51 protein-coding genes and 10 pseudogenes are annotated in these 57,209 nt (G+C 73.3%); 44 read left to right on the top strand and 17 right to left on the bottom strand.

What is annotated here, in order from left to right; genetic code table 11:
* Positions 1-201: 201 nt before the first annotated feature.
* Complete coding sequence (locus tag U6N30_RS35675) at positions 202-1,344, bottom strand: maltotransferase domain-containing protein (protein WP_479690530.1); 1,143 nt, start codon at positions 1,342-1,344, stop codon at positions 202-204.
* Here U6N30_RS35675 and glgP point away from each other — a divergent pair.
* Together glgP and U6N30_RS22350 are read left to right on the top strand one after the other, a co-directional pair.
* A pseudogene (glgP, locus tag U6N30_RS34450) lies at positions 1,313-4,041 on the top strand (alpha-glucan family phosphorylase). The gene U6N30_RS35675 and the pseudogene glgP overlap by 32 nt on opposite strands.
* Before the next feature lie 519 nt (positions 4,042-4,560).
* Positions 4,561-5,118 (top strand): FHA domain-containing protein, encoded by a 558-nt coding sequence (locus tag U6N30_RS22350; protein WP_324274015.1) that lies wholly within the window; start codon positions 4,561-4,563, stop codon positions 5,116-5,118.
* An 88-nt stretch (positions 5,119-5,206) separates the two neighbouring features.
* On the opposite strand, the gene U6N30_RS22345 is transcribed toward U6N30_RS22350, so the two are convergent.
* The 3 genes and pseudogenes from U6N30_RS22345 to U6N30_RS22335 all read right to left on the bottom strand — a co-directional run bounded on the left by U6N30_RS22345 (position 5,207) and on the right by U6N30_RS22335 (position 7,364).
* Positions 5,207-5,470 (bottom strand): hypothetical protein, encoded by a 264-nt coding sequence (locus tag U6N30_RS22345; RefSeq protein ID WP_324274014.1) that lies wholly within the window; start codon positions 5,468-5,470, stop codon positions 5,207-5,209.
* 158 nt (positions 5,471-5,628) lie between these two features.
* Positions 5,629-6,774 (bottom strand): annotated as a pseudogene (gene glgX, locus U6N30_RS22340) (glycogen debranching protein GlgX); the annotation flags it as partial.
* Positions 6,663-7,364 carry a hypothetical protein gene (locus U6N30_RS22335; protein ID WP_324274013.1) on the bottom strand — a complete coding sequence of 234 codons (702 nt, stop codon included), beginning with the start codon at positions 7,362-7,364 and terminating at the stop codon, positions 6,663-6,665. The gene U6N30_RS22335 and the pseudogene glgX, both read right to left, overlap by 112 nt.
* A 210-nt stretch (positions 7,365-7,574) precedes the next feature.
* On the opposite strand from U6N30_RS22335, the gene U6N30_RS22330 reads away from it, so the two are divergent.
* From U6N30_RS22330 to U6N30_RS35665, 12 genes and pseudogenes are all read left to right on the top strand, one after another.
* Positions 7,575-7,688, top strand: a complete 114-nt coding sequence (locus U6N30_RS22330; RefSeq protein ID WP_324274012.1) for an ATP-binding cassette domain-containing protein — start codon at positions 7,575-7,577, stop codon at positions 7,686-7,688.
* A gap of 174 nt (positions 7,689-7,862) precedes the next feature.
* Positions 7,863-8,258, top strand: a complete 396-nt coding sequence (locus U6N30_RS22325; RefSeq protein WP_324274011.1) for an ATP-binding cassette domain-containing protein — start codon at positions 7,863-7,865, stop codon at positions 8,256-8,258.
* A gap of 99 nt (positions 8,259-8,357) precedes the next feature.
* Complete coding sequence (locus U6N30_RS22320) at positions 8,358-9,092, top strand: enoyl-CoA hydratase/isomerase family protein (protein ID WP_324274010.1); 735 nt, start codon at positions 8,358-8,360, stop codon at positions 9,090-9,092.
* Between the two features lie 245 nt (positions 9,093-9,337).
* On the top strand, positions 9,338-11,353 hold the full coding sequence (locus U6N30_RS22315; protein WP_324274009.1) for an extracellular solute-binding protein: 2,016 nt from the start codon (positions 9,338-9,340) through the stop codon (positions 11,351-11,353).
* Positions 11,341-11,928, top strand: a complete 588-nt coding sequence (locus tag U6N30_RS22310; RefSeq protein WP_324274008.1) for an ABC transporter permease subunit — start codon at positions 11,341-11,343, stop codon at positions 11,926-11,928. The genes U6N30_RS22315 and U6N30_RS22310 overlap by 13 nt, the downstream gene beginning before the upstream one ends.
* A 50-nt stretch (positions 11,929-11,978) precedes the next feature.
* The gene (locus U6N30_RS22305; protein ID WP_324274007.1) at positions 11,979-12,227 is read left to right on the top strand and encodes a hypothetical protein; all 249 of its coding nucleotides are present in this window, start codon (positions 11,979-11,981) and stop codon (positions 12,225-12,227) included.
* Positions 12,224-13,339 carry an ABC transporter ATP-binding protein gene (locus U6N30_RS22300; RefSeq protein ID WP_324274006.1) on the top strand — a complete coding sequence of 372 codons (1,116 nt, stop codon included), beginning with the start codon at positions 12,224-12,226 and terminating at the stop codon, positions 13,337-13,339. The genes U6N30_RS22305 and U6N30_RS22300 overlap by 4 nt, the downstream gene beginning before the upstream one ends.
* Before the next feature lie 106 nt (positions 13,340-13,445).
* A complete protein-coding gene (locus U6N30_RS34445; RefSeq protein ID WP_422677969.1) occupies positions 13,446-13,622 on the top strand; it encodes an RGCVC family protein in 177 nt (58 codons plus the stop codon).
* A 175-nt stretch (positions 13,623-13,797) separates the two neighbouring features.
* Positions 13,798-14,964, top strand: a complete 1,167-nt coding sequence (locus tag U6N30_RS22290; RefSeq protein WP_324274004.1) for a PLP-dependent cysteine synthase family protein — start codon at positions 13,798-13,800, stop codon at positions 14,962-14,964.
* Between the two features lie 14 nt (positions 14,965-14,978).
* Positions 14,979-15,758 (top strand): electron transfer flavoprotein subunit beta/FixA family protein, encoded by a 780-nt coding sequence (locus U6N30_RS22285; RefSeq protein WP_324274003.1) that lies wholly within the window; start codon positions 14,979-14,981, stop codon positions 15,756-15,758.
* A 33-nt stretch (positions 15,759-15,791) separates the two neighbouring features.
* Positions 15,792-16,262 (top strand): annotated as a pseudogene (locus tag U6N30_RS35670) (electron transfer flavoprotein subunit alpha/FixB family protein); the annotation flags it as partial.
* A gap of 239 nt (positions 16,263-16,501) precedes the next feature.
* Positions 16,502-16,561: pseudogene (locus tag U6N30_RS35665) on the top strand (hypothetical protein); the annotation flags it as partial.
* A gap of 309 nt (positions 16,562-16,870) precedes the next feature.
* Here the strand turns inward: U6N30_RS35665 and U6N30_RS34435 are convergent.
* The 3 genes and pseudogenes from U6N30_RS34435 to U6N30_RS34425 all read right to left on the bottom strand — a co-directional run.
* A complete protein-coding gene (locus tag U6N30_RS34435; RefSeq protein ID WP_422678138.1) occupies positions 16,871-16,990 on the bottom strand; it encodes a hypothetical protein in 120 nt (39 codons plus the stop codon).
* Positions 16,987-17,556, bottom strand: a complete 570-nt coding sequence (locus tag U6N30_RS34430) for a response regulator (RefSeq protein ID WP_422678137.1) — start codon at positions 17,554-17,556, stop codon at positions 16,987-16,989. The genes U6N30_RS34435 and U6N30_RS34430 overlap by 4 nt, the downstream gene beginning before the upstream one ends.
* A 52-nt stretch (positions 17,557-17,608) precedes the next feature.
* Positions 17,609-19,147, bottom strand: a pseudogene (locus tag U6N30_RS34425) (sensor histidine kinase); the annotation flags it as partial.
* Here U6N30_RS34425 and U6N30_RS22265 point away from each other — a divergent pair.
* From U6N30_RS22265 to ligA, 12 genes and pseudogenes are all read left to right on the top strand, one after another.
* Positions 19,068-19,388, top strand: coding sequence for a hypothetical protein (locus U6N30_RS22265; protein WP_324274001.1), 321 nt, complete (start codon positions 19,068-19,070; stop codon positions 19,386-19,388). The pseudogene U6N30_RS34425 and the gene U6N30_RS22265 overlap by 80 nt on opposite strands.
* Entirely contained in the window at positions 19,376-19,747 is a 372-nt protein-coding gene (locus U6N30_RS22260; RefSeq protein WP_324274000.1) for a hypothetical protein, read from the top strand. The genes U6N30_RS22265 and U6N30_RS22260 overlap by 13 nt, the downstream gene beginning before the upstream one ends.
* 99 nt (positions 19,748-19,846) lie before the next feature.
* Positions 19,847-21,232, top strand: coding sequence for an MFS transporter (locus tag U6N30_RS22255; protein ID WP_324273999.1), 1,386 nt, complete (start codon positions 19,847-19,849; stop codon positions 21,230-21,232).
* A pseudogene (locus U6N30_RS22250) lies at positions 21,229-22,460 on the top strand (cysteine desulfurase family protein). The gene U6N30_RS22255 and the pseudogene U6N30_RS22250 overlap by 4 nt, the downstream one beginning before the upstream one ends.
* A complete protein-coding gene (gene mnmA / locus U6N30_RS22245; protein WP_324273998.1) occupies positions 22,438-23,553 on the top strand; it encodes a tRNA 2-thiouridine(34) synthase MnmA in 1,116 nt (371 codons plus the stop codon). The pseudogene U6N30_RS22250 and the gene mnmA overlap by 23 nt, the downstream one beginning before the upstream one ends.
* A gap of 141 nt (positions 23,554-23,694) precedes the next feature.
* Positions 23,695-24,645 carry a metallophosphoesterase family protein gene (locus U6N30_RS22240; protein ID WP_324273997.1) on the top strand — a complete coding sequence of 317 codons (951 nt, stop codon included), beginning with the start codon at positions 23,695-23,697 and terminating at the stop codon, positions 24,643-24,645.
* Between the two features lie 40 nt (positions 24,646-24,685).
* A complete protein-coding gene (locus tag U6N30_RS22235) occupies positions 24,686-26,059 on the top strand; it encodes a bifunctional metallophosphatase/5'-nucleotidase (protein ID WP_324273996.1) in 1,374 nt (457 codons plus the stop codon).
* 48 nt (positions 26,060-26,107) lie between these two features.
* On the top strand, positions 26,108-27,025 hold the full coding sequence (locus tag U6N30_RS22230; RefSeq protein WP_324273995.1) for a uroporphyrinogen decarboxylase/cobalamine-independent methonine synthase family protein: 918 nt from the start codon (positions 26,108-26,110) through the stop codon (positions 27,023-27,025).
* Positions 27,026-27,190: 165 nt separating this feature from the next.
* On the top strand, positions 27,191-27,967 hold the full coding sequence (locus U6N30_RS22225; protein WP_324273994.1) for a peptidase M16 family protein: 777 nt from the start codon (positions 27,191-27,193) through the stop codon (positions 27,965-27,967).
* A complete protein-coding gene (locus tag U6N30_RS22220) occupies positions 27,919-28,890 on the top strand; it encodes a hypothetical protein (protein ID WP_324273993.1) in 972 nt (323 codons plus the stop codon). Before U6N30_RS22225 ends, U6N30_RS22220 begins: the two co-directional genes overlap by 49 nt.
* Positions 28,809-29,405 carry a hypothetical protein gene (locus U6N30_RS22215; RefSeq protein ID WP_324273992.1) on the top strand — a complete coding sequence of 199 codons (597 nt, stop codon included), beginning with the start codon at positions 28,809-28,811 and terminating at the stop codon, positions 29,403-29,405. Before U6N30_RS22220 ends, U6N30_RS22215 begins: the two co-directional genes overlap by 82 nt.
* Before the next feature lie 226 nt (positions 29,406-29,631).
* Positions 29,632-31,586: pseudogene (gene ligA / locus U6N30_RS22205) on the top strand (NAD-dependent DNA ligase LigA).
* Between the two features lie 591 nt (positions 31,587-32,177).
* Here ligA and U6N30_RS22200 read toward each other — a convergent pair.
* A pseudogene (locus U6N30_RS22200) lies at positions 32,178-32,270 on the bottom strand (ACT domain-containing protein); the annotation flags it as partial.
* 245 nt (positions 32,271-32,515) lie between these two features.
* Between U6N30_RS22200 and gatC the strand changes: the two are divergent.
* The 4 genes from gatC to gatB all read left to right on the top strand — a co-directional run bounded on the left by gatC (position 32,516) and on the right by gatB (position 36,186).
* Positions 32,516-32,896 carry an Asp-tRNA(Asn)/Glu-tRNA(Gln) amidotransferase subunit GatC gene (gene gatC / locus U6N30_RS22195; protein WP_479690529.1) on the top strand — a complete coding sequence of 127 codons (381 nt, stop codon included), beginning with the start codon at positions 32,516-32,518 and terminating at the stop codon, positions 32,894-32,896.
* A complete protein-coding gene (gene gatA, locus U6N30_RS22190) occupies positions 32,893-34,419 on the top strand; it encodes an Asp-tRNA(Asn)/Glu-tRNA(Gln) amidotransferase subunit GatA (RefSeq protein WP_324273990.1) in 1,527 nt (508 codons plus the stop codon). The genes gatC and gatA overlap by 4 nt, the downstream gene beginning before the upstream one ends.
* Positions 34,416-34,610 (top strand): hypothetical protein, encoded by a 195-nt coding sequence (locus U6N30_RS22185; RefSeq protein WP_324273989.1) that lies wholly within the window; start codon positions 34,416-34,418, stop codon positions 34,608-34,610. Before gatA ends, U6N30_RS22185 begins: the two co-directional genes overlap by 4 nt.
* Positions 34,611-34,683: 73 nt before the next feature.
* Positions 34,684-36,186 carry an Asp-tRNA(Asn)/Glu-tRNA(Gln) amidotransferase subunit GatB gene (gene gatB / locus U6N30_RS22180; RefSeq protein ID WP_324273988.1) on the top strand — a complete coding sequence of 501 codons (1,503 nt, stop codon included), beginning with the start codon at positions 34,684-34,686 and terminating at the stop codon, positions 36,184-36,186.
* A gap of 226 nt (positions 36,187-36,412) precedes the next feature.
* Here gatB and U6N30_RS22175 read toward each other — a convergent pair whose 3' ends face one another.
* From U6N30_RS22175 to U6N30_RS22160, 4 genes are read right to left on the bottom strand one after another with little or no spacing between them, the layout of a single operon-like run.
* The gene (locus U6N30_RS22175; RefSeq protein WP_324273987.1) at positions 36,413-37,540 is read right to left on the bottom strand and encodes a DUF222 domain-containing protein; all 1,128 of its coding nucleotides are present in this window, start codon (positions 37,538-37,540) and stop codon (positions 36,413-36,415) included.
* Entirely contained in the window at positions 37,537-37,836 is a 300-nt protein-coding gene (locus U6N30_RS22170; protein WP_324273986.1) for a hypothetical protein, read from the bottom strand. The genes U6N30_RS22175 and U6N30_RS22170 overlap by 4 nt, the downstream gene beginning before the upstream one ends.
* Positions 37,833-39,017 (bottom strand): PQQ-dependent sugar dehydrogenase, encoded by a 1,185-nt coding sequence (locus U6N30_RS22165; protein WP_324273985.1) that lies wholly within the window; start codon positions 39,015-39,017, stop codon positions 37,833-37,835. Before U6N30_RS22165 ends, U6N30_RS22170 begins: the two co-directional genes overlap by 4 nt.
* A complete protein-coding gene (locus U6N30_RS22160; protein ID WP_324273984.1) occupies positions 39,014-39,316 on the bottom strand; it encodes a hypothetical protein in 303 nt (100 codons plus the stop codon). Before U6N30_RS22160 ends, U6N30_RS22165 begins: the two co-directional genes overlap by 4 nt.
* Positions 39,317-39,634: 318 nt before the next feature.
* Between U6N30_RS22160 and U6N30_RS22155 the strand changes: the two genes are divergently transcribed.
* Positions 39,635-40,420, top strand: coding sequence for an NAD(P)-dependent oxidoreductase (locus U6N30_RS22155; RefSeq protein WP_324273983.1), 786 nt, complete (start codon positions 39,635-39,637; stop codon positions 40,418-40,420).
* 108 nt (positions 40,421-40,528) lie between these two features.
* Here the strand turns inward: U6N30_RS22155 and U6N30_RS22150 are convergent.
* From U6N30_RS22150 to U6N30_RS34420, 3 genes and pseudogenes are all read right to left on the bottom strand, one after another.
* A pseudogene (locus U6N30_RS22150) lies at positions 40,529-40,768 on the bottom strand (PH domain-containing protein); the annotation flags it as partial.
* Positions 40,769-40,815: 47 nt separating this feature from the next.
* On the bottom strand, positions 40,816-41,424 hold the full coding sequence (locus U6N30_RS22145) for an MmyB family transcriptional regulator (RefSeq protein WP_324273982.1): 609 nt from the start codon (positions 41,422-41,424) through the stop codon (positions 40,816-40,818).
* Positions 41,425-41,437: 13 nt separating this feature from the next.
* Positions 41,438-41,635: pseudogene (locus U6N30_RS34420) on the bottom strand (helix-turn-helix domain-containing protein); the annotation flags it as partial.
* A 329-nt stretch (positions 41,636-41,964) separates the two neighbouring features.
* On the opposite strand from U6N30_RS34420, the gene ilvD reads away from it, so the two are divergent.
* From ilvD to ilvC, 10 genes are all read left to right on the top strand, one after another.
* Positions 41,965-43,653 (top strand): dihydroxy-acid dehydratase, encoded by a 1,689-nt coding sequence (gene ilvD, locus U6N30_RS22140; protein WP_324273981.1) that lies wholly within the window; start codon positions 41,965-41,967, stop codon positions 43,651-43,653.
* Positions 43,625-44,386, top strand: coding sequence for a hypothetical protein (locus tag U6N30_RS22135; RefSeq protein ID WP_324273980.1), 762 nt, complete (start codon positions 43,625-43,627; stop codon positions 44,384-44,386). Before ilvD ends, U6N30_RS22135 begins: the two co-directional genes overlap by 29 nt.
* Positions 44,329-44,853, top strand: a complete 525-nt coding sequence (locus tag U6N30_RS22130; RefSeq protein WP_324273979.1) for a PAS domain-containing protein — start codon at positions 44,329-44,331, stop codon at positions 44,851-44,853. Before U6N30_RS22135 ends, U6N30_RS22130 begins: the two co-directional genes overlap by 58 nt.
* The gene (locus U6N30_RS22125; protein WP_324273978.1) at positions 44,829-45,692 is read left to right on the top strand and encodes a diguanylate cyclase domain-containing protein; all 864 of its coding nucleotides are present in this window, start codon (positions 44,829-44,831) and stop codon (positions 45,690-45,692) included. The genes U6N30_RS22130 and U6N30_RS22125 overlap by 25 nt, the downstream gene beginning before the upstream one ends.
* On the top strand, positions 45,674-46,189 hold the full coding sequence (locus U6N30_RS22120; RefSeq protein WP_324273977.1) for an EAL domain-containing protein: 516 nt from the start codon (positions 45,674-45,676) through the stop codon (positions 46,187-46,189). Before U6N30_RS22125 ends, U6N30_RS22120 begins: the two co-directional genes overlap by 19 nt.
* A gap of 60 nt (positions 46,190-46,249) precedes the next feature.
* Positions 46,250-46,489 carry a hypothetical protein gene (locus U6N30_RS22115; protein WP_324273976.1) on the top strand — a complete coding sequence of 80 codons (240 nt, stop codon included), beginning with the start codon at positions 46,250-46,252 and terminating at the stop codon, positions 46,487-46,489.
* Entirely contained in the window at positions 46,486-46,974 is a 489-nt protein-coding gene (locus tag U6N30_RS22110; protein WP_324273975.1) for a hypothetical protein, read from the top strand. Before U6N30_RS22115 ends, U6N30_RS22110 begins: the two co-directional genes overlap by 4 nt.
* Positions 46,869-48,902, top strand: coding sequence for a putative bifunctional diguanylate cyclase/phosphodiesterase (locus tag U6N30_RS22105; RefSeq protein WP_324273974.1), 2,034 nt, complete (start codon positions 46,869-46,871; stop codon positions 48,900-48,902). Before U6N30_RS22110 ends, U6N30_RS22105 begins: the two co-directional genes overlap by 106 nt.
* Before the next feature lie 275 nt (positions 48,903-49,177).
* On the top strand, positions 49,178-50,998 hold the full coding sequence (locus U6N30_RS22100) for an acetolactate synthase large subunit (RefSeq protein ID WP_324278413.1): 1,821 nt from the start codon (positions 49,178-49,180) through the stop codon (positions 50,996-50,998).
* A complete protein-coding gene (gene ilvC / locus U6N30_RS35660) occupies positions 50,998-52,611 on the top strand; it encodes a ketol-acid reductoisomerase (RefSeq protein WP_479690528.1) in 1,614 nt (537 codons plus the stop codon). Before U6N30_RS22100 ends, ilvC begins: the two co-directional genes overlap by 1 nt.
* An 83-nt stretch (positions 52,612-52,694) precedes the next feature.
* On the opposite strand, the gene U6N30_RS22085 is transcribed toward ilvC, so the two are convergent.
* Positions 52,695-53,252 (bottom strand): hypothetical protein, encoded by a 558-nt coding sequence (locus tag U6N30_RS22085; protein ID WP_324273972.1) that lies wholly within the window; start codon positions 53,250-53,252, stop codon positions 52,695-52,697.
* 72 nt (positions 53,253-53,324) lie between these two features.
* Entirely contained in the window at positions 53,325-54,092 is a 768-nt protein-coding gene (locus tag U6N30_RS22080) for a hypothetical protein (protein WP_324273971.1), read from the bottom strand.
* A 157-nt stretch (positions 54,093-54,249) separates the two neighbouring features.
* Between U6N30_RS22080 and U6N30_RS22075 the strand changes: the two genes are divergently transcribed.
* The 3 genes from U6N30_RS22075 (at position 54,250) to U6N30_RS22065 (ending at position 56,900) form a co-directional block, all read left to right on the top strand.
* A complete protein-coding gene (locus U6N30_RS22075) occupies positions 54,250-55,314 on the top strand; it encodes a hydroxyacid dehydrogenase (RefSeq protein ID WP_324273970.1) in 1,065 nt (354 codons plus the stop codon).
* Positions 55,221-55,862 (top strand): ACT domain-containing protein, encoded by a 642-nt coding sequence (locus U6N30_RS22070; RefSeq protein ID WP_324273969.1) that lies wholly within the window; start codon positions 55,221-55,223, stop codon positions 55,860-55,862. Before U6N30_RS22075 ends, U6N30_RS22070 begins: the two co-directional genes overlap by 94 nt.
* Before the next feature lie 171 nt (positions 55,863-56,033).
* Entirely contained in the window at positions 56,034-56,900 is an 867-nt protein-coding gene (locus U6N30_RS22065) for a 3-isopropylmalate dehydrogenase (RefSeq protein WP_324273968.1), read from the top strand.
* The last annotated feature ends 309 nt before the right edge of the window (positions 56,901-57,209 follow it).

Raw genomic sequence — 57,209 nt, 5'->3', positions numbered from 1 at the left:
TGAAGTACGTGTAGGACTGCGTGAAGCCGATGCGCGCCAGCTGGTGCATCATCGCCGGCCGGGTGAAGGCCTCGGCGAGGAACAGCACGTCCGGATCGGTCTGCTTGACCTCCCAGATCAGCCAGTGCCAGAAGTTCAGCGGCTTGGTGTGCGGGTTGTCGACGCGGAAGATCTTCACGCCGGCCTCGATCCAGACCCGGATCACCCGCAGGCACTCGGCGTAGATGCCCTCGGGGTCGTTGTCGAAGTTGACCGGGTAGATGTCCTGGTACTTCTTCGGCGGGTTCTCGGCGTAGGCGATCGTGCCGTCGGGCTTGGTCGTGAACCACTCCGGGTGCGCCTCGACCCAGGGGTGGTCCGGCGCGGCCTGCAGCGCGAAGTCCAGCGCCACCTCCATGCCGAGTTCGCGGGTGCGCTCGACGAAGGCCCGGAAGTCGTCCATCGTGCCGAGCTGGGGGTGGACCGCGTCGTGCCCACCCTCGGCGCTGCCGATGGCCCACGGGGAGCCGACGTCGTCCGGCCCGATCTCGTGCGGGTTCCCGCCCGGGAACTCTTTCGAGTTCGGCCCCTTGCGGTTGACCGAGCCGATCGGGTGGATCGGCGGCAGGTAGACGACGTCGAACCCCATCTCGGCGACCGCGGGCAGCCGGTCAGCGGCCGTGGCGAAGGTGCCGTGGGTCGGCTTCCCGCCGACGACGGGGCCCTCCGACCGGGGAAGAACTCGTACCAGGAGCCGTACAGCGCTACCGGACGGTCGACCCACACCTCGTACTCCGGGGAGCGGGTGACCAGCTCCCGCACCGGGTGCTCGTGCAGGTAGCGCTGCAGGCCCGCGGCGAGGGCGGGCGCGATGCGGACGGTGAGCTCCTGCGACGTGTCGCGCAGGGCGGCGGCCGCACCGGTGACGCGGTCGCGCCACTCGGCGTCGGCCTCCTCGGCGACGCGATCGAGCAGCCGGGCGCCCTCCTCGAGGTCGTTGGCGAGTTCCTCGGCGCCCTGGCCCGCCTCGACCTTCACCTCGACGGCGTGCCGCCAGGTGGCCAGCGGGTCGCTCCACGCCTCGACGCGGTAGGACCAGCGGCCCTCGCGGTCGGGCACCACGGTGGCGATCCAGCGGTCGGGCTCGGGCGGGAGCTTCGCCATGCGCAGGAAGGGCCCCGTCGAGTCGTCGGCACCGGGTGCGGTCCAGACGACGTTCGCCGCGACGGCGTCGTGGCCCTCGCGGAAGACGGTGGCCGTGATCGGCAGGTGTTCCCCCACCACCGCTCGGGCGGAGAAGGACCCGCAGGACACGACGGGGGCGACATCGGAGATGCCGAGGCGGAGGTCAGCGCGGCCAGTCATCGCCGACCACGCTACTGAGGTCCTGCCCCACCAGCACCTCGGCTCTCGTCCCACCCCAGGAACCTCACCCGTCAGGGCGGCCGTCGGGGTCGGGCAGGCAATTCCTCGCTACCCCTGGCGGTCCGCCGTCGGCTGGTTAGTCTCGGCCGGTGCGTGCTCTTCGTCGGTTCACCGTCCGTGCGGCGCTGCCCGAACCCCTGACCCCCTGTCCCAGCTCGTGATGAACCTCCGGTGGTCCTGGCACCCGGAGACGCGTGACCTCTTCGAGACCCTCGACCCCGCCCTCTGGCAGAGCTGCGGCGGCGACGCGGTCAAGGCGCTCGGGGAGGTGTCGGCCGAGCGCCTCGCCCAGCTGGCCAAGGACCGCCGGTTCCTCCGCCGCCTCCAGGACGCGGTGGACGACCTGGAGGAGTACCTGGCGACGCCTCGCTGGTACCAGTCCCTCGGGGCGGAGGCGCCGAAGAGCATCGCCTACTTCTCCGCCGAGTTCGGCATCACCGAGGTGCTCCCGCAGTACTCCGGCGGCCTGGGCATCCTGGCCGGTGACCACCTGAAGGCGGCCTCCGACCTCGGCGTGCCGCTGATCGGCGTCGGCCTGCTCTACCGCGCCGGCTACTTCACCCAGGGCCTGTCCGCCGACGGCTGGCAGCTCGAGCACTACCCGTCCCTCGACCCCCACGGTCTCCCCGTCAAGCTCCTGCGCGAGCCCGACGGCTCGGCCGCGGTCATCACCGTGCCGCTGCCGGAGGGTCGCACCCTGCACGCCCACGTCTGGCGCGCGCAGGTGGGCCGGGTGTCCCTCCTGTTGCTCGACAGCGACATCGAGGAGAACGCGCCGGTCGAGCGGCTGGTCACCGACCGGCTGTACGGCGGCGACGAGGACCACCGTCTCCGCCAGGAGATGCTGCTGGGCATCGGTGGCGTCCGGGCCGTGCGCACGTACTGCGGCCTCACCGGGACGCCGCTGCCCGAGGTCTTCCACGCGAACGAGGGGCACGCCGGCTTCCAGGGCATCGAGCGGATCCGGGAGCTCAGCGAGGCCCACGGGCTGTCGTTCCCCGAGGCGCTGCAGGCGGTGCGCGCCGGCACGGTCTTCACGACCCACACGCCGGTTCCCGCCGGGATCGACCGCTTCCCCAAGGCCCTGATCGAGCGGTACTTCGCCGGGTTCGGCGTCCCGATGCACGACCTGCTCGTGCTCGGGGCCGAGGAGGACCCGACGAAGTTCAACATGGCGCACATGGGGCTGCGCCTGGGCCAGCGCGCCAACGGGGTCAGCGAGCTCCACGGGCACGTGAGCCGAGGCATGTTCAGCGACCTGTGGCCGGGCTTCGACGAGGGGACGTGCCGATCGGCTCGATCACCAACGGCGTGCACGCCCCCACGTGGACCGCTCGCGAGCTGGTCGAGATGGGCACGCAGACGAGCAGCCAGGGCGACCCGATGTCGGTCGACGGTCCGGTGCACTTCGACGGGGTCGACACGATCCCGGCCGCCGACCTCTGGAGCGTCCGCCGCACGCTGCGCGGTCGGCTGGTCGAGGAGGTCCGCCGCCGGATCCGGGAGACCGCGCTCTACCGCGGCGCCACCGAGGCCGAGGTGGGCTGGACCGACACCGCGTTCGACCCCGACGTGCTGACCATCGGCTTCGCGCGGCGGGTGCCCTCCTACAAGCGGCTGACCCTGATGCTGCGCGACCCGGCGCGGCTCAAGGCGCTGCTGCTGGACCCGGAGCGGCCGATCCAACTGGTCATCGCCGGCAAGAGCCACCCGGCCGACGACGGCGGCAAGAAGCTGATCCAGCAGATGGTCGAGTTCGCCGACGACCCGGAGATCCGGCACCGCATCGCCTTCCTGCCCGGCTACGACATCGGGATGGCGCGCTACCTCTACTGGGGCTGCGACGTCTGGTTGAACAACCCGCTGCGCCCGCTGGAGGCGTGCGGCACGTCCGGCATGAAGGCCGCCCTCAACGGCGGGCTGAACCTGTCGATCCGGGACGGCTGGTGGGACGAGTGGTTCGACGGCCAGAACGGCTGGGCGATCCCCACGGCCGACGGCGTCAGCGACGCCGACCGGCGCGACGAGGTCGAGGCGCGGGCCATCTACGACCTGCTGGACAACCAGGTCCTGCCGCGGTTCTACGAGCGCGACGCCAACGGCGTCCCCGCCCGCTGGGTGGAGATGGTGCGGCACACGCTGCGGGAGACCGGGCCGAAGGTGCTGGCGACCCGCATGGTGCGCGACTACGTGCAGGCCCTCTACGTGCCGGCTGCGGGCTCCGCACGCGTCATGGCCGGTGACGGCTACGCGCCGGCCCGCGAGGAGGCGGCGTGGCGCGGCCACCTGCTGTCGAACTGGCAGCACGTGCGGGTGGCCCACGTCGAAGCGACCGGGGCGGGCGACACCCCCGAGATCGGGACGAGCCTGGCCCTGCGGGCGGAGGTGGAGCTGCCGGGTCTCGCGCCCGGCGACGTGCAGGTGCAGGCGGCCTACGGCCGGGTGGACGACGCCGACGGGCTGCACGACGTGACGAGCGTGCCCATGGCGCACGAGCACACCGACGGCTCCCGGCACTGGTTCACCGCCACCGTCCCGCTCGAGCGGACGGGTGCATTCGGTTACACGGTGCGCGTGCTCCCGCACTCAGAGCGCATGGCCGATCCTGCCGAGCTCGGGGTGGTGAGCAGCGCGTGAACGTTGTGCACCAGACACTTTCACCACGCGTGTCCCATCCACCTCGCGGAACGTGGTGATGGCCCGGCGTGGCGGGATCGCGCGCGCGCCGAGAGCGCATGTCGATCACTAGGCTGGAGGCCATGCCTGACCGCTGTGAAGTGCTCCCCGGAGATTCTGTCGTCGCCCGCCGCGGCGGCGGACTGCTGTGGGTCGACGCTCCCGGCTCGCCCGCGCTCGTCGCCGCCCTCCACGCCTGCCTCGGCGTCTCGGGTCCCGGCGCCGACCGCGTGCTCGCCGCCGTTGCCGGCCAGGTGGGTTCCCTCGCCCACGGTGCTGCTTCCTTCGCCCTCGTGATCGCCGACACGACGGGGGCACCGGCACCGGTGTCGCCCTCTGGTCCGGGAAGGGCCAGCCGGCCGTCGACGGCGTGCCGGTGTCCGGTTCCGCGGTGGAGGGGGCACTCTCGCCTCCGGTTTCCAGCTCGGCCAGACCCTCTACGTCGGCCCCGGCCAGGCCGCGCCGCAGATGCCGCCGGGGGTGTCCTTCGACCTGGTCGAGGGCACCGTCCCCGGTTCGGGCGCGATGCTGCAGCTCGCGGCGCCGGCCCCGTCGTCGTCCTCGGCCGTGCCGCCGGCGGCTCCGTCGTCGTTCACGGCCGCATCCGATGCCGGCTTCGGTTCCGGTGCCAGCCGGGCCGTCGCCGCGCCGGACTCCGGTGAGCAGACGGCGTTCTGGCGTCCGGACAAGGCGTCGGCCCCCGTGCTCCGCTTCGACGACGGCATGGTCGTCACCGTCGACGAGGACATCGTGCTGGGTCGCCGTCCCGACAACCACGAGATGGTGACCAGCGGTGGCGCCCGGCCGGTGCCGATCGCCGACACGCAGAACGTGCTGTCCTCGGCGCACGCCGCGCTGTCGCGCTCGGGCAGCGAGGTGTCGCTGATCGACCTCGGGTCGCTCAACGGCACGCATGTCGCGGGGCCCGAGGCGACCGAGTGGACGCAGCTCGAGCCGGGTGTCGCCCACCCGCTGTCCGACGGTGACCGTCTCCTGCTCGGCTGGACCGTCATCACCTTCGAGCAGCCCACCGAGTAACCAGGCATAGGTACCTATACCTGCGTTCCCGCCTCGAAGACGCAGGTAAAGGTACCTATGCCTGGGTGATCCGCGGGGAGACAGCCCGTCACGGCCTCCGGAGCACGCGGAGCAGCCAGACGCAGCGGCCGGGGAGCTCGACCGGGCCGGGCGCCACGATCGTCGTCCGCGGCGGGGCGCCGGTCGCGTACTCGGTGGAGACGAGAAGCTCGTAGCCGTCGGCCCACGGCGGTCCTGGCAGCTCGACCGTGACCGGCGCCGGCCCGGCGTGCAGCTGGACCAGGTAGGAGTCGTCCACCACCGGGCGGCCATGCTCGTCGCGGTGCCGGATGCCGCGGCCGTCGAGGTACATGCCGAGGGTCTGCAGGCCGGTGTCGAACCAGTCCTGCGTGGACAGCTGGCCGCCGTCCGGCGCGAACCAGGCGAGGTCGCGGGTGCCGCCGGTGCCCGGGATCTCGTGCCCTCGAAGAACGCCTCCTGCCGGAGCACCGGTGCCGAGCGCCGCAGCCGCACGAGGCGGGCGACGAAGGAGCGCAGGTCCTCGTCGACGTCGCTCCAGTCGATCCAGGAGAGCTCGTTGTCCTGGCAGTAGGCGTTGTTGTTGCCCTGCTGGGTGCGGCCGAGCTCGTCGCCGGCGGTGAGCATCGGTACGCCGGTCGAGACGAGCAGCGTCGTGAGCAGGTTGCGCACCTGCCGGTCGCGCAGCGCCTGCACCTCCGGCTCGTCGGTGGGCCCCTCGACGCCGCAGTTCCAGCCGCGGTTGTGGCTCTCGCCGTCCCGGTTGTCCTCGCCGTTGGCCTCGTTGCGCTTGTGCTCGTAGGTGACCAGGTCGCGCATCGGGAAGCCGTCGTGGGCGGTCACGAAGTTGATGGAGGCGAACGGACGCCGGCCGTCGGAGCGGTAGAGGTCGGAGGAGCCCGTGAGCCGGTACGCGAGGTCCCGGACGCCGACGTGCGCGCCGGACCAGACGTCGCGCACGGTGTCGCGGTACTTGCCGTTCCACTCCGTCCACGGCGGTGGGAAGTTGCCCACCTGGTAGCCGCCCGGACCGACGTCCCACGGCTCGGCGATCAGCTTGACGTTGCTCACGACCGGGTCCTGGTGGACGACGTCGAAGAAGGCCGACAGCCGGTCGACGTCGTGCATCGAGCGGGCCAGCGCCGAGGCCAGGTCGAACCGGAAGCCGTCGACGTGCATCTCGGTGACCCAGTACCGCAGCGAGTCCATGAGCAGCGCCAGGACGGCGGGACGGCGGACGTCGAGGGTGTTCCCGCAGCCGGTGTAGTCGGTGTACCGGGACTTGTTGCCGCCGTCGAGCCGGTAGTAGCCGGCGTTGTCGATGCCCTTGAAGGACAGGGTCGGGCCGGTGTGGTCGCCCTCGGCGGTGTGGTTGTAGACGACGTCGAGGATCACCTCGATGCCCGCGGCGTGCAGCTCCTTGACCATCGTCTTGAACTCGAGGACCTGCCCGCCGCCGCTGCCCGAGGAGCTGTAGGCCGCGTGCGGCGCGAGGTAGCCGAGCGTGTTGTAGCCCCAGTAGTTGGTCAGCCCCCGCCGGAGCAGGTGCGGCTCGCTGACGAAGTGGTGCACCGGGAGCAGCTCGACGGCCGACACCCCGAGGGACTGCAGGTGCTCGACGAACGCCGGGTGGGCGAGCCCTGCGTAGGTGCCGCGCAGGTGCGCGGGCACGTCGGGATGGGTCGCCGTCGCCCCTTGACGTGCAGCTCGTAGATGACGGTGTCCGACCACGGGGTGCGCAGCGGCCGGTCGCCGTCCCAGGGGAACGGGTCGTGCACGACGACGCCGCGCGGCACGTAGGGAGCGGAGTCACGGTCGTCGCGGGCCGTGCTGTCGACCACGTCCTCCGGGTAGCCGAACAGTGCCGCGTCCAGGGACAGGTCGCCGTCCACGGCGCGGGTGTAGGGGTCCAGCAGGAGCTTGGCCGGGTTGTGCCGCAGCCCGGCCGCCGGGTCGTAGGGGCCGTGGACGCGGTAGCCGTAGCGCTGCCCGGGACCGACCCCGGGCACCCGCCCGTGCCACACCTGGTGGGTGGTCTCCTCGAGCCGGTGGCGGTGCTCGGTGCCGTCGGCGTCGAAGAGGCAGAGGTCGACCGCCTGCGCCCCGGCCGACCACAGCGCGAAGTTGGTGCCCGTGCCGTCCCAGACCGCGCCGAGGGGTGCCGGGCTGCCCGGCAGCACCTCGCGGCCCCGATCGGCGCCCGTGCGGTCGGTCCCTGGTCCGCTCATGCCGCGATCGTGCCAAGTCCGGAGCCGATGCACCCGCAGGTCGCTGCCTCCGGGTTGGTTGGATGGGGGCGTGTCGAGCGTCGGTGGGCTGGGTGGGGGCGGCGCAGCCGCCGGTGAGGCGGTCGTCGGGATGACCGGGGTCGACGTCGTCCGGGGGACAACCACCTCCTGCGTGGCGTCGGCTGGACCGTCGAGGCCGACCACCGGTGGGTGGTCCTCGGCCCCAACGGGGCGGGGAAGACGACGCTGCTGCAGCTGGCCGCGGCGCAGATGCACCCCACCCGTGGCGAGGTGCGACTGCTGGGGAGGCCCTCGGCGCGGTAGACGTCTTCGAGCTGCGGCCGCGCATCGGGCTGACCAGCGCCTCCCTGGCGCAGCGCATCGCCCCTCGGAGACGACGGGCGACATCGTCGTCTCGGCCGGCTACGCCGTGGTCGGCCGGTGGCGCGAGCGGTACGACGTCCACGACCTGACCCGCGCCGGGATGCTGATGGAGCAGTGGGGGTCGCCCAGTACGCCCACCGTCCGTTCGGCACGTTGAGCGAGGGCGAGCGCAAGCGCACCCAGATCGCGCGCGCCCTCATGCCCGACCCCGAGCTCCTGCTGCTCGACGAGCCGGGCGCCGGGCTGGACCTCGGCGGCCGGGAGGACCTCGTGGCGCGGCTGTCGGGCCTGGCGAAGTACCACTACGCGCCGGCCCAGGTGCTGGTCACCCACCACGTCGAGGAGATCCCGCCCGGGTACACCCACGCGCTGCTGCTGCGCGGGGGCGAGGTGGTCGCCTCCGGCGCCGCCGACGACGTCCTCACCGCCGCGGCGCTGTCGGAGACCTTCGGCCTGCCGCTGTCCCTGACCCGCACCGACGGCCGCTTCACCGCCCGCCGGGCGGGATGACGGCCATCGTGCGCACCGGGGCGGTCACGCGACGGGCGATGACCCTCGTGCGCATGCACGCGGTTCCGACTCCTTCCGGCGGGGTCATAGGGTGCCTGCATGACTGACCCGGAGTTCGTGACCCTGCAGGTGGAGGACGGGGTCGGCACGATCCGCCTCGACCGGCCGAAGATGAACGCGATCGACGAGCAGCTGCACCGGGAGGTCCGGGCCGCGGCCACCGAGGCGGCCGACCGCGCCGACGTGCGGGCCGTCGTGATCTACGGCGGGGAGCGGGTCTTCGCCGCGGGCGCCGACATCAAGGCGATGTCGCAGCTGGACGCCGGCCAGATGGCCGAGTGGGGGACCGAGCTGCAGACCTCCTTCCGGACGGTCGCGCACATCCCCAAGCCGGTCATCGCCGCGATCACCGGCTACGCCCTCGGCGGCGGCTACGAGCTCGCCCTGTGCGCCGACTTCCGGGTGCTCGGCGCGAACGCGAAGATCGGCCAGCCCGAGATCCAGCTCGGCATCATCCCCGGTGCGGGCGGTACGCAGCGCCTCGCGCGGCTGGTCGGTCCCGCCAAGGCCAAGGACCTCGTCTTCACGGGGCGGCACGTCGGAGCGGAGGAGGCGCTGGAGATCGGGCTCGCCGACGCGGTCGTGCCCGACGACGAGGTGTACTCGACGGCCGTGGCCATGGCGAGGAAGTTCGCCGCCGGCCCGCCCCTGGCCCTCGCCGCGGCCAAGCGCGCGATCGACGGGGGCTCGACGGCACCCTCGACGACGGGCTCGCACTGGAGACCCGGCTGTTCGCCGAGCTGTTCGACACCGAGGACCAGAAGACCGGGATGAGCTCGTTCCTCGAGAGCGGCCCGGGAAAGGCAGAGTTCTCGGGCCGCTGATGCGGTGGACAGCGGCCGGTGACCCGATCCGGCGAGGGTTCACCCCACGTTCGTGTGCCGTGACCGCCCCTGGGCGGGGCGGGTCGGCCACAATCTCGACGCCGGCCGCCCAGCGTCAACAGGCGCTGGGCAGGCACGGCGCCACTACCTGGAGGACATGTGCGAGGAACCACCCTGCGAGCCGCGGTCGCCGTCGTGACGACCGGACTCGTGCTGACCGCCTGCGGCTCCGACGACGGCGGGTCCTCGGGCGGCGGCGACGGGTCCGACGCCGCCACCGCCACCTCGGCCGAGGACTTCGGCGGGATGGACGCCCTCATCGAGGCCGCGCAGGAAGAGGGGACGCTCAACGTCATCGCCCTGCCCCCGGACTGGGCGAACTACGGCGAGATGCTGGAGACCTTCAGCGAGAAGTACGACATCGAGATCAACAGCGCCAGCCCCGACGGCTCCAGCCAGGACGAGCTCAACGCCGTCGAGAGCCAGCGCGGTCAGGACCGCGCGCCCGACGTCCTCGACCTCGGCACCGCCTTCGCCCGCCAGGCGCAGGCGCAGGGCCTCCTCGCGCCGTACAAGGTCGAGACCTGGGACGAGATCCCGGAGAACCAGAAGGACGCCGACGGCCACTGGTTCAACGACTACGGCGGCTTCATCTCCATCGGCTGCAACGCCTCGGTGGTCGAGACGTGCCCGACCACCTTCGCCGAGCTGCTCGACCCGCAGTACGCCGGTCAGGTGGCCCTCAACGGCAACCCGACGCAGGCCGCGGCGGCGTTCAGCGGCGTGTGGGCGGCGTCGCTCGCCAACGGCGGCAGCCTGGACGACATCGGCCCGGGCATCGACTTCTTCACGCAGATCAAGGACGCCGGCAACTTCAACCCGGTCGAGATCACCCCGCGACCATCGAGAGCGGCGAGACCCCGATCTCCATCGACTGGGACTACCTCAACGCCTCCTTCACCGAGGAGTTCGCCGAGCAGGGCGTCGAGTGGCAGGTCGCCGTCCCCTCCGACGGAGTGTTCGGCAGCTACTACAGCCAGGCGATCAGCGCGTTCGCCCCGCACCCGGCGGCGGCCCGGCTGTGGCAGGAGTTCCTGTACAGCGACGACGGCCAGAACATCTGGCTGGAGGGCGGCTCCCGTCCGGTCCGGCTGCCGGACATGGAAGAGGCGGGGACCGCCGACGCCGAGGCCCTGGCGGCGCTGCCCGAGGTCGAGGGCGACGTCGAGTTCCCGACCGACGAGCAGCAGACGGCGGCGCAGGCCGTCGTGGCCGAGCGCTGGAACGCGGAGATCTCCGGCTGATCACCGCATCGCAGGACGTGGTCGCGCCGGTCCCTCGCAGGAGGGGCCGGCGCGGCCGCGTGCTCGTCGTCCTCGGCGCGCTGCCGTTCTTCCTGTACGTCGCGACGTTCCTGCTGCTGCCGATCGGCGTGCTCGCCGTCGAGGCGTTCCGCGCGACCGACCCGGTCACGTTCGAGGAGAGCTGGTCGACCGCCTCCGTCCGGGCGGTCACCGAGGGCCCTACGGGCGGTCCTACCTCGGCAGCCTGCAGCTGTCGGCGATCACGGCAGTCCTGGGCGCCGTGCTGGGGCTGGCGCTCGCCGTCGCCGTGCTGCGCGCCCGCCGGGGCCGGCTGCTGCGCCGGCTGGTGCTCACCGCGTCCGGCGTGCTGGCGAACTTCGGCGGCATCCCGCTGGCGTTCGCCTTCATCGCCACGATCGGCACCTCCGGCGTCGTCACCGCGCTGCTCACCGACACCCTCGGTCTGGGCCTCGGCGGCTTCTCGCTCTACTCGATGACCGGGCTGGCGCTGGTCTACCTCTACTTCCTGATCCCGCTGATGGTGCTGACGATCGTCCCGGCACTGGAGGCGCTGCGGCCGCAGTGGCGGGAGGCCGCGGACAACCTGGGAGCGACCGGCTGGCAGTACTGGCGGTACGTCGGCGGGCCGGTCCTCGCCCCGCCGGTGATCGGCGCGACCATGCTGCTGTTCGCCTCGGCCTTCGCCGCATACGCCACCGCCCGGGCACTGGTCGGCAGCAGCATCCCGCTGGTCACGCTGCAGATCGCCGACGCGCTGTCGAGCAACGTCGTCGTCGGCTCGGAGAACCTCGGCAAGGCCCTGGCGCTGGGCATGGTGCTGCTCATCGGCCTGGTGATGATCTTCTACGCCTGGGTGCAGCGCCGCACCCAGCGGTGGCTCTCGTGACGGCGCTGGCCGAGAGCGTCGCCGGCACCGGCGGGGTCGCGCCGGAGACCCCTGTCCGCCCGGGACGTCGCGGTGCGGGTGCCTGGCGGTACGCCGTGCTCGCCGTCCTCGGCGTCTACTTCCTCGTGCCGATCGCCGCGTCGGTCTGGTACACCGTCCGCGAGCGCGACGGCGTCTCGCTGGGGACCTACGCCGAGATCCCCAGCGCCGAGGGCTTCGCGGACTCGTTCACCCGCTCGCTCGCCCTGGCCGGGCTGACCGTCGTCCTCGCGCTGCTGCTCATGGTGCCGACCGTGGTGCTGGTGGACCTCCGGCTTCCCCGGCTGCGGACGACGGTCGAACTGCTCACCCTCATGCCGCTCGTGCTGCCCCCGATCGCGCTGGTCGTCGGCGTGCGCAGCGTGCTGGCCTGGGCGCCGGACTACTTCCTGAACACCTGGCTGGCCGAGGCGTTCTTCGCCCTCCAGGAGCCGGCGCTGCCGTGGATCCTGGTCCTCGTCTACGTCGTCCTCGCGCTGCCGTTCGTGTATCGCGCGCTGGACGCCGGTGTGCGGGGGCGGACCTCCGGACCCTGACCGAGGCCGCGCGCAACCTGGGTGCGTCCTGGCCGCGGGTCCTGGTCTCGGTGGTGCTGCCGGTCCTGCGCACGTCGGTGCTGAACGCCTCCTTCATCACCGTCGCCCTCGTGCTGGGCGAGTTCACCGTCGCCAACATCCTCGGGTTCGAGACGTTCCCGACCTGGATCCTCCGGATCTCCGGTTCGCAGCCGCAGCTCTCCGTGGCCGTCTCGGTGCTCTCGCTCCTCGTCACCTGGCTGCTGCTGTTGATGATCTCCGCGCTGGACCGCCGGCGCGGCACGAAGGAGACCTCATGACCGCCGTGTCCGCCCGGGTCGCCGGGCCGGCCGACCTCCGGGACCGCCCGGGCGTGCCGATCCGGCTCGACGGGCTGACCCGCCGCTACGGCTCGGTGGTCGCCCTCGACGGCCTCGACCTCGACATCGCCGGTGGCGAGTTCCTCGCGCTGCTGGGCCCGTCGGGCTGCGGCAAGACGACGGCGCTGCGGGCGATCGCCGGCTTCGACCAGCCGGACGGCGGCCGGGTGCTCGTCGACGGCCGCGACGTCACCGGCGTGCCGGCCAGCAAGCGGGACATGGGGATGGTGTTCCAGGCCTACAGCCTGTTCCCGAACCTCACGGTCGCCGAGAACGTCGCCTTCGGGTTGCGGGTGCGGCGGCGCCCGAAGACCGAGCAGACCGCCCGGGCGGCGGAGCTGCTGGACCTGGTCGGCCTGGCCGACCGCGCCGCCCGCTATCCGCACCAGCTCTCGGGCGGCCAGCAGCAGCGGGTGGCGCTGGCCCGGGCGCTGGCGGTGGCGCCGCAGGTCCTGCTGCTCGACGAGCCGCTGTCGGCGCTGGACGCACAGGTCCGCGTGCAGCTGCGCGAGGAGATCCGCCGGATCCAGCTCGAGCTCGGCATCACCACGGTCTTCGTCACCCACGACCAGGCCGAGGCCTTGTCGGTCGCCGACCGCGTCGGCGTTCTGCGCAGCGGACGGCTCGAGCAGGTCGACACCCCCGACGAGCTCTACGAGCGGCCGGCGACGGCGTTCGTCGCGGAGTTCGTCGGCACGATGAACCGGGTCCCGGCCACGGTCTCGGGTGGCGAGGTACAGCTGCTCGGTGTGCGCCGTCCCCTGGCCGGCCCGGCGCCCGGGCCGGTCGAGGTCGTCGCCCTGGTGCGTCCCGAGGCGCTGGTGGTGACGGCGGATCCCACCGGGCCCGCACGGGTCGTGACGCGGACCTTCTCCGGCGCGTCGACCCGGGTGCTCGTGGCCCTCGCCGACGGCACGGAGGTCCGGGTCGACGTGCCCAGCGCCACCAGCGGCGACCTCACCCCGGGCGCTGCCGTCGTCGTGACGCCCGCGGAGCGAGCGGTTCTGGCCGTGCCGGCCGAGGCGGCCGCCCAGTCGCGTGCCGGGGCGTAGCGTCGGGGTCGTTCTGGTTCACGTCGAGCACCGGCCCTGTGCGCCGGTGCCGGGCCGGGAGCACGCCCACCGCGTGCCGGTAGCTCCGGCTCAGTCAGGTCGTCCCATGTCCTCCGCCCCGTCCGTGGCCCTGGCCCCGGCACCCGTCGCGACGGCCTCCTCCTGCGCCGTCTGCCCGCACCCGATGGCCGACCACGACCGGATCTCGCTGCGCTTCTGCCAGGCGACCCAGCCGTCCGGCTCCGGCTCAGGCACGACCCGCGGGTGCGTCTGCCCGACCTGATCGGCCGGTGGGTGCGCGATCATGCCGGGGTGACTGACCCCGGAGGCGCACCCACGGACGTCGACCGCTCGGACCCGGCGGGTCGCGCCTGGGTGGACCGCGCCGTGGCCGCGGTCGAGGCCGACGCCCGGCGCAGCGCCGACACGCACCTGCTCGTGTACCCGCTCCCGCCCGAGTGGGGGTGGAGCTGTACCTCAAGGACGAGTCGACCCATCCCACCGGCAGCCTCAAGCACCGGCTGGCACGGTCGCTGTTCCTCTACGGCCTGTGCTCGGGGCAGATCACCGAGGGCACCACCGTCGTGGAGTCCTCCAGCGGGTCCACGGCGGTGAGCGAGGCGTACTTCGCCCGGATGCTCGGACTGCCGTTCGTCGCGGTGATGCCGGCGTCGACCAGCCCCGAGAAGGTCGAGCTGATCGAGTTCCACGGCGGACGGTGCCACTTCGTGGACCGGCCGGCGGACATCTACGACGAGGCCCGGCAGCTGGCGGCGGAGTGCGGTGGCCACTATCTGGACCAGTTCACCAACGCCGAGCGGGCCACCGACTGGCGGGGCAACAACAACATCGCGGAGTCGATCTTCAGCCAGCTCGCGCTGGAGCGGTACCCGACGCCCGAGTGGGTCGTGGTCGGCGCGGGGACGGGCGGCACGAGCGCGACGATCGGCCGCTACCTGCGGTACCGGCGGCTGCCCACCCGGCTGGCCGTCGTCGACCCGGAGGGGTCCTCGTTCTTCCCCGGCTGGCGCGACCGCGCGCCGGCGACGGCGACCGGCCTGTCCTCGCGCATCGAGGGGATCGGCCGGCCGCGGGTGGAGCCGTCGTTCGTCCCGACCATCGTCGACCGGATGATCTGCGTCCCCGATGCCGCCTCCCTGGCGGCCATGCGTGAACTCGAGCGGACGACCGGCCGCCGGGCCGGAGGGTCCACCGGCACCAACCTGTGGGGGCGTTCCAGCTGGTCGCGGAGATGGTCGCCGCCGGCCGCACCGGCAGCGTGGTCACCCTGCTGTGCGACGGCGGCGAGCGCTACGCCCACACCTACTACTCCGACGAGTGGGTGGTGGGGCAGCGTCTGGACCTGGCGCCGCACGCCGCGACGCTGGCCGACTTCGCCGCGACGGGGAATGGCGCGCCCGCTGACGGGCCGGTCGGAACAGAATGGGCCCACCGGGCGGCGACCTGAGCCGCACCGGCCGGCGGGGGCCCGGCGCCGCGTGCGGTCGGGGCGGCCCGGCGTGACCCTCCTCACCCGCCCTCGTACCGCGGCGGCGTTACCAGCCAGTAACCTCCATAGTCGGAGCCAGGCGGGCCCGCGTGCCCGCGTCCTGAACGCGTCCTGAGGAAGGTCAGCGCGATGAACATCGTCGTTCTTGTGAAGCAGGTCCCGGACTCCGGCAGCGAGCGCAAGCTGGACCCGTCCGACAACACCGTCGCCCGTGCCTCGGCCGACAACGTCATCAACGAGATGGACGAGTACGCCATCGAGGAGGCGCTGCTGGTGCGCGACCGGGAGGGTGGTGAGGTCACCGTGCTGACCGTCGGCCCGGACTCGGCGACCGACGCCATCCGCAAGGCGCTGTCGATGGGTGCGGACAAGGCCGTGCACGTGGTGGACGACGCGATCCACGGGTCCTGCGCGGTGCAGACCTCGGGCGTCATCGCCGCGGCCCTGCAGCAGCTGGAGTACGACCTCGTGCTCTGCGGCGCCGAGGCCACCGACGCCCAGCTGAGCGTCATGCCGGCGCTGGTCGCCGAGCGCTTGGGCATCCCGCAGCTGTCCGGTGCCCGCAAGCTCACCGTCGAGGGCGGCATGGCGAGGATCGAGCGGCAGACCGACGGCGGCTACTGGGCGGTGGAGGCGCCGCTGCCGGCGATCGTGTCCACCTGGGACACCATCAACGAGCCGCGCTACCCCTCCTTCAAGGGGATCATGGCCGCGAAGAAGAAGCCGGTGGAGACCAGGTCGCTGGCCGATCTGGGCCTGGACGTCGGCAGCGTCGGCCTGGCCAACGCCACCAGCAAGGTCCTCGACTTCGCCGGCCGCCCGCCGAAGGGCGAGGGCGTGAAGGTTCCCGACGAGGGCGACGGCGCGCAGAAGTTCGTCGAGTTCCTCGCCAGCCAGAAGATCGTCTGACCCGGCCCGGACCGAAGGAAGAGGAGCACTCCCATGGCAGAGGTACTGGTTCTGGCCGAGCTGAACGCGGCCGGCGGCGGCGTTCGCAAGACCACCCTGGAGGCACTGACCGCGGCCCGCGCGCTCGGTGAGCCGTCGGCCGTCGTCCTCGGCGCGCCCGGCACCGCGGCCGGCGTGAAGGACGCCCTGGCCGAGTACGGCGCGGCGAAGGTCTACGTCGCGGAGTCCGAGGACATCGACGGCTACCTCGTGGCCCCCAAGGCCGAGGTCCTGGCGCAGCTGGTCAGCGAGAGGTCGCCGGCCGCCGTGGTGATCCCGTCCTCCCCGGAGGGCAAGGAGATCGCCGGCCGGCTGGCCATCAAGACCGGCAGCGGCTTCCTGACCGACGTCACCGAGATCGCCGCCGACGGCACCGCGACCCAGGTCGCGTTCGCCGGCGCGACGATCGTGCACTCCCAGGTCACGGTCGGCACGCCGATCTACACCCTGCGCGGCAACTCGGTCACTCCGGAGCCGGCCCCCGCGGCCGCCGCCGAGGAGCCGGTGTCGGTGTCGGTGTCGGACTCCGCGAAGCTGGCCCGCGTCACCGACCGGGTCGTGGAGCAGAAGAGCAACCGGCCCGAGCTGACCGAGGCCTCGATCGTGGTCTCCGGTGGCCGTGGGGTGGCCAGCGCGGAGAACTTCGCGATCATCGAGGGCCTGGCCGACTCCTCGGCGCGGCCGTCGGTGCCTCGCGCGCCGCGGTGGACTCCGGCTTCTACCCGCACAGCTTCCAGGTCGGGCAGACCGGCAAGACCGTCTCCCCGCAGCTGTACGTGGCCGTCGGCATCTCCGGCGCCATCCAGCACCGCGCCGGCATGCAGACCTCGAAGACCATCGTGGCCATCAACAAGGACCCCGAGGCCCCGATCTTCGAGCTGGCCGACTTCGGCGTCGTCGGCGACCTGAACACCGTCGTCCCGGCGGCCACCGAGCAGATCACCGCCCGCAGTAAAACACCCCGTCCTCCCCACCTTCGCAAGCTCAGGGCGGGACCCGGGACGGGGCCGCGAGGCCGTTCCAGCATGTCGCGTGTCGGGCGCCGGTCCCCGTGGGGGCCGGCGCTCGGTGCGTCAGTGGCCGCGGTCGGCGCGGTGCTCGACCCACGTGAGCACCGCGGCGACGCGGCGATCGATCTGGGCGGACTCGTGCAGGCCGAGCTTGGTGAAGACAGCGGCGACGTGCTTGCTCACGGCCGATTCCGAGACGTGCAGGTGCGCCGCGATGGCGCCGTTCGTGCGCCCTCGGCCATGCCTCTCAGCACGTCGATCTCCCGTGGCGACAGGTTCCGCAGGGAGACCGTTCGGAACGCCGCCCGGCCGCCAGGAGGGCGTCGACGACCTGGGGGTCGACCACCGACCCGCCCTCGTGCACGGCCCGTAGCGCGCGCACCAGCTCGTCGCGGTCGCCGACCCGGTCCTTGAGCAGGTAGGCCAGCCCGCCGGTGCCCGCCGGTGCCCGCGGCGAACAGGGCGGCGGCGTACGACGCGTCGGCGTGCTGCGACAGCACCACGACCCCGACCCCGGAGTGCTCGGCGCGGACCCTCACGGCGGCGGCGATCCCGTCGGTGGTGAACGACGGCGGCATCCGGATGTCGGTGAGCACGACGTCGGGCTGCAGCTCGCGCACGCGCAGGAGCAGCTCGGGTGCGCTCGCGGCGGTGCCGACCGTCTCGACGTCGTCGCCCTCGTCGAGCAGCCGCCGGACGCCCTCGCGCACCAGGTAGTTGTCGTCGGCGACCACGAGCCGCAGCCTCATCGCGACCGCCCGGGGAAGGCAGCCCGGATGACGGTGCCCCGCCGGGTGCACCCGTGACGGCGAAGCTGCCGCGCAGCGACTCCACCCGGTCCCGGAGGCCGCGCAGTCCCAAGCCCTCGACGGCGGCCGGCGGGACCCCGGGGCCGTCGTCGGCGACCTCCAGCTGCAGGTGCCCGTCGCTGCCGCTGAGCCGGACGACCACCCGGCTCCCGGGCGCGTGCTTCAGCGCGTTGGTCACCGCCTCGGTGACGAGGAAGTAGGCCGCGGCCTCCACGGCCGGCGCCCACCGTGCCTTCGCCTCCCGGTCGGCGCACAGCTCCACCTCGACCGGGAGCGTGCCGAGCCGGCTCTCGATCGCCGGCACCAGGCCGGCGTCCTCGAGCACCGGCGGTCGGATGCCGCGGACGAGCTCCCGCAGCTCGGTCAGCGCCCCGCGCAGCCGGTCGCCGACCTCACCCACGGTGGACCGCGCCTGCTCGGGACGGCGCAGCGTCTGCTCGCGGGCGAGCGCGACGAGCGACAGCGCGGCGACGAGCTGCTGCTGGACGCCGTCGTGCAGATCCCGTTCCAGGGTGCGGCGAGCAGCGTCCTCGGCGTTCACCAGCCGCTCCCTGGACTCGACCAGCCGCCCCTCCAGGGCCCGCACCCGGCGGGTGATCCCGAGGAGCAGCGCCAGCGGGAACAGGGCCAGGGACAGCAGGAAGAGCGGCACGAACACACGCTCCGGCGGGACGGGCAGGTCGCTGAGCTCCACCACCACGACGAGCAGGAGCAGGGCCGCCAGCAGTCCGATGCTGCGCAGCGGCCAGCTGAGCTCCCGCCGGCGCTCGGCGTCACCGGCGCGCCAGCGCAGCCCCAGGACGGCGACGCCCAGCAGGACCCAGGCCGGCTCGGTGATCCGGACGGCGGCGCCGACCGCGGCCAGCGGCTCCAGAACGGGCACCGCGAGCGGATTGGCGTGGACGGCGCCGTCGTCGTCGACGGCGAGCGTCGGCGATCCCAGGAGTTCCAGCAGCGGCGCCACGACGGCCAGGACGACGAGCACCCGTGCCACCCCGACGTGCCACCGGCGGTCCGCCACGCCGTCGGGCAGCCGCGCCAGGGTCGTGACGATGGCGGCGACGGCGCCCAGGAATGAGATCCACCCGGCCGTGCGCAGGATCGCGAAGGCGAGGTCCCCGACGGAGGCGGCCCCGGCGAGGACCTCCACGACGGTGCTGGACCCCAGCAGGAGGGCGGCGGCCAGCAGCGATCGGGCGGCCGGGTTGCGCGGCGTCAGGCAGACGGCCGCGAGACCGGACGCCAGCCAGGCGACCAGGACGACACCGATGAGGACGCCGACGTCGGGCACCGCGTCACTGTGGCAGGCGCGGGCGAGCACGGGGAGGGACCGCGCTGCAGGCCGGACCTGCACCCCGCTGCAGGGAGGTCGACGTCCGGCCCCAGGTCCGGACCAGCTCCGGGCCCCGACGATCGGTGCACCGATGGTCCCGATCGCGAAGGAGCCCGCCGTGAATCGCTCGTCCCTCACCGTCCTGCTGCTGCTCGGCGGCGTCGCCTGGACCGCGGGCCAGGCCGTCCTCCCCGACATGGGGATGGCCTGGTCCGCGCGTCTCGACGCGGTCGCCGACGCCCGCGGAGCCCAGTCCCTGTCGGCCGGGCTCTTCGTCGTGGCGGGCATCCTGCTCGTGGCCGCTGCCGTGGCGGCGGCGCGGCTTGCGATAGGCGGGCGCGGGGCACGGCTGGTCCGCGTCGGCACCGTCCTCCTGGGCCTCGGCGGCATCTGGCTGACCGCGGGCCGGGGGCGTTCAACCTGCAGATGTACCGGCTGACCGACCCGGCGGTGGCACGCGACGCGGCGGTGGACGTCGTCCTCGCCGACATCGGCCCGGGCTTCGTCCCGCTGCTGCTGGCCCTGCCGGCGCTGCTGCTCGGCCCGGTCGTCCTGGCCGTGGGCGTCCGGCGGGCCGGCTCGACCGGGAACCTGCCGTGGCTGGCTCTGGCGTGCTGGGTGGTGGGCATCGGGACGTTCATGGCGACCGAGTTCACTGTCAAGGCGGGCGAGGTGGCCGGTCTGGCCGTGGCGTCCACCGGGCTCGCGCTCCTCGGGACGGCGCTCGGCCGGGTCGTCGCCGCGGCGTCGGACGGCGCGGACGGGGAGGTCGGGATGGTCCCGGCGAGGCAGGCCTGACCGATCGCCGAGAACTCCGGCCGCTCCGGGAAGCCGACGGGGGCGGCCGGAGTTGTGCCCTCCGTGGGGACGAGCCGGCCGCCGACGATCGTCGACCGGGTGCACCGGCTCCAGACCTTCGGGCTGCTCATGCTGGTCACCTTCGTCGCCTTCGAGTCCATGGCGGTGGCCACCGCGATGCCGACGGCGGTCGGCGAGCTGGACGGTCTGGCCTGGTACGGCTGGCCGTTCAGCGCCTTCCTCGTCGCGTCGGTGGTCGGCATGGTGCTGGGCGGGGAAATCGACGACCGCCGCGGGTCCCGCGTCGCGCTGCTCGCCGGCGTGTCCACCTTCGCGGCCGGACTGCTGGCCGCCGGCCTCTCGGGGCACATGGCCGTCTTCGTCGCGGCCCGCGCCATCCAGGGCGTCGGTGCCGGGGCCATCGCGGTCTCGCTCTACGTCGTCGCCGGGCGGGCCTACCGCGCCGAGCTGCGCCCGAAGCTCTTCGCCGCCTTCTCCGCCGCCTGGGTGCTGCCCGCGCTGATCGGCCCGCTGCTCGCGGGGCTCATCACCACGCACGTCGGCTGGCGCTGGGTGTTCCTGGGGATGCTGCCCCTGATCCTCCTCGGGCTGACGCTCCTCCTGCCCGCCCTCCGGAGGTTCGGCGCACCCGCGGGCGTGGCCGCGCCGACGTCCGCCCGCCGGTGGTGGGCCCTCCTCGCCGGCGTCGGCATCGCCGCGCTGCAGTACGCGGGCCAGCGGCTGGACCTGCTCGCCGTCGGCATCGCCGTGGTCGGGGCGGCCGCCCTCGTGGCGGGCATCCGCCCGCTCGTCCCGGCGGGCGCCGCCCGGCTGCGGCCGGGGCTGCCCGCGGTCATCGGCGCACGCGGCCTGCTGGCCGGCGCCTTCTTCGGCATGGACGCGTTGCTGCCCCTGTCGCTGACCCACCTGCACGGGTACGGGCCTACCGCGGCCGGCATCCCGCTGACCGCCGGGGCGCTCGGGTGGGCGATCGCCTCGCAGCTGCAGGGCCGTCGGCCCGACGTCGCCCGCGTCGTGCTCCTCCGGCTCGGCTTCCTGCTCCTGGCGGCCGGGCTCGCGGGCACCGCGCTCGTCGTCGTCCCCGGGCTGGAGGGCTGGCCCACCTACCTGACCTGGGCCGTCGCCGGCCTCGGCATGGGTCTCGGGATGCCCAGCCTGAGCGTGCTGCTCCTGGAGCAGTCGCGGGAGGAGCGCCGGGGTGCCGACTCGGCCGCCTTCCAGATCGCCGACGTCACCACGTCCGCGGTGTGCGTCGGCGTGGTCGGGGTGCTCGTGGCCGCGGCGGCCGCCGGAGCGCTGACCTTCCCGACGGCGGTGCTGCTCGCCGTCGCCGTGCTCACCGCGCCCGCCCTGGTGGGCGCGTGGCTGGCGCCCCGGGCCGGAGCGCCCCCGGGCGCTCCGGCGCCCGCGTCTACGCTCGTTTCGGTGGCCGAGCCTGCGAGGTCACGCGGAGACAGCGGATGACGGTCACAGGGCCGACGAGCGCCAGCGAGGAGAACCGTGTGACCTATCTCGACCATGCGGCGACCACGCCGGTGCTCCCCGAGGTGCTGGCTGCGATGACCGGGCAGCTGGGCCGGGTCGGGAACGCCTCCTCGCTGCACGCCAGCGGCCGGGCCGCCCGTCGCGCGGCCGAGCAGTCCCGCGAGCGGCTCGCCGAAGCGCTGGGGGCCCGCCCGTCCGAGGTGCTCTTCACCGGCGGCGGCACCGAGAGCGACAACCTCGCCGTCAAGGGCCTGTTCTGGGCCCGGCGGCAGGCCGAGGCGCGTCGCCGGCGGATCGTCGTCAGCCCGGCGGAGCACCACGCCGTCCTGGACAGCGTCGAGTGGCTGGCCAAGCACGACGGCGCCGAGATCACCTGGCTCCCCGTCGAGCCGAGCGGGCGGGTGCTCCCGCGCGCGCTGGCCGAGGCGCTGGGCGACGGCGGCGACGTCGCGCTCGCCAGCGTCATGTGGGCGAACAACGAGATCGGCACGGTGAGCGACATCCCGGCGCTGGCCGCCGTCGCGCACGAGGTCGGCGTCCCGTTCCACACCGACGCCGTCCAGGCCGTGGGACAGGTGCCTGTCGACTTCGACGCGAGCGGGGTCGACGCGCTGACCATGACCGGCCACAAGCTCGGCGGCCCGATGGGCGCCGGGGTCCTCCTGCTGCGCCGCGACGCCGAGTGCACGCCGCTGCTGCACGGCGGGGGCAGGAGCGCGACGTGCGGTCCGGCACGCTCGACGTCGCCGCGATCGTCGGACTGGCCGTCGCCACCGTCGCCGCCGTGGGCTCCCGGGAGCAGCGCGCCAGGCGGCTGGCGGCCCTGCGCGACGGGCTCGTCGCCGGGGTCGTGGAGCAGGTGCCCGACGCGCAGCTCAACGGGGCGCCCCTGGACGACGTGCTGGGGTCCGGGCCCGGCCGGTTGCCGGGCAACGCGCACCTGTCGTTCCCGGGGGCGGAGGGCGACGCCCTGCTCATGCTCCTCGACGCCAAGGGCATCGAGTGCTCGACGGGTTCCGCGTGCAGCGCCGGGGTGGCCCGGCCCAGCCACGTCCTGCTCGCCACCGGCGCGGATGCCGAGCGGGCCCGCAGCTCGCTGCGGTTCTCCCTCGGCCACACCTCGACCGAGGCCGACGTCGACGCGGTCCTCGACGTCATCGGCCCCGTCGTCGAGCGCGCCCGACGTGCGGGGCTGGGCCGACGATGAGGGTCCTGGCCGCGATGAGCGGGGAGTGGACTCGGCGGTGGCCGCTGCCCTGGCCGTGGACGCGGGGCACGACGTCACGGGCGTCCACCTGGCGCTCTCGCCGAACCGGCAGACGTTGCGCAGCGGGTCGCGCGGATGCTGCAGCGTCGAGGACTCCCACGACGCTCGTCGGGTGGCCGACGAATTGGGCATCCCGTTCTACGTCTGGGACCTCGCCGACCGGTTCACCGAGGACGTCGTCGAGGACTTCGTGGCGGAGTACGCCGCCGGCCGGACGCCGAACCCGTGCCTGCGCTGCAACGAGAAGATCAAGTTCTCCGCGGTGCTGGACCGGGCCCTGGGGCTGGGCTTCGACGCCGTCGTGACCGGTCACCACGCGCGGCTCGAGGGCGGCGAGCTGCGCCGCTCGGTCGATGCCGGCAAGGACCAGTCCTACGTGCTGGGCGTGCTCACGCCGGAGCAGCTGGCCGCGGCGGTGTTCCCGCTCGGCGGGATGACCAAGGACCGGGTGCGCGAGATCGCGGCCGAGCGCGGCTTCGGCGTCGCGGCGAAGCCCGACTCGCACGACATCTGCTTCATCCCCGACGGCGACACCCGCGGCTTCCTGGCGCGCAGGCTGGGCAGCCTGCCCGGGCCCGTCGTCGACGCGACCACGGGGCAGCGGGTGGGCGAGCACGAGGGGACGTACGGGTTCACCGTCGGCCAGCGGCGCGGCCTCGGGGTGGCAGTGGGGGATCAGCGGCCGCGATACGTGCTGAGCATCGAGCCGGTGTCGCGCACCGTGACCGTGGGGACCGCGGACCTGGCGGGGGTCCCCGGAGTGCTCACCGGCGCCCCGACCTGGACCGGTGCCGCGCCGGAGCTCCCGTTCGCCGCACAGGTGCAGGTGCGCGCCCACGCGACCCCGGTCGGCTGCCGGGTCAGCGCCGGGGACGACGGCGGGCTGCTGATCGAGTTCGCCGACGAGCAGCGGGGCGTGGCCCCGGGGCAGTCCGCGGTGCTCTACGAACCGGATGCCGCGCGCGGGGATCGAGTACTCGGTCAGGCCACCGTGAGGACGGCACGTGAGCGTGACGAAACGGTTCGTTCCTGACTCTTGGTTTTGCCGGAGCCACCGGCTAGCTTCGTGTCGAGCCGCTTTCTCAGCGTGATCATCCGGTTCGGCTCCGCCACATATCGCCTGTTCAGGCCGCCCGAAAGGCGGTCTGTTGCCGCATGTCCTCGGAGGACTCCCGTGCGCAGAACGCGCGTCACCATGGCCGGCGCCCTCGCGGTCTCGGTTCTCGTCGTCGGCCTCCCGGTCGCAGCGTCCGCAGCCCCCAAGGCTGCCACTCCGGCCGCGGACATCCCGGTCCAGTTGCTGGCCATGAACGACTTCCACGGGCGCATCTCCGAGACCACCGGAGGGGACAGCGAGCTCGTCGTCGGGCCTGGCCCGGACGGGATGTACGGCGACCCCGACCCGGAGAACGACGAGATCGAGGCCGACGACGAGACCGTGGTCGTCGGCGGTGCGGCGAACATCGCGAGCGCCGTCCACCGTGCCCGCAGCGCGTTCGTCGGCGAGGGCGGCGAGGAGCAGGCCTCGTTCTTCGTCGGTGCCGGCGACCTCGTCAGCGCCTCGCCGTACAACTCCAGCGTCTTCAAGGACGAGCCGACGATCGAGGTCCTCAACGCGATGGGCCTGGACGTGTCCTCGGTGGGCAACCACGAGTACGACCGCGGTACCGAGGAGCTGCGCCGCATCTCCGCAGCAACGGACGGGAGCTACAGCGACGACGTGAGCGCCTGCCCCGAGACCCTCGGGGGTGAGCCGTTCGTCGAGGGCGAGGACGGTTGCTTCGGCGAGGGCCGGCATGCCTTCGAGGGTGCCGAATTCCCTATCTGGCCGCGAACGTCGTCATGGCCGGCACGGAGAACACCACTCAGGAGCCGATGCTCCCGCCGTACCAGGTCTTCGACGTGGGCAACGGCAAGAAGCTGGCGCTCATCGGCGTCGTCACCGACACGACGCCGACCATCGTCGCTCCCGGCGGCATCCAGGACGTCGCCTTCATCGACGAGGCGACGGCGGTCAACCGCTGGGTCCCGGAGCTGCAGGAGCAGGGCATCGAGGCGATCGGTGTGCTGCTGCACGAGGGCGCGGAGAACACGGGGAGGACTCGAACGAGAGCGACGGCTGTGACCAGCTCAGCGGCCCCGCCGTCGACATCCACAACGCAGTCGTGCCGGCGGTCGACCTCATCGTCACCGCGCACAGCCACCAGGCCTACAACTGCATGCTCACGGACCAGGCCGGCCAACCGCGGCTCGTCACCCAGGCCGGCTACTACGGTCGGCTGATCAGCGACATCCGCCTGACCCTCGACGGCGAGACCGGCGACGTCGTCCGGTTCTGCGAGGACTACCGCGCGGACAACCTGCCGGTGACGAGGGAGAGCCCCGACCGCAGGATCGCGTCGATCGTCCGGTACTGGGACCAGCGTGCCCAGGAGGAGGGCAGCCTCCCCGTGGGTGTCACCACCGCGCCCATCACGCGGGCGGCGGGGGCCGCCCGCGACGCCGAGTCGAGCCTCGGGAACCTCATCGCCGAGGCGCAGCTCCACGGCGTGCAGGAGGCGCAGTACGGGCCTCCGGTCATCGCCTTCATGAACCCGGGCGGGCTCCGCGCCGACCTGCCGGCCGGGCAGCTCACCTACGCCGACCTGTTCGCCGTCCAGCCGTTCGGTAACACCGTGAACACGATCGATCTCACGGGTGCGGAGATCCGGGCCTTGCTCGAGCAGCAGTTCCAGCTCGACGGCCCGCGAGAGAGCCAGCTGATCCTGGGGACGTCCGAGGGCTTCAGCTACCGGTACGACCTCGGCAACCCCTACGGCCAGCGGGTCGATCCGCTGTCGATCACCCTCGACCCCGACCGCGACGGCCCTCTCGAGCCGGCGCTGATCGACCCGGCGCAGACGTACCGCGTGGCGGCGAACTCCTTCCTCATCGGGGGCGGCGACCAGTTCACCGCCTTCACCAACGGGGAGAACCCGGTCACCGGCCCGCTCGACGTCGACACCGCGGTCGCCTACTTCGCGGCCGAGGGCACGGTCGCCCCGCCGGCCGTGGGGCACGGCCAGGCGACGGACTTCGCGCCGCCGGCGCCGGCCGAGGGGCTCGGAGGAGACGAGGGCGAGGAGCCGGCCGAGCCCACGGTCGTGGACGCCTCCAGCGGTCTCGACGGACCCGCCACCTCCGGTCCTGGGTGCGACGCGACGGCGGTGATCGATCCGGCCGATCCCGCGCGCGGGGAGAAGGTGACCGTCACGGGAGCCAAGTTCGGCGCCGGTGAGGAGGTCACGGCCGTGCTGGTCGACCGCTCGCGCACGCTGGGCTCGGCCAGGGCCGACGATCAGGGAACGGTGACGATCGCCTTCACGGTGCCGCGGAACCTTCCGGCAGGCGCGCACACGGTGCAGTTGACCACGCCTTCCGGCGAGACGGCGACGACCGAGTTCACCGTCACGCCGGTCCAGCAGGAGGTCCGTGACACGGTCAAGCAGTTCGTGCAGAACGCCATCCAGAAGCTGCTGGCCTGGTTGTTCCGCCGCTGACCGACGCACTGACCGGGACCACGACGGCGTCGGGCTACCGTCGCCGTCGTGACCTCCCCGACCGACAGCACTGACGACCGGAGGCCGGTCCCCATCCCGTGGGGGCCGGCCTCCGGCGTCGGGTCGCTGCCCGGGACCGACCCGGCTGAGGCGGTGCGGCTGGTCGTCGGCGAGCTGCCGGACTTCGCGCACCTGCCCGAGCTGCCGGCACGGGGGCCCGGGGCCGACCTGATCGGCCGCAGCGCCGCCCTGCTCGTGGACCTGGCGTTCGACCTCACGCCCGGTGGATGGCGGCTGGTGCCGCGCCCTGGCATCGACCAGCGCCGGGCCGAGGAGTTCCTCGCCCGCGACCTCGACGCCCTCCACGACGTCGCCGCCGGGTGGGTCGGGCCCTTCAAGGTGCAGGCCGCCGGACCGTGGACCCTGGCCGCCGGTCTCGAGCGCACCCGCGGCGACCGCGCGGTGGTGGACGCAGGCGCGCGCCGGGACCTGGCGCAGTCGCTGGCGGAGGGCCTGGCCGGGCACGTCGCCGCGGTGGCCGCGCGGCTCCCCGGCGCCCAGGTCGTCGTGCAGCTCGACGAGCCCTCGATCCCGGCCGTGCTCCAGGGTGGCCTGCCCACCGTCAGCGGGTTCGGCAAGCTGGCCGCGGTCGAGGCCACCGTCGTCGAGCAGGAACTGGCCGAGCTCGTCTCCCGGCTGCCCGTGCCGGTCCTGGTGCACTGCTGCGCGTCCCGGGCACCCCTGGAGCTGTTCCGGTCCGCCGGTGCCGCGGCGATCTCCTTCGACCTCGGCCTCGTGCAGGACCTGGACGCCGCCGGCACCGCCGTCGAGGCGGGCACCCACCTGTTCCCCGGCGTCGTCCCCGGCACGGACACCACGCTGCCCGCGCCGAAGGCCACCGCGACGCGGGTGCAGGCCTGGTGGCGGGAGCTCGGCTTCCCGCCGACGACCTCGCGGCGGCGGTGACGCTGACCCCGGCATGCGGGTTGGCCGGCGCGACACCGGCGTACGCGCGCGCGGCGATGGCGCACGTACGCGACGCCGCGAGGTACCTGCGACCGGAGTGACGCGACACGGCACCGTCCGGAGGAACGAGCCGGGGTGGCGCGCGGCAGCACCTAGCCTGCCCCGGTGCTCGAGACCTCGATCGACGGTGTGCCGGTCTTCTTCGCCGAGGGCCCGCCGCCCTTCACCGCGGGCCTGGTGTTCGGCGTGGGCCGGCGCGACGAGACCTTCGTGTCCGGTGGGGTGACGCACCTCGTCGAGCACCTGGCGATGCGGGCCGTCGGGCGCACGACGATCGAGTCGAACGCCTCGGTGGACCTCACCGCCACGGAGTTCGTCGCCAGCGGCTCGCCCGACCGGGTGGTCGCCTTCCTGCGTGCGGTCTGCCTGGCCCTGGCCGACCTGTCCACCGAGCAGCTCGCCGTCGAGGCCGACGTCCTGCGCGCCGAAGGCGGAACGGTCGCGGCCCCGCCGGTGGCACTGCTGCTCGGTGAGCTCTTCGGCGCCTCCGGAGCGGGGCTCGCCGGTGCGCGGGAGCCGGCGCTGCGGTCCCTCGATGCCGCGACCGTCCGCGACTGGGCCGGCCGGTACTTCGTCCGCGGCAACGCGGCGCTGTGGCTGTCGGGTCCGGTGCCCGAGGGACTCGAGCTGCCTCTTGCCGACGGCCCGGCCCCGCGCGGGCGCCGCAGTACCGGCGGGCGCTGGCGGTTCCCGCCTGGGGCCATCTGTCGATCGACGAGCACGTCGCATTCGGCGCGGAGCTGCCGGCCCACCCGGCGCTCAGCGCCACGATCGGCATCCTCCGCACGCGGCTGGAGGACGAGCTGCGCCACCGACGTGGCGTCGCGTACGCCGTGCAGGCCGACAAGCTGGCGGTCGACCCGGAGTCGCGCGTGCTCGTGATCACCAGCGACGTGCGCTCCGGCCACGAGGTCGTGGCCGCCGGGACGATCTGGCGGGCGGTGCAGCGTCTCGCCGATGACGGTCCGTCCCAGGCCGAGGTGGAGCAGGAACGGACCGAGATCCAGACCTACCTCGAGGATCCGAGGTCGGACGTCGAGGCCGCGCGGGCCTTCGCGCACGCGGCGGTCACCGGAGTGCCGGCGATCGACGCCGACACGATCCGCGAGGACGCCGCTGCCCTGACCGTCGAGTCCGTCCGCGAGGTGTCCACGGCACTGCGGAACTCCGCCGTCCTCATGGTGTCGGGGAGGTGGAGCTGGGGCTTCCCGGCATGCGGCGACTGCCGGAGTGGTCGCCCGACGTCGTCGCCGGACGGGTCTTCACCCGGAAGCGCCTGCGGGGGTGCCCAAGGACGCGCGGCTGGTCGTGGGGAGGACGGCGCGACCCTCGTGCTGGACGAGGACCGCCGGATCACCGTGCGGTGGCGGGACGTCGTCGGCCTCGTCCGGCAGGGCCCGGGGAGTGGGCGCTGGTGGGCAGGGAGGGGTTCAGCCTCCCCGTGTCGGAGGACGACTGGCGGGAGGGCGCCGAGGCCGTGGCGACGCTCCGGTCCGCCGTTCCAGCGGAGCTCCAGGTCGTCGACGACGACGCCGCGGACGACGGCCTGCTGCTCCTCCGCGCACCCGCCCATCGCGTGGCCGAGGCAGTCGCGCTCGGGAGCTACGGCGCGACGCTCGTCACCAACGGGGAGTGGACCGCCGTTGTGGCCGACGGCGACCGTCCTGCCGAGGCCGTGGCCGACGACCTCTCGGCGGTGGTCGGGCGCCGGACGACCGGGATCGTGCTCCGGCGCACGCACGTGGAGGTCGAGTACGTCCTGCTGCGTGGCGCCAAGCCGGTCGACCGCCATCAGTGGGGTGTGACCGCCGGGGACCCGAAGCTGCTGGCCGAGGCGGTCGACCGGCCCGAATCGCACACGTCCTACCTGCTGGGAGTCGCCGGCTCCCCGGTCGAGGTGATCGCCCACGCAGTCCAGGCCCTGGGCCTGCCGCAAGAGGTCCCGGGACTCCTGGACGGCGCTCCGGCCACGGGCCAGCGGGTCGAGAGCAGGGGCATCCTCGGCGGTGTGCGGGCCTCCGTCCGGGGTGACTTCGCGCCGCCGGAGGGCACCGGGCACGCGCTGGACCGGTACATGCGGCTGAGCCGGACGAGGCCCCGCTGGTTCCGTGCCGTCAACGCCGCTGCCGCGGTCGTCTACGGGCTCGTGGTCTGGGGCCTGGTGATGTGGGGAGAGGGTCTCCCGGACTGGCGCTTCGTGCTCTTCGCGGTCCTCTGCGGGCTCGGCCTGGCCAACGCCCTGTGGGACACCCGCCCGCCCCGACGCCCGAAGGACGACGCCCCGGAGGCTCTCCGGCGGGAGCCGACCCCGACCGGGTGACCGTCGGTCCACCGTCGTACCCGCCGGATACCGTCTGCCCGTGAGCACCGACGCCGAACTCGACGCCCCCGAGGTCGCGGCCGCGACCGAGCGCGAGGACGTCACCGAGGTCCCCGACGACGCCCGGACCCGGCACCGCGACCTGTCGGAGGAGCTGGACCGGTACGCCTTCGCGTACTACGTGCGCGACGAGCCGTTGGTCAGCGACGGTCAGTACGACGAGCTGATGGGCGAGCTCAAGGCGATCGAGGCCGCCCACCCGGCGCTGGTCACGCCCGAGTCGCCGAGCCAGAAGGTCAACGGCGGGTTCACCGCCACCTTCGCCCCCGTGCAGCACCTCGAGCGCATGCAGAGCCTCGACAACGCCTTCTCCAGCGACGAGCTGTCGGCGTGGGCGGCCCGGGTCGAGCGCGAGGGCGCCGCCGGGGCGGCCTACTTGTGCGAGCTCAAGGTGGACGGCGTCGCGGTCGCGATCGTCTACGAGAACGGCCGGATGGTCCGGGCCGCCACTCGCGGTGACGGGACGACGGGGAGGACGTCACCGCCAACGTGCGCACGATGGAGAACGTCCCGCAGCAGCTGAGCGGAGAGGACGTGCCGGAGCTGCTCGAGGTTCGCGGCGAGATCTACTTCCCGGTGGCCGGCTTCGCCGACGTCAACGCCGGTCTGGTCGAGGCGGGCAAGGCCCCGTTCGCGAACCCGCGCAACGCCGCTGCGGGCTCCCTCCGGCAGAAGGACCCGAAGGTCACCGCCTCCCGGCCGCTGCGGCTCGTGGTGCACGGCGTCGGCGCGCACCGTGGCTTCGAGCCCGGCCGGCAGTCCGCCGCCTACGACCGGCTGCGCTGTCTCGGCCTGCCGGTCAGCGACCGGTATCGCGTGGTCGACGACCTCGCGGCCGTCTGGGCCTTCATCGAGGAGACCAAGGAGCGGCGGCACTCCGTCGAGCACGAGATCGACGGAATCGTCGTCAAGGTCGACCAGTACGCCCTCCAGCGCCGGCTGGGCTCGACGTCGCGTGCCCCGCGCTGGGCCATCGCCTTCAAGTACCCGCCGGAGGAGGCCACCACCACGCTTCTCGACATCCGCGTGAACGTCGGACGCACCGGGCGGGTGACCCCGTTCGCGTACATGGAGCCGGTGAAGGTCGCCGGATCCACCGTCCAGCTGGCCACGCTGCACAACGCGTCCGAGGTGAAGCGCAAGGGCGTGCTGATCGGCGACAGCGTCGTCATCCGCAAGGCCGGTGACGTCATCCCCGAGGTGCTCGGCCCGGTCGTCGCCGCGCGCGACGGTTCCGAGCGCGAGTTCGTCATGCCCTCCCACTGCCCGGAGTGCGGCACCGAGCTGCGGCCGGAGAAGGAGGGCGACGCCGACATCCGCTGCCCGAACGCCCGGTCCTGCCCGGCGCAGCTGCGGGAGCGGGTCTTCCACGTGGCCGGACGCGGTGCCTTCGACATCGAGAACCTCGGCTACGAGGCGGCCATCGCGCTGCTGCAGAGCTCGCTGCTGCAGGACGAGGGTGACGTGTTCTTCCTCGACGAGGAGAAGCTGCAGCGCGCCCCGTTGTTCACGAAGAAGGACGGGACCCTGTCGGCCAACGGCGCGAAGCTGCTGGCCAACCTGCAGCGCCGCAAGGACGTCCCGCTGTGGCGGGTGCTGGTGGCGCTGTCCATCCGGCACGTGGGACCGACCGCCGCCCAGGCGCTGGCTCGCGACTTCCGCTCCCTCGACCGCATCGCCGGGGCGAGCGAGGAGGAGCTCGCCGCGGCCGACGGCGTCGGGCCGACGATCGCGCGGGCGATTCGCGACTGGTTCGCCGTCGACTGGCACCGCGAGGTCGTCGAGAAGTGGCGCCGGGCCGGGGTGCGCATGGTCGACGAGGGCAGCGATGCCGGTCCGGGGCCCCTGACCGGCGTCACCGTCGTCGTGACCGGCTCGCTGCGCGACTACAGCCGCGACCAGGCCACCGCCGCCATCCAGGAGCGCGGCGGCAAGGTCACCGGCTCGGTGTCGAAGAAGACCGGCTTCGTCGTCGTCGGGGCCGACCCGGGCAGCAAGTACGACAAGGCCGTGCAGGTCAAGGCGCCGGTCCTCGACGACGACGGGTTCCAGGTCCTGCTGGACGACGGCCCCGAGGCAGCCCGTGCGGTGGCCACGATCGGAGACGGCTCCGACGCCTGACGCTACCGAGCGCTCAGGCGGGGGCAGCGACGCCACGGTGGTCGCGATCCCGGTCAGGTGCGCCAGCCGCAGCAGCTCCGAGCGGCGGAAGGCGGGGCCGCCCGACCGGCCCAGCACCACCGCGCAGCCGGGGCCCCCGTACGGCGCCGCCATCATCTCGATGGCCATCTCCTGCCACCGCTCCGGCAGCCAGTCGTCCTCGCTGGGCAGCAGACACGGCCCGGCCAGCGGCATCCACGGGAGCGTGAGCCCGTCGAAGGCGGGAGCGGCATCGGACGTGGCGGCCACCTCCCACGGCCGGCCGCCGCGGGACGCCTCCACGGCCGACAGCACCACCGCCCACCCGCAGTGGAAGACCCGCGGCAGCTCCGCGGCCAGCAGCTTCGCCGACAGGGCGGGCTCGGGCGGCGTTGCGGCGGCCCGGGCCAGCGCGTCGAGCAGCTCCAGCTCCCGATGGGTGTCCAGCGGGCCCGCGAAAGGGCGGAGGCTCTCCACCGAGACGCCGGGCACGGTCTGCGCGGCGGTGATCAGGCTGTCGGGCAGCCGGCCCTCCGGGAGATCCACCACGACGTCGTCCACGGCCACGCCGTTGCCGCGCTCCAGGACGTCGAGGGAGACGATGTCGATCCCGGCGGTGCCGAGGGCGGTGGCGACGGCGCCGAGGATGCCGGGCTTGTCGGGCACCACGAGGCGCAGGAGATAGGACACGGTTCCTCCGGGGTCGTCAGGCCCCTGCTGGTCCCGGTGCGAGCGTGCGAGTGGCGGGCGCAGGGGTCCTTGTTCGATCTCCGTCGATCGCGATGGGTGCACCCTCTCACGTCGCCGTCCGCGGGAGGCGGGGCCCGAGGACCCCCACGTAGAGTGGCCCGGTCACGTACCCGGCCGAGAACCGAGCCGAGAAGCACTGCGAAGTGGAGTTCCACCCCAGCATGAGCACGCTCTCCCGGAAGGATGTCGCGCACCTCGCGCGTCTGGCCCGCCTGGCGGTGACCGACGAGGAGCTCGATCTCTACGCCGGCCAGCTGTCCGCCGTCCTGGACGCGGTCGCCCAGGTGCAGAAGGCCCCCGTCGAGGACGTGCCGCCCACCACGCACGCGGTGCCCATGACGAACGTCTTCCGCGAGGACGTCGCCCGGCCGAGCCTCCCGCCCGAGGTCGTGCTCGCCGGGGCGCCGGCCGCCGAGGACGGCCGTTTCCGCGTGCCGCGGATCCTGGGGAGGAGGCGTGATGACAGCCGAGCGAGCATCGCAGGGAGCGCCAGCGACCGAGGAGCGGAACGAGGCGCGGAATCGCGCGGGGGTATGGCGTGACCACCGACCTCACCACCCTGACCGTCCCCGAGCTCCAGGCTGCGCTGAAGGACGGTGCGACCGCGGAGGGCATCACCCGCGCCTTCCTGGACCGCATCGCGGCCGAGGACGAGGCGCTGGGCGCCTACCTGCACGTCGACCCGGCGGCCGCGATCGAGCGCGCGGCCGCGATCGACGGTGCCGGCACCGCGGGCACCGGCCTGGCCGGCATCCCGGTCGCCGTCAAGGACGTCGTCGTCACCGAGGGTGTGCCGACCACCAGCGGCTCGAAGATCCTCGAGGGCTGGAAGCCGCCGTACGACGGCACGGTGGCCGCGCGTCTCAAGTCCGCCGGCACGGTGCTCCTCGGCAAGACGAACATGGACGAGTTCGCGATGGGCTCCTCCACGGAGAACTCCGCCTACCGCGTCACCCGCAACCCTTGGGATCCCGAGCGCATCCCGGGCGGCTCGTCCGGTGGGTCGTCCGCGGCCGTCGCCGCCGGTCTGGCCCCGTGGGCCATCGGCACGGACACCGGTGGATCCATCCGTCAGCCCGCCGCGCTCACGGGGCTGGTCGGCCACAAGCCGACCTACGGGTCGGTGTCCCGCTACGGGCTCATCGCGTTCTCCTCCAGCCTGGACCAGGCCGGCCCGATGGCCCGCACGGTCCTGGACGCGGCGCTGCTGCACGAGGCGATCGGCGGTCACGACCCGCTGGACTCCACGAGCATCGACGCGCCGGTGCCGGTCCTCGCCGAATGCGCGCGCCGGGGTGCCGAGGGCGATCTGTCCGGCCTGACGGTCGGGATCGTCCGGGAGCTCGGCGGCGAGGGCCACACGGACGGCTACGAGCAGGGCGTGCTGGCCCGCGTCGCCGAGGCCGTCGCGCTCCTGGAGAGCATGGGCGCGGAGGTTCGCGAGGTCTCCTGCCCCGCCTTCGACCTGGCGTTGCCGGCCTACTACCTCATCGCCCCGAGCGAGGCGTCGTCCAACCTGTCCCGGTTCGACGGCGTCCGGTACGGCCTGCGGGTGGGGGACGACGGCAACCGCGACCTGGACGAGGTCATGGCGCTGACCCGAGAGCAGGGGTTCGGCGCCGAGGTGAAGCGCCGGATCATCCTCGGCACGTACGCGCTGTCCAGCGGGTACTACGAGGCCTACTACGGCCAGGCCCAGAAGGTCCGGACCCTGATCAGCCGCGACTTCTCCGCCGGGTTCGCCGACGTCGACGTCCTGGTCAGCCCCACGACGCCGACCGTCGCGTTCCCGCTCGGCTCCCGGGTCGACGACCCGGTCGCCATGTACGCCGCCGACCTCTGCACGCTGCCGGCCAGCCTGGCCGGGGTGCCGGCCATCTCGGTGCCGTGCGGGCTGTCCGACGATCTCCCCGTCGGCTTCCAGATCATGGCTCCGGCCCTCGCCGACGACCGCTGCTACCAGGTGGCCGCCGCGTTGGAGGCCGCTCAGGACGCCGCGCGCGGATCGCGCTTCCTCGACCAGTTGCCGCGGCGTGACGCCGCAGCCGTGGGCGGTGCCGCATGAACGGCGCCCTCAAGGCAGCCTGGGCGCTGACCGCCTTCGTCATCGTGGCCGGGATCGTCGGCTGGATCGTCACCGGCCGCCCCGTCTTCGCCGTCTTCATCGTCCTGGGTGCCGTCACGGCGGCGGGTGCGGCGTTCGCCCTGCGCACCCCACCGGACCGCCCCACCTCCAAGGAGGGCCCCACCCCGTGAGCGAGCTTGCGAGCGAACGCAGGAACACAGCAGCCGTGCGAACGTGGCCGACGAGCGCCAGCGAGGAGGACTCGTGAGCACCGACAAGCTGGTCGACTTCGACGAGGTCCTGACCCGCTACGAGCCGGTGATCGGCCTCGAGACCCACGTCGAGCTCGGCACCGCGTCCAAGATGTTCTGCGGCTGCTCGACGACGTTCGGCGCGGAGCCGAACACCCAGACGTGCCCGGTCTGCCTCGGCCTGCCCGGCTCCCTGCCGGTGGCCAACGCCATGGCGATCGAGTCGACGATCCGGATCGGCCTGGCGCTCGGCTGCCGGATCGCCACGTGGTGCCGCTTCGCCCGGAAGAACTACTTCTACCCGGACATCCCCAAGGGCTTCCAGACGACGCAGTACGACGAGCCGTTGTGCACCGCGGGGCACCTCGACGTCGAGGTGGACGGCGAGACGTACCGGGTGGAGATCGAGCGGGTGCACCTGGAGGAGGACACCGGCAAGAACCTGCACGTCGGTGGCTCGACCGGGCGCATCCACGGTGCCGACCACTCGCTCATCGACTACAACCGCGCGGGCATCCCGCTGGTGGAGATCGTCACCCGGCCGATCCCGGGTGCGGGGGCCAAGGCTCCCGAGGTGGCCAAGGCCTACGTGACCGAGCTGCGCGAGATCCTGCTCGCGCTCGGTGTGTCCGAGGTCCGCATGGAGCAGGGCAACCTGCGCTGCGACGTGAACACCTCCCTGGCGCCGATCGGCAGCCTGGAGTGGGGCACCCGCACGGAGACCAAGAACGTGAACTCGCTGCGCTCGGTGGAGCGCGCCGTCCGCTTCGAGATGCGCAGGCAGGCCGCCGTTCTGGACACCGACGGCCGGGTGTTCCAGGAGACGCGGCACTTCCACGAGGACACCGGGACGACCTCGCCGGGCCGGAGCAAGGAGGAGGCGACCGACTACCGGTACTTCCCCGAGCCCGACCTGGTGCCCGTCGCTCCCGACGAGGAGTGGGTCGGCAAGCTCGCGGCCGCGCTGCCCGAGCTGCCCGCCGCCCGTCGGGTGCGGCTCTCCGACGAGTGGGGGATCTCGCCGACCGAGATGGCCTGGCTGGTCAACGCCGGAGCCGTCGAACTGGTCAGCGACACCGTCGCCGCGGGGGCCTCGCCCGCCGATGCCCGGAAGTGGTGGCTGGGCGAGCTGGCCCGCCGGGCCAACGACGCCGGCACCGACCTCGCCGCGCTCGCCGTGACGCCGGCGCAGGTGGCCGAGCTGATCGGGCTCATCTCCGGTGGCACGATCAACGACCAGCTCGCCCGGCAGGCGCTCGACGGCGTGCTGGCCGGCGAGGGCGGCCCGGCACAGGTCGTGGAGGCTCGTGGGCTGGCCGTGATGGGGGAGTCCGACGAGCTCGTCGCTGCGGTGGACGCCGCCATCGAGGGCAACCCCGACGTGGCCGACAAGGTCCGTGGCGGCAAGGTGCAGGCCATCGGCGCGCTCGTGGGTGCGGTCATGAAGACCACCCGCGGCAAGGCCGACGCCGCCACGGTCAAGCGCATGCTCGAGGAACGCCTCACCGTCTCCTGAGGAGTCCGTCCCACGCCCGCCCTCGCTAGAAGGGGCCGGTTCCTCGTCCTGGCCGAGCAGGTCGTCGGGTTCGGCGAGGCCTGGTGGTCGGGTGCTGCGGGTGACGCCGCTGGGTGTGGTGACGGTGAGCGTGCCGTCGTCGCCCATGGTGAAGGACCAGCCGGTGGCGTGGGTCTTGAGCCGGTGGTGCCGGCGGCAGAGGCAGCAGAGGTTCTCGCAGGCGGTCTCACCGCCGTCGGCGTGGGCGAGGACGTGGTCGAGGTCGGCCCAGGCGGCGCGGTTGTGGCAGCCGGGGTGGCGGCAGGTGCGGTCGCGGGTGGTGACGAACCGGCGCTGGGTCTCGCTGGGGCGATAGCGGCCCACGGGTGGGGGCCGGTCCAGCAGCGGGCAAGCGCAGTCGCCGGCTGGGTGCCGGGGGCAGCCGCGGCGGGCGAGGCGCTCGAGTTCGGTGCGGGTGACGGTCGCGCGCAGGGCGCCGCTGACCGGGTCGTTGAGCGCGATGTGCAGCTCGCCGCCGGCGGGGCCTGCAGGCCGCCGGGGCAGAGGGAGTCGAGCTGTTCGAGCAGGTCGCGCAGGTGAGCGGCGGTGATGGGTTGACCGTCGACCTGCGCGGCTCGACCCGCCCGCAGCCGTCGACGACATCGGTGGCTGCCGGGACCGAGCTGCTGCCGAGGTCAGCGTCCTGGCCGGCGTGAGCTGACGGCGGGGCGGTGGACGCGTGGGCGACGGCGCACGCGTCATGCCCGGCGGCGCCCGACAGGAGGGTCCCCAGCGTGGCGTGCACGGTGAGGTGGGCGGTGACCGGTGGCCGGCTGGTGTCCCAGGGGCGGGTAACCAGGTCGTAGAGCACGCCGACCCGCAGCTGTCCGAGCGGGTTCTCGTCTCCCTCGGCCTTGGCCAGCCGGGCGTAGCCGTCGGTGGTGTCCCGGATGGCGGTGGCCATCTGGTACGGCAGGAACACCGACAGCTCGGCCATCCCGTCGGCGGCCGGCCGGACGGTGACGTCGGTGCAGCGGGCGGCCTGCTTCCGTCGCCGGTCGGCCGCGGCCGGGTCGTGACGCAGCAGCTCGGCGCGCACTGCGGCCTGCAGCCCGCGGATCGACAGCCGGTGTGCCCGGGGCAGCACCGCGGCCTCCACGGCGGCCAGCACTGTCGGCTCCACTTCCCGGGCCGGCACGGTCAGCTCCGCGGCCAGGGCGCGGGCCCGCGGCCAGTCCAGCCGCCCGTCGGCCAGCGCCGCCCACGTCGCGCACAGCAGCGTGGTGAGCAGGATGGCGGTGTCGGCGAGCTTCGTGGCCGCGGTGCGCGAGCAGTTGAGGGTCATCGCCAGCTCGTCGGCGAAGAACTCGCTCACCCCTCCACCGGCTCCCGGCCCGGCCCCGGCACCCAGCCCGGCGAGGCGGCACCGGGCTCACCGATCTGCCGGTCGAGGCTGTCGGGGCGACGGACGGCCAACCCGGTGACCAGCTCCGCCTTGTAGGCGGCCAGCCGGCTCTCCATCTGGTCCACGCGCTGCAGCTCAGCAGCGATCTCCGCGTCGGTGCGGGAGGCCACCGGCAGCAGCTCACCCAGCCGCGTCGGCCGGGAAACCACACCCTTCGGCAGCGGTGCCTCGTTCCAAGGCGCGACGTCGACCCGGGTGACCGTCACCCCGACTCCGAATCCACCACCCTCGAACACATGTGCGAACGTACGCGCGGCGTCTGACAGTTTTGGGATCGCGCGGCCACGATTCCCCGCTCTGACGTCTGCGGACGCTGCTGATCACGACGTGAGCCGATTCGACGAAATCGTGTGCGCCTTCCGGGCAGCGACAAAGGCCAACCCCGCTTGAACGGGGGCGGGTCGTCGTGCGCGAGGGGGCGTCGGGTGCGGCGAGGCTTGGTGGTCGGGTGGTGCGGGGCCAGGGAACTCGGACATCCGCTGGAGAAGTCCTGCGGCTCGTCGGTCGTGGGGACCGGGGGTGAGCGGCGGCCGGCGGGAGCGAACTGTCGCTCGGCGGTCAGAGCGGGAGGTGCCGGCCGCGGACGGCGGCAGGATCCGGAGGACCCGGTCGTCCGCCTCGACCGGCGTACCGATGCCGTCCCGGTTGGACGTGGTGATCCAGAGGGCACCCTCGGCATCGACGACGATGGTGCGCAGCCGGCCGTACTCGCCGGCCAGGAACTCCTCCGGGTCGCCGACCACGGCCCCGGCGCCGTCCAGGGCGAACGCGTGCACCCGCTGCCCGTCCAGCGTGGCCACGAAGACGGCTCCACCGCCGGCGGCGCAGCCCCGGGGGCACCCTCCTCGGCCGGGATCTCGATCAGTGGTGGGACGACGGAGTAGTCGGCGCCGGGGGTCACCCGGTCCACCGCGTCCGGGCCCTGCGCGGCGTCGTCGGTGGCGTAGAGGGTCGCCGTCGGGAGGCTCTCCTCGCCGGGCGCTCCCACCTCCCCGGCCTCCAGCGACTGGCACAGGCCGGTCACGTTGCGGTGCCCGGTGCTGTGCACGGGACCGGCGCCGAGAGCCCGCCCGAAGACGTCGATGTGCAGGACCTTTCCCGCCAGCGAGGCAGGGTCCCCGGCGAGCGCGGGATCGCCCACGTCACCGGTGCCGACGTACAGGGTGCCGTCGAGGCCGAACACCAGACCGCCGCCGTTGTGGGTCTCGCCGCGGGGGATCCCGGTGAACACCGGGTTGGGTGTGCCCCCGAGCGGGAAGCGCACCACCCGGTTGTCGGTCGCGGTCGACACGTAGGCGTAGAAGAGGCCGTCCTCGAGGAACGTCGGGGAGACCGCCAGGCCGAGCAGGCCGCCGTCGCCTGCGGTGTCGATGCCGGGCACCGTCATGAGCTCGCGCGCAGGGAGCGGTCGGCGAACACCTGCACCAGCCGGCCGGTGTCCCGCTCGCCGACGACCGCGCTCCCGTCGGGCAGCAGGACCAGCCCGGTCGGGACGGCCAACCCGGAGGCGACCACGTTCGGGTCGCCGCCCTCCTCGCCGGAGCCGGGCTGCGCGGGATCACCGGGGATCGGGGCGCTCGACGACGGCGGCCCCACCTCCGGCGGCGCGCCCTCGGGCAACGGGCGGAACGGGCCGGCCGGCTCGTAGCCGTCGTCCCCGCACGCGGTCAGCAGGGCGACGGTCATGGCCGTGGCGACCAGCCGCGCTGCCGTCCGTCGTCCCACACCGGAGACAGTACGTGCGCTCGAGGGGTGCCGCCCGTATGCCGCGACGTCAGCCGGCCGGCGACGTCGACGACCAGTCCGTGGACGACGTCGGGGCCGCCGCACCTAGAGTCCAGCCGTGCCGAAGCTGACCCTGGAGCCCGACGAGACCCTGCACGTGCTCGTTCCTTCCCGAGCCATCGGCGAGGCCGTCGAGTCCCTCTCGCCCCGTGTCCGCGCCCACCGCGTCGATCCCGACGCGGAAGCCCCTCGGGAGAGGCGACGCGCGCCCAGGTCTGGGTGCCGCGCTCGACCGGAGCCACCCTGCCCGGTCCGGACTTCTTCGCCGCGCTTCCGCACCTGCGCCTCGTCCAGCTGCTCACCGCCGGTGCGGAGAGGTTCGTCGGGCGGCTCCCCGACGAGGTGCTGCTCTGCAACGCCCGCGGAGCGCACACCCCGTCGACCGCGGAGTGGGCGGTCACCGCGATGCTGGCCGCCCAGCGCGGCATCCCCTTCTTCGTCCGCGAGCAGCACGCCGGGCGCTGGTCCTTCAGCACCCACCACTCCCTGGTCGGCGCCCGGGTGCTGGTGGTGGGCGCCGGTGACATCGGCCGGACGATCGGCCGGATGCTGGCCGGCTTCGACGTCGAGCTGACCTACGTCGCCCGGACCGCCCGCGACGGGGTCCGCGGTATGGACGAGCTGCCCGGGCTCCTGCCGCACGCCGACGTCGTGGTCGTCATCGTCCCCGTGACCCCCGAGACGCGAGGAATGGTCGACGCCGGCTTCCTCGCCGCGATGGCCGACGACGCGCTGCTGGTCAACGCCGCCCGGGGCGTGATCGTGGACACCGACGCCCTCCTGGCCGAGCTCTCCCGCGGACGGCTCCGCGCGGCGCTCGACGTGACCGAACCCGAACCGCTCCCGGCCGCACATCCGCTGTGGGCGGCGGCGGGGCTCCTGCTGACCCCGCACGTCGGAGGCGCGGTGCCGGAGACCGGTGCCCGCGCCGCCGCTGCGGTCACCGAGCAGATCGCCCGGATCCTCGCCGGGGAGGACCTCGCGAACGTCGTCGACAGCTACTGAGCCGGCGGCGCCGGGACCTGGATGCGGCCGCCCGAGAACGCGGCCAGGCGGGGAGGTCCTCGCCCGCATGACCGGCAGCCGGATCTCCGTCCCCGCCGTCGTCACCAGCCACAGGTCGCCGCGCGAGGCCACCCGGATACCCGCGACCTCGGCCCACGGGACGTGCCGCTGCCCGAACGTCGAGCGCGCGGTCAGCCCGCTGTCGGCGATGTCGACGCCGGCGCGCAGCACCCACAGCGTCGCGAGGAGGGGGATCAGCAGCAGGACCGGCGTCCAGGCCGCCGCGAAGGCCAGCGGGACGGTGCAGACGGCCAGGAGGCCGACCGGGAACAGCGCCGTCCGGTTCATCCGCAGGCGGGCTGGGGCATCCACGGGGATCGATCCTCCCAGACGGATCAGCCGCCCAGCTGTGACAACTTCCCGGCGCTCTCGCTGCCGGCGGCCGCGGTGTAGACCACCAGCTGCAGGGTGGGGGTGTCGGCCGGGGTCAGCTGGTGGTGCTCCAGCACGAGCGGGCCCACCACCGGGTGCTCGAAGCGCCGCTCCGTCGAGCTGAAGCGGTCGACGTCGTGGCTCGCCCATCCCTCGCGGAACGCGGGGCTGGCCGCCTGCAGCCGGGTGACCAGGTCCACGACGTCGGGATCGGCCAGGCGCGGGCCGACCTCGGCGCGGAACTGGGTGAGGAACCGCCGGCTGTCGCCGGCCCAGTCGCCGAGGAGCGTGCGGACGGCGGGATCGGTGAAGACCACCCACAGCAGGTTCCGGTCGGCGGCCGGCACCGTGGCCACCCCGGGATAGAGGCGTTCGTAGGCCGCGTTCCAGCCCACGATCGCCCAGCTCGAGGTGATCGCGTACGCGGGGAGGAGCCCAGGGCGTCGAGCAGCCGCTGCAGGTGGACGGGCATCGCGTCCACCCTCCCGGCCGGCGGCCCCCGCCGTGACCGGCCAGCCGCAGCAGGTACTCGTGCTCGGCCGCCGAGAGCCGCAGGGTCCGGGCCAGCGCATCCATGACCTGCCGGGAGGGCCGGATGTCGCGGCCCTGCTCCAGCCACGTGTACCAGGTGTGGCTGACCCCGGCGAGCATCGCCACCTCCTCCCGGCGCAGGCCCGGCGTCCGCCGGTTCCCGCCCACCGGGAGGCCGACCGTGCCCGGAGCCAGCTGACGACGACGGGAGCCGAGGAACTCGGCCAGCTCGCGGCGGGCGGTGGCGGTCACAGGCGCTCCCTCTCGGTGGTGGTACCGCTACCAGTATCAGCCCGCCCATGGTGGGTGCCGCGAACCGGCCTAGCATTCCCTCCCGTGACGATCGGCGAGGACCTCATCCCGGGCAACGACTCCTCCAGCGGGACGCGCAGCCCGCTCAAGCCGCGCAGCTTCGAGGTGACCGACGGGGACGCGAAGGCCCCGGCGCGCGCCATGCTGCGCGCGGTCGGCATGGGCGACGACGACTTCGCCAAGCCACAGATCGGCGTCGCGTCGTCCTGGAACGAGATCACCCCTGCAACCTCTCCCTGGACCGGCTGGCCAAGCGGGCGAAGGAAGGGGTGCACGCCGCCGGCGGGTTCCCGCTGGAGTTCGGCACGATCTCCGTCTCCGACGGCATCTCCATGGGGCACGAAGGCATGCGCGCCTCACTGGTCTCCCGCGAGGTCATCGCCGACTCGGTCGAGACGGTCATGTTCGCCGAGCGGCTGGACGGCTCGGTGCTGCTCGCCGGCTGCGACAAGTCGCTGCCCGGGATGCTGATGGCGGCCGCCCGGCTCGACCTGGCGAGCGTCTTCCTCTACTCCGGCTCCACGATGCCCGGCAAGCTCGGCGACCGGGACCTGACGATCATCGACGTCTTCGAGGCCGTCGGCGCGTGCGCGCGCGGTCTGATCAGCCGTGACGAGCTGACCGCGATCGAGAAGGCCGCCTGCCCCGGCATGGGTTCCTGCGGCGGCATGTACACCGCCAACACGATGGCCAGCGTCGCGGAGGCGCTGGGGATGGCGCTGCCGGGCAGCGCCGCCCCGCCGGCGGTCGACAACCGCCGGGACGCCTTCGCCGTCGCCTCCGGCGAGGCGGTGGTCAACCTGCTGCGCAAGGGCATCACGGCGCGCCAGATCATGACCCGCGAGGCGTTCGAGAACGCGATCACCGTCGTCATGGCCCTGGGCGGGTCGACCAACGCCGTGCTGCACCTCCTGGCGATCGCCCACGAGGCGAAGGTCGAGCTCACGCTCGAGGACTTCAACCGGATCGGGGACCGGACCCCGCACCTGGCCGACGTCAAGCCGTTCGGCCGCTACGTCATGACCGACGTGGACCGCATCGGCGGTGTCCCCGTGGTGCTGCGCGCGCTCCTGGACGCCGGGCTGCTGCACGGCGACGTGCTGACCGTGACCGGGAAGACGATGGCGGAGAACCTGGCCGAGATCGCCCCGCCGGACCCCGACGGCGCGATCATCCACGCGATGAGCGAGCCCATCCACCGGACCGGCGGGCTGACGATCCTGCGCGGCTCCCTCTCCCCGGACGGCGCGGTCGTGAAGTCGGCCGGCTTCGACACCGACGTCTTCGAGGGCACCGCCCGGGTGTTCGACGGCGAGCAGGGCGCGATGGACGCCGTCACCGAGGGCGTCCTCCAGCCCGGCGACGTCGTCGTCATCCGGTACGAGGGTCCGCGGGGAGGGCCGGGGATGCGCGAGATGCTGGCCGTCACCGGAGCGATCAAGGGGGCCGGCCTGGGCAAGGACGTCCTGCTGCTCACCGACGGCCGCTTCTCCGGTGGCACCACCGGTCTGTGCATCGGTCACGTCGCGCCGGAGGCGACCGACGGCGGACCGATCGCCTTCGTGCAGGACGGCGACCCGATCCGGCTGGACCTGGCCGCCCGCACCCTCGACCTGCTGGTCGGCGAGGACGAGCTGGCCCGGAGGCGGGAGGGTGGAGCCCGCCCCGCCGCGCTACACGACCGGGGTGCTGGGCAAGTACGCCAAGCTCGTCGGGTCCGCGGCCCAGGGCGCGATCTGCGACTGAGGGCCTCGGGCGCCGGGGCACCCGGCGTCACCGCTGCCAGCGCGGCCATCCTCCCAACGGGTGACGGCGTTCCTCCGCGGCTCGACCGTCCCCCGGGGATGCCGAGAGAGCGGTGTGGACTCTCGTCGATGGTGGCTGCTCGCTGCCGCGGTTCCGGTCGCGCTGGGATGCGTGCTGGCCGCGGTGGAGCCTGCCCTGCAGCCGGTCGGTGAGGTGGCCGTCGTCGCGGCCGGCTTCGTGGCGGCCGCCGTCCTGATGCTCGCCGCAGGGCGCACCGATCGGCCGCGTCCCTGGCGGCTCCTCGCCGCCGCACCGTTGTTCCCGGCCGTGGGCGCACTGGCGGCCGCGCTCGTGCAGCCGGCCGACGCCGTGGATCTCGCGGTGATCCGCTGGGTGCCGACGGTGCCGGGCTACCTGATCGCCATCGTCGCCATCCTCGGCCTCGTCGACCGCGGGCGGCTGCGCGCCCGGCCACGGCTCGTCGTCGAGGTCGCTCAGTTCCTCTTCGCGTGCCTGGTCGTCGTCAGCCTGCTCGTCGTGGGTCCCGACGGCGCGTGGTCGGCCCTCGCGCTGCAGGAGCGGGTGGTCCTCGGGGCCGCCGTGCTCACGACGTCGGCCACGATGGCCGCCGCCCTCACGATCCTCGGTGTCATCGAGGCCCGCCGACGCACCATGGCCGTGGTGCTGCTCGCGGGGCCGCGCTGCTCACCGTCGGGCGGGGACTCGGCACGTCGGCGATGCTCGCCGGCTCCGAGCTCCCGATCGCGGCCGCCCGGCTGCCCGTCGCCGCGGGCCTGCTGCTGCTGGCTGTCGCCGTCCTCTTCGACGGACGGACGGCGGCCGGGGACTCCGACGGCCAGGGACGGCGGTCCTTCGACGTCGGCCAGGTGCTGCCGCACATCGCCCTGCTCGCCGCCGCGAGCGCCACGGGCGCCGTCGCGCTGACGGGTTCCCGGCCCACTCCCGGCATGATCGGCGGCCTGGTGTTCTGCGTGGCGCTCGCCGTGGTCCACCGCGGCCTGACCGCCCGCGAGGAGCAGCGTCTCAGTGCGCGGCTGCGACGCAGCGAGGCCCACTTCCGGTCGATGGTCCAGTCCTCCGGCGACGCCGTCGTCATCCTGGACGACGCGCTGCGGATCAGCTGGGCCTCGCCGGCCCTGGACCGCGCCCTCGGGGACGCAGCGGCCGGCCTGGTCGGTCGTCCGCTGCTGGCCTCCGTGCACCCCGACGACGCCCCGGCACTGGCCGCGGCGCTGCCCGACGCCGTGCAGGGCCCCGCGCCGACCGCGAGCGGCCTGCTCACGGTGCGGCTCCAGGACGCGACGGGGAGTGGCGCTACCTGGAGGCCGGGGTCTGCGACCTGCGTACCGATCCGGACGTCGGGGCCGTGGTCCTGTACTGCCGCGACATGACCGAGCGGCACGCGCGCGAGCAGGCGCTGCAGGCCATCGCCTACGCCGACCCCATGACCGGCCTGCCGAACCGGGCGGCCGTCCTCCGCTCGCTGCAGGACGCGCTGACCGATCCCGCGGATGCGCCCGGGACGCTGCTGATGATCGAGCTGGACGGCCTGGCCGCGGTCCGCGCGAACGCCGGCCGCGAGGCCGTCACCGCCTCCGTGGCGGAGGTGGGTCGTCGCCTGCGTGCCACCGTGCGCGGCGAGGACGTCGTCGCGCGCATGGGCGGCGGCGCCTTCGCGATCCTCGCGTACGGGACCGACGCCGAGGCCGACCGGCTGGCCGACCGCTGCCTGGCAGTGGTCGAGCAGCCGATCGTGACCACCGCCGGCCTGGTCGAGCTCACCTCCTCGATCGGCATCGTGCCGATCGAGCAGGGCTGCGGCGTGGAGGCGGTCCTCGAGCGGTCCGACCTCGCCGTCCATGCCGCCCACGAGGCCGGGAAGGGGTACGCCCGGCGCTACGACGCCTCGCTGGGCGACGCCGCCGCTCGACGGGACCTGCTGCGCCACGACCTGCAGGGCGCTCGGGCCCGCGGTGAGCTGTACCTGCTCTTCCAGCCCATCGTCTCGCTGAGGGAGCGGCGGGTCACCGGTGTCGAGGCGGACCTGCGCTGGCGGCACGCGACCCTCGGCGAGATCCCGGCGGCCGAGTTCGTCCCGCTGGCCGAACGGGCCGGCCTCATCGGCGAGCTCGTGCGCTGGAGCCTGGAGGAGGCGGCCACGGTCGCCAGCCGCCTGCCCGCGGGGAGACCCCGCTGCGGATCGGCACGAAGGTGCCGACCCGCTACCTGACCGGCGGCACGCTGGTCTGCGACGTGGAGTCCGCGCTGCGCGTCTCGGGCCTGGCGCCGGAGCGACTCGTGCTGCAGATCAGCGCGGGGGCGGTGATGGCCGACGACGAGCGCCTGCGCCTCGACGTCGCCAGCCTCCGGCTCATGGGCGTGCACGTCGCCCTGCACGGCTTCGGCAGCGGCTCGTCCGCCCTGGCCAACCTGACCAGGCTGCCGATCGACGTCGTCAAGCTCGACCGGTCCCTCATCACCCGGATCGACCGCGATCCGCAGAGCCGGGCGTTGTGCGAGTCGGTCATCGGGATCGGCCGCGCGCTGGGTCTGGACGTGGTGGCGGAGGGTGTGGAGACGACGGCGCAGCTGGCCGCGCTGAGTGGCTTCGGCTGCGGGTTCGCGCAGGGCTTCGTGATCTCCCGCCCCATGCCGCTGTCCGGCATCACCGGCCTGCTGGCACAGGGTGACCAGGTGCTGCTGCCCGGTCTGGTCGGGGTCCCGTGACCGCACCGGTCCCGGGGGTCGCGGACCGCCTATCTCCTGCTCGCTGCGATCGCTCTCGTCATGGCCTTCCTGCGGCTGGCCGTGCCCTCCGTCTCGGAGGTCACGACCTCGCCGCTGCTCGGCCTGACGGCCGGTCTCGCCGCGGTGATCGTCTTCCGGCATGCCGCCCGGCTCCCGGCGCGGTCGGCCCGGCCCTGGCGGGCCCTCGGGCTGGCCGGGGTGCTCCTGGCCGTCGGACAGGCGATCGCGACGGTCACGTGGACCGGCCCGGAACGCGGCAACTGGGGGACATCCCGATGATGCTGGCCGTTCCGGTCGTCGTCGCGGCCGCACTCCTGCTCCTGCCGCGTACCGCCGGCCGCCGCATCGGCTCCCGCGTGCTGCTCGACGGCGCCGTGGTGCTGGTGGCCGTCGCGCTGCTCGCGGCGGTGCTCCTGCGCGACGTCATGGCCCGGACCGACGGCGCTGCGTCGGCACTGATCACGGTCGGCTACCCGGCTGTGGGCGCCGTGCTGTGCGGGGTCGGCCTGGTCGCGCTGGCCCGTGTTCGCGACGAACGCCGGCCGGCCGCCGCGTGGCTGCTCGCCGCACTCGTGTCCATGACCGTCGTGGCGGTGTCCGGTGCCCTGGGGCGGTTCCTGGGGGTGACGCGTCGGCCGTGCTCACCCAGACGGCCTGGATGGCGATGCTCGCATCGGGGATCCGTGCCGTCGACACCGACCCCGGGGACCTCAAGGAGGTCCTCGAGCCGGCTGCGGGGCTGCCCTTGCTCGGCTTCTTCGTGAGCGCGGTGTCGGCCTACGCCGTCGGCGGCCTGGTGGCGGTGCAGCTGGTCGGCGGACGGTCGGCGTCGACGGTCGAGGGCCTGGCGCTCGGCACGCTCCTCACGCTCTCCTTCGTCCGCCAGCTGCTGTGGGCGCGGGACGGGGCCCGCCTCACCGGACGGCTGCAACGCACCGAGGCGTACTTCCGCGCGCTCGTCAGCAGCGCCGAGGACGTGACCGCCGTCGTGGACGCGCAGGGGAGCGTCACCTGGCTGTCCGGTGCCGTCCGGACCCAGCTGGGCTGGACCGCCCAGGACCTGACCGGGCGCAACCTCCGCGAACTGCTGCATCCCGACGACCGGGGGATGGTGGACCGGGCTGCGGCGGTGCTCTCCGGCAGTCGCACGACCGGCCTACCGGCGACGGTTCGCCTGCGCACCCAGGACGGCGCATGGCGGGACGTGGAGATCACCGGTGCCGCGCGCGCCGGGGTGCCCGGTACGGCCCTGCGCGACAGCCTGGTGCTGCACCTGCGCGATGTCACCGAGCGCCGGTCCTCCCAGCGCGAGCTGGAGCGACTGGCCTACACCGACTTCCTGACCGGGCTGCCCAACCGGGCCCAGCTCATGGCGGCCCTGGCCTCCGCCCGGACGCGCGCAGCGAACGGGCCCGCGGCCTGCCTCCTGCTGCTGGACCTCGACGGCTTCAAGCCGGTGAACGACATCGCCGGACACGAGGCGGGGGACCACCTGCTGGTGCAGGTGGCCGATCGCCTGCGGGCCAACGTCCGCGAGGGTGACCTGATCAGCCGGCTGGGCGGCGACGAGTTCGCGATCCTCGTCGCCGACGGCATCGAGGAGGCGACCGCGCTCGCCGAACGGATCGTCACCGACCTGCGCACGGTGCGGCCGGCCGTCGGCAGCACGGGCTACACCGAGGGCCTCGTCCTCGACATCTCCGGGAGCATCGGCGTCACCGAGCTCGATCCCGCCGACGAGGTCTCCACGACGATCCGGCGGGCCGACCTCGCCCTGCGGGCGGCGAAGGCGGCGGGCAAGAGCTGCGTGCGCACGGCGGGCCACGCCATCGACAGCGCCATGGGGCGCCGTGCCCAGCTGGCCGGGGACCTGCCGACGGCGATCGAGCAGGAGCAGTTCCGCATCGTCTACCAGCCGGTGGCCGGTCTCGAGGACCGTCGGATCCTGGGCCTGGAGGCCCTCGTCCGGTGGGACCACCCGGTGCTCGGCACCGTGCCGCCGGACGAGTTCATCGAACTGGCGGAGGCCGACGGCCTCATCGTGCCGCTGCAGCAGTGGGTCCTGCGCAGGGCGACGACGGACTTCGCCGACCTGCTCGCCGAGGACCGGGACCTCAAGCTCGGCGTCAACGTCTCGGTCCGCCACCTCCAGGCCGGGTGCCTGGCGCCCGACGTCGCCCAGGCACTCGCGGACTCCGGCGTACCGCCGGACCGGCTGATGATCGAGGTCACCGAGTCGATCATGCTCGACGCGGAGGACCGGCTGCAGAGCGATCTGGCCACCCTCCGTGAGATGGGCTGCATCATCTCGCTCGACGACTTCGGCCGCGGCTACTCGTCGCTGGCCTACCTCGCCCGGCTGCCGGTCGACGTCCTCAAGATGGACCGGGAGTTCATCGGCGACATCGAGACCGACCCGCGGGGCGCCGCGTTGGTGGCGGCGGTCGTGGAGCTCGGGCGCACGCTGGGCATGGACGTCGTCGCGGAGGGGTCGAGACCACCGGCCAGCTGCGGGCCTTGCGCGCCATGCAGTGTCGTTTCGTCCAGGGCTGGCTGCTCGGCCGACCGATGCCCGTGGAGGACCTGTCGGCGTTCCTCGACTCCTTCGATCCGGCTGTGTTCGGGACGGGTCCCGATCTGGACGCCAGTGTCCACCTGGTGGGACAGGCTGGTTGACGACCGGCCTCGGTGAGGCGCACAGTGTGCAGGTGCCTCGCGCCCGCATGATTCTCGACGGCTGCCCGCTCAGCCTCGTAGTCGCCTAGCGCGTCGGTCCCCCGACCGACGCGCTGACCCTCCGTGCCTGTGGCACGAGGGGTTTTGTTGCCCGGAGCCGTTCCGCCCGCCCCACCCGCCTGCAAGCCAGGAGAACGCCGAGATGACCACCACCCCGAGCGAGCACGCCGCCCGCACCGGCGCCGGGGAGCACGCCTCCCGGGACACCGCAACCCGCGAGGCCGCCGCCTCCTGACCGGCGTCGAGACGACGGCCCGGTCCGTCGCCGAGGCCGCCGCCGAGCCGGCCTCCGGCATCACCGGTGCGCAGAGCCTCGTCCGCTCCCTCGAGGCCGTCGGCGTGGAGGTCATCTTCGGCATCCCGGGCGGCGCGATCCTGCCCGCCTACGACCCGCTGTTCGACAGCGCCGTCCGGCACGTCCTCGTCCGGCACGAGCAGGGCGCCGGGCACGCCGCGACCGGCTACGCCCAGGCCACCGGCAAGGTCGGGGTGTGCATGGCCACCTCCGGGCCCGGCGCGACCAACCTCGTGACGCCGCTGGCCGACGCGCACATGGACTCGGTGCCGATCGTCGCCATCACCGGCCAGGTGCCCAGCGCCGCCATCGGCACCGACGCCTTCCAGGAAGCCGACATCCGCGGCATCACGATGCCGGTGACCAAGCACAACTTCCTGGTCACCGACGCCGCCGAGATCCCGCAGCGGATCGCCGAGGCCTTCCACCTCGCCTCCACCGGCCGGCCTGGCCCCGTCCTGGTCGACATCCCCAAGGACGTCCTGCAGGCGCGCACCGACTTCTCCTGGCCGCCCCGCATGGACCTGCCCGGCTACAAGCCGACCACGCGACCGCACGGCAAGCAGGTGCGCGAGGCGGCGACGCTGATCGCCGGCGCCCGCCGGCCGGTCCTCTACGTGGGCGGCGGGGTGCTCAAGGCCGCGGCGAGCGAGGAGCTCGCCGAGCTCGCCGCCCTCACCGGGGCCCCGGTCGTCACCACGCTGATGGCCCGGGGCGCCTTTCCCGACAGCCACCCGCAGAACCTCGGCATGCCCGGCATGCACGGCAACGTCACCGCGGTCACCGCCCTGCAGAAGTCCGACGTCATCGTCGCCCTCGGCGCGCGGTTCGACGACCGGGTCACCGGCCACCTGCCGAGCTTCGCGCCGCACGCGCAGGTCGTGCACGCCGACATCGACCCCGCGGAGATCGGCAAGAACCGCAAGGCCGACGTCCCGATCGTGGGTGACGCCAGGGAGACCATCGCGCAGCTGACCGAGGCCCTCCGTGGGGAGCACGAGGCCGGCCGGACCCCCGACCTCGCCGCCTGGTGGACCCAGCTCGACGACTGGCGCGAGCGCTACCCGCTCGGCTACGACTGGCCCGAGGACGGCTCGCTGTCCCCGCAGTACGTCATCGAGCGGCTCGGGGCGATCGCCGGGCCGGGCGCGATCTACGCGGCCGGCGTGGGTCAGCACCAGATGTGGGCCGCCCAGTTCGTCAAGTACGAGAAGCCGGGTACCTGGCTCAACAGCGGTGGCCTGGGAACCATGGGCTACGCAGTCCCCGCGGCCATGGGCGCCAAGTACGGCCGCCCCGAGACCACCGTCTGGGCCATCGACGGCGACGGCTGCTTCCAGATGACCAACCAGGAGCTGGCCACCTGCGCCATGGAGGGCATCCCGGTCAAGGTCGCGGTGATCAACAACGGCAACCTCGGCATGGTCCGCCAGTGGCAGACCCTGTTCTACGAGGGCCGCTACTCCAACACGAGGCTGCACGCGCGCAACGACGACGGCACCCCCAAGGCCGTGCGGATCCCCGACTTCGTCCTTCTCGCCGAGGCGCTCGGCTGCGTGGGGCTGCGGTGCGAGTCCAGGGACGACGTGGACGCGGTGATCGAGAAGGCCATGTCGATCAACGACGCCCCGGTGGTCATCGACTTCGTCGTCGGCCACGACGCCCAGGTGTGGCCGATGGTCGCCGCGGGCGCGAGCAACGACGACATCCTGGCCGCGCGCGACGTGCGGCCCGTGTTCGGAGAGGGGCAGGTCTGATGTCACGGCACACGCTCTCGGTCCTCGTCGAGAACAAGTCCGGTGTCCTGGCCCGCGTGGCGGCGCTGTTCAGCCGCCGCGGGTTCAACATCGAGTCCCTCGCCGTCGGCCCGACGGAGAACCCCGATCTCTCCCGCATGACGATCGTGGTGGACGCCGACACCGCGCCGCTCGAGCAGATCACCAAGCAGCTGAACAAGCTGATCGAGGTCATCAAGATCGTCGAGCTGGACTCCACCGCGGCGGTGCAGCGCGAGCTGCTCCTGGTCAAGGTGCGCGCGCCGATGGCCGAACGCACCCAGGTCCTGCAGACCGCCGAGCTGTTCCGCGCCCGGGTCGTCGACGTCAACCCCGACACCGTCACCCTCGAGGCGACCGGGACCCCGGACAAGTTGCAGGCGCTGCTCGCCGTCCTCGCCCCCTGGGCATCAAGGAGATGGCGCAGTCGGGGACCGTGGCCCTGGGCCGGGGTCCGCGCTCGACGTCGGGCGCCGGTACCTTGCGCCCGGTCGAGCGCTCCGCCTAGTTCAGAGCCGGGCCAAAGTGGCCACTTTGGCCCTCCACCACCGAAGGGAACAACCACCAGCATGGCCGCCGAGATCTTCTACGACGACGACGCCGACCTCTCGATCATCCAGGGGCGCACCGTCGCCGTCCTGGGATACGGCAGCCAGGGCCACGCCCACGCGCTGTCGCTGCGCGACTCCGGCGTCGACGTCCGCGTCGGGCTCCCCGAGGGGAGCAAGAGCCGGCCCAAGGCCGAGGCCGAGGGCCTGCGCGTCGTCACGCCCGCCGAGGCGGCCGCGGAGGCCGACCTGATCATGATCCTGGCGCCGGACCACGTGCAGCGGACCCTCTACGCGGAGTCGGTCGAGCCGAACCTGCAGGACGGCGACGCGCTGTTCTTCGGCCACGGGTTCAACATCCGGTTCGGCTACATCAAGCCCCCGGCCGGCGTCGACGTCGCCATGGTCGCCCCGAAGGGCCCCGGCCACCTCGTCCGCCGCGAGTTCGAGAACGGCAAGGGCGTGCCGTGCCTCATCGCCGTGGAGCAGGACGCCAGCGGCCACGCCCAGGCCCTCGCCCTGTCCTACGCCAAGGCCATCGGCGGCAGCCGGGCCGGCGTCATCAAGACGACCTTCGCCGAGGAGACCGAGACCGACCTCTTCGGTGAGCAGGCCGTGCTCTGCGGCGGCGCCAGCGCGCTGATCACCGCCGGGTTCGAGACCCTCACCGAGGCGGGCTACCAGCCCGAGGTCGCCTACTTCGAGTGCCTGCACGAGCTGAAGCTCATCGTCGACCTCATGTACGAGGGCGGGATCGCCAAGCAGCGCTGGTCGGTGTCGGACACCGCCGAGTACGGCGACTACACCTCCGGCCCCAAGGTCATCGACGCCCGCGTCAAGGAGTCGATGAAGGAGGTGCTCGGCGCGATCAAGGACGGTTCCTGGGCCGCGGCGTTCATCGCCGACCAGGACGCCGGTGCGCCGGACTTCACGGCCAAGCGGGCCGCCGCGGAGGCCCACCCGATCGAGGAGACCGGCCGCAAGCTGCGCGGTCTCATGAGCTGGGTGTCCGCGTCGGACGACTACACCGGGACCGCTGCCCGCTGATCCAGCGGATCGACAGAGCCCCGCTACCGGATCCGGCAGCGGGGCTCTTCGCATGGCGCCCTGCAGGGGCCCGGTGGGGGCTGTCAGTAGCTGATCCCCCGGGCGGCGTAGTACTGCTTGGACTGCGGCTGCATCAGCAGGAACACGATCAGGATGGGCAGGATGAAGCCCAGGATCCCGGTGAACCACGACTCCCCGTAGGACATCGCGAAGATCGTGTACAGCAGCTGGATGCCGATCGAGGCGTAGCTGCCCAGGATCAGCAGCCGGGGCGACTTGCCCTGGATCGCCTGGATGGCCCCGACCAGGACGACGACCGCGGTGGCGAACGAGAGCAGCGCCAGCAGACCGAGGATCGCGCTGATCTCGAACAGCAGCCCGATCCCGAAGAGCAGCAGCAGGCCGCCGAGGGTGCCGAGTCCGCCGATCACGATGCCGATCACGGCCGCGGCGGTCACCTGGCCGGGCCGCTGCGCCCCGTAGCCGGCCGGGGCGCCCGACCACGACGGAGCGGGAGCGCCGTACCCCTGCGGTGGCGGTGGCGGGGGCGCACCCCAGCCGGGCTGGCCCTGCGGCGGAGGAGCCTGCGGATGGTTCGGGTCCGAACCCGGCTGGTCCCAACCGGGGGTGGGGCTGGACATGGTGCGTCTCCTCTGGGGCGTCCACTCCGCCGGGATGGCGGTCGGTGGCGGAGTGTAGGGCCCGCCACCCGGTCATGGGAGCCTCCGTGGTCCTGACCGGATAGGGCGGCCGGACCACGGAGGGACGTCAGCGACCCCGGCGGGCGCGGTGCGCGGCGAAGAAGTCCGCCGACGGCTTGCGCGACAGCAGCACCACGATCGCCAGCGCCGCGGCGAGCAGCAGCAGGCTCCAGATGATGCCGCCCGCTCCCGAGGTGTCGGCGTCGCCGATGCTCGCCAGGAACCCGAGCAGGGTGAACGCCAGCGCGATCGACCCCCGACGATGAGCAGCACCCGGCTGCGTCCGGTCAGCGCCCACACCGAGCCCCAGATGACGACGACGGTCCAGGCGGCCATGAGCACCCCGACCAGCGCGAAGATCGCGAAGAGGCCGGTCGTGACGTCGTCGTCCTCCGCCAGGTCCCCGAAGATGGAGGCGGTGGCGCTGCCGGCCACGAACGTGAGCAGGGTGAAGATCACGCCGAGGGCGCCGAAGACGAATCCGAGCACCGCGGCGGTGACCACCGATCCGGGCTTGGCCGGCTGACCGGACCCGTACTGCCCGTAGGCGGGCGGCTGACCGTACTGCTGGCCGTACGCGGGCTGCTGCCCGTACCCGGCTGGGTACTGCTGCTGGCCGTAGCCGGACTGCTCGGTACCGGGCTGGCCGTAGGACGGTTGAGCCGGCTGCCCGTACTGCTGCCCGTACTGGGGCTGCCCGTACTGGGGCTGCCCGTACTGGGGCTGCCCGTAGCCAGGCGCGGTGGACTCGGAACGACCCTGGTCGTCGGACTGGCTCATGATCTCCTCCGTCGAAGCCGGCGTTCCCGGCTCCCGGTGGCCAGGATGTCCGGGCGGCCCGGGCGGCACAAGGACGACGCACGCCCCTGGGGACAAGTGACCGTCGGCGACGGTGCGGTGTCGTCCCACTCTGCGGACGCTCCTAGGCTGTGCGCCTGTGACCGCCACCGAGCCGGGGACCGCACCCGTCGTCCTCATCGCCGAGGAACTCGCGCCCAGCGTGCTCGAGGTGCTCGGCACCGAGGTCGAGATCCGCCACGTGGACGGTGCGGACCGCGACGCGCTGCTGCCGGCGCTGGCCGACGCGGCCGCGGTGATGATCCGCAGCGCCACGCAGATCGACGCCGAGGCGCTCGCTGCGGCACCCGCCCTCAAGGTGGTGGCGCGGGCCGGGATCGGGCTCGACAACGTCGACGTCGCCGCCGCCACCGAGCGCGGCGTGATGGTGGTCAACGCGCCGACGTCGAACATCGTGAGCGCCGCGGAGCACGCCGTCGCGCTGCTGCTCGCGGCCGCCCGCCAGATCCCCGCCGCCGACGCGACCCTGCGCGGAGGCCAGTGGAAGCGGTCGACGTTCATGGGCGTCGAGGTCACCGGGAAGACCGTGGGCGTGGTCGGGCTCGGCCGCATCGGCGTCCTGTTCGCGCAGCGGATGGCCGCCTTCGACGTGACGCTGATCGCCTACGACCCCTACATCCAGCCCGGCCGGGCCGCGCAGCTCGGCGTGCGGCTCGTCTCCCTGCAGGAGCTGCTCCGGGAGTCCGACTTCATCTCCATCCACCTGCCCAAGACCCCCGAGACGGTCGGCCTCGTCGGTGCCGAGCAGCTGGCGATGACCAAGAAGGGCGTCATCATCGTCAACGCCGCCCGCGGCGGGCTGGTCGACGAGGCCGCCCTGGCCGAGGCCCTGCGGTCCGGTCAGGTGGGCGCGGCAGGCATCGACGTCTACGCCGAGGAGCCGTCCACCGACAGCCCGCTCTTCGGTCTGCCGAACACCGTCGTCACCCCGCACCTGGGCGCCTCCACCGCCGAGGCGCAGGACAAGGCCGGGACGGCGGTGGCACTCTCCGTGCGGCTCGCACTGCAAGGGAGTTCGTGCCCGATGCGGTCAACGTCCAGGCCGGCGGCGTGGTCGCCGAGGACGTCCGGCCCGGTCTGCCGCTGGCCGAGAAGCTCGGCCGGGTGTTCACCGCCGTCGCCGGCGGGCTGGCCCAGTCGGTGACGGTCGAGGTGCGCGGCAAGCTGGCCGAGTTCGACGACTCGGTGCTCCAGCTGGCCGTGCTGAAGGGCGTCTTCTCCGACGTGGTCGAGGAGCAGGTCACCTACGTGAACGCGCCGCTGCTCGCCGAGCAGCGCGGGCTCGAGGTGGCACTGACCAGCGACCTCGAGAGCCCGGACTACCGCAACCTCGTCACCGTGCGCGGCGCCATGTCCGACGGCACGCAGGTGACCGTCTCGGGCACCTTGTTCGGCAAGAACCAGGTGCCGAAGCTGACCGAGGTGGACGGGTTCGACATGGACCTGGACCTGTCGGGCTACCTGCTGTTCTTCGTCTACACCGACCGCCCGGGCGTCGTCGGCACCGTGGGCGCGGCGCTGGGGGAGGCCGGCATCAACATCGCCGGTGCCCAGGTCAGCCGCACCACCCGCGGCGGCGAGGCGCTCATGGCCGTCACCGTGGACAGCCGGGTGGCCACCGAACTGCTCGGGAACATCGCCGACCGGATCGGCGCCCGCCAGGCCCGCGCGGCCGACCTCAACCCCAACTGAGCCAGGAGTCGTTCCCATGCGTTTGGCAGTGATCGCCGGAGACGGCATCGGCCCCGAGGTCGTGACAGAAGGACTGAAGGTCCTGCAGGAGGTGGCTCCCGACGTGGAACCCACCCACTACGACCTGGGCGCCATGCGCTGGCAGCGCACGGGGAGCTCCTGCCCGACACGGTGCTCGACGAGCTCCGCGGGCACGATGCGATCCTGCTCGGTGCCATCGGCGATCCCAGCGTCCCGCCGGGGATCCTGGAGCGCGGGCTGCTCCTGCGGCTGCGCTTCGAGCTCGACCACCACGTCAACCTCCGTCCCGCCCGGCTGTTCGACGGCGTCACCGGCCCGCTGGCGAACCCGGGGCCGATCGACATGCTCTGCGTGCGCGAGGGCACCGAGGGGCCCTACGTCGGCAACGGCGGCGTGCTCCGCAAGGACACCCCGCAGGAGGTGGCCACCGAGGTCAGCCTCAACACGGCGTTCGGCGTCGAGCGGGTGGTGCGCTACGCCTTCGAGCGGGCCCTCGCCCGGCCGCGCAAGCACCTCACCCTGATCCACAAGACCAACGTGCTCACCCACGCCGGCGGCCTCTGGTCGCGGGTGACCGAGGAGGTCTCCTCGGAGTTCCCCGAGGTCACCGTCGCCTACCAGCACGTCGACGCCGCGTCGATGTTCTTCATCACCGACCCCGGCCGGTACGACGTCATCGTCACCGACAACCTCTTCGGCGACATCGTCACCGACATCGCCGCCGCCGTGACCGGCGGCATCGGTCTGGCCGCGAGCGGCAACCTCGACGCCTCGGGCACCAACCCCAGCATGTTCGAGCCGGTGCACGGCTCCGCCCCCGACATCGCCGGGCAGGGGATCGCCGACCCGACGGCCACCGTCCTCTCGGTGGGGCTGCTGCTCGAGCACCTCGGCCGGACCGAGCAGGCCAAGAAGGTCAACGCCGCGGTGGCGTTCGACCTCTCCACCCGTTCGCCGCAGGGCCCGGTCCGCACCACCGACGTCGGCGACCGGCTCGCCGCCCTCGCGAGCGGCTGAAGGAGAACCGACCGCCGGGCCGCTCCCTCGACTCACGGGGGCGGCGGCTCCGGCAGGAGCAGGTCGCCGACCGGCACGGGGAGCAGGGCCTGGGCCCGCATCTCGGCAGGCTCGGCGTACTCGAGCCTGACCCGGCAGCCCGTGGGGAGGCCTCGACCAGCACGACGGCCGACCACCCCCAGTCGTCCTCGGGCCGGCCGGCGTCCGTCCTGTCGGTCAGCGGGACCGGCAACCGGCACCACCAGCGCCGGTCGAGCGCGGCCGGCCCCCGTGCCGACAGCAGCGCCGTCGCCGTCGCGGGAACCTGTG

The sequence above is a fragment of the Blastococcus brunescens genome, from assembly GCF_035320885.1.
GTDB classification, from domain to species: Bacteria; Actinomycetota; Actinomycetes; order Mycobacteriales; family Geodermatophilaceae; genus Blastococcus_B; species Blastococcus_B brunescens.
Note: the sequence above shows the minus strand (reverse complement) of the source record. Positions and strands in the feature narration are given on the sequence as shown.

Coding starts and splice junctions, on each gene's coding strand:
- U6N30_RS35675 (WP_479690530.1), bottom strand. CDS start 1,344: ATGACTGGCCGCGCTGACCTCCGCCTCGGCATCTCCGATGTCGCCCCC.
- U6N30_RS22345 (WP_324274014.1), bottom strand. CDS start 5,470: ATGTACCTCGACGGCCGCGGCATCCGGCACCGCGACGAGCATGGCCGC.
- U6N30_RS22335 (WP_324274013.1), bottom strand. CDS start 7,364: ATGAGCGGACCAGGGACCGACCGCACGGGCGCCGATCGGGGCCGCGAG.
- U6N30_RS22320 (WP_324274010.1), top strand. CDS start 8,358: ATGACTGACCCGGAGTTCGTGACCCTGCAGGTGGAGGACGGGGTCGGC.
- U6N30_RS22300 (WP_324274006.1), top strand. CDS start 12,224: ATGACCGCCGTGTCCGCCCGGGTCGCCGGGCCGGCCGACCTCCGGGAC.
- U6N30_RS34445 (WP_422677969.1), top strand. CDS start 13,446: ATGTCCTCCGCCCCGTCCGTGGCCCTGGCCCCGGCACCCGTCGCGACG.
- U6N30_RS22285 (WP_324274003.1), top strand. CDS start 14,979: ATGAACATCGTCGTTCTTGTGAAGCAGGTCCCGGACTCCGGCAGCGAG.
- U6N30_RS34430 (WP_422678137.1), bottom strand. CDS start 17,556: ATGAGGCTGCGGCTCGTGGTCGCCGACGACAACTACCTGGTGCGCGAG.
- U6N30_RS22260 (WP_324274000.1), top strand. CDS start 19,376: ATGTACCGGCTGACCGACCCGGCGGTGGCACGCGACGCGGCGGTGGAC.
- gatC (WP_479690529.1), top strand. CDS start 32,516: ATGAGCACGCTCTCCCGGAAGGATGTCGCGCACCTCGCGCGTCTGGCC.
- U6N30_RS22185 (WP_324273989.1), top strand. CDS start 34,416: ATGAACGGCGCCCTCAAGGCAGCCTGGGCGCTGACCGCCTTCGTCATC.
- U6N30_RS22165 (WP_324273985.1), bottom strand. CDS start 39,017: ATGACGGTGCCCGGCATCGACACCGCAGGCGACGGCGGCCTGCTCGGC.
- U6N30_RS22160 (WP_324273984.1), bottom strand. CDS start 39,316: ATGACCGTCGCCCTGCTGACCGCGTGCGGGGACGACGGCTACGAGCCG.
- U6N30_RS22145 (WP_324273982.1), bottom strand. CDS start 41,424: ATGCGCTGGCCCGGACCCTGCGGCTCTCGGCGGCCGAGCACGAGTACC.
- U6N30_RS22115 (WP_324273976.1), top strand. CDS start 46,250: ATGGCCTTCCTGCGGCTGGCCGTGCCCTCCGTCTCGGAGGTCACGACC.
- U6N30_RS22110 (WP_324273975.1), top strand. CDS start 46,486: ATGATGCTGGCCGTTCCGGTCGTCGTCGCGGCCGCACTCCTGCTCCTG.
- U6N30_RS22105 (WP_324273974.1), top strand. CDS start 46,869: ATGGCGATGCTCGCATCGGGGATCCGTGCCGTCGACACCGACCCCGGG.
- ilvC (WP_479690528.1), top strand. CDS start 50,998: ATGTCACGGCACACGCTCTCGGTCCTCGTCGAGAACAAGTCCGGTGTC.
- U6N30_RS22085 (WP_324273972.1), bottom strand. CDS start 53,252: ATGTCCAGCCCCACCCCCGGTTGGGACCAGCCGGGTTCGGACCCGAAC.
- U6N30_RS22080 (WP_324273971.1), bottom strand. CDS start 54,092: ATGAGCCAGTCCGACGACCAGGGTCGTTCCGAGTCCACCGCGCCTGGC.